The following is a 46872-nucleotide window of genomic DNA, read 5'->3' as shown; positions in this document are numbered from 1 at the left end:
AAGATGTCCTCCTTTTTTATGCAATAAAAAACCTATTAACAGCTTACCACATGGATAAGTCATCAACAGGATAAATTATAGAGCCATAGTTTAAGTAGTAAAAAGGCCTGATTTTGACATCAGGTCTTTTTACATAATTTTTATTATTTAAAAAGTTTACGGTATTCACCATATCCTCTTTGTTCCAATTGATCAAAAGGAATAAAGTCTAAAGCAGAGGAGTTAATGCAATATCTGAGCCCTCCTTTATCACTGGGTCCATCATCAAAGACATGTCCCAAATGTGAATCACCTTCTGGACTCTTAACTTCAGTTCTTTCCATATTGTGTGATTGATCACGGTGATAAACCAATTTCTTGATTGGCCGGGTAAAACTAGGCCACCCGCAACCCGCATCATATTTATCTTCGCTTGAAAACAAAGGCTCTCCTGAGACAATATCAACGTAGATTCCTTTTTGGTAAAAATCATCATATTTTCCTCTAAAAGGATAATCTGTTGCTGCTTCTTGAGTAACTTGAAATTGGTCTGGTGTTAGTTCTTTTAGCCTTTTGGCTTTTTGATCTTGATCCATTTATCTCACGCTCCTTAATTAACTATAACAAAATTTGGGATAACACACTAAACTAAAACTTTATAAAAAACACTTTTTCTTAATTTTATTTAGAAACATACTGGGTTATAATATGGTTTCAATAAAAAAAGGAAGGTTCTTTTTATGCCAACATTAGCAAAAAATTTATCAACAAAAATTAATTCGAAAATTAGTAGTATACCTAATCCAGCGATCAGATCCTTCAATCAAAAAATTTCCACAATACCTGGAATTATAAAATTGACTATTGGTGAACCTGACTTAAATACCCCAGAACACATAAAAAGAGCGGCAATTGATGACATCAATAGTGATGACTCTCATTATGCTCCTGAAGCTGGGAAAGAAAAATACCTGGAAGCTGTTAGCAAATATCTAGCAAAAAGCTTAGGTGTTACATATGATCCCAAAAGTGAAATCTGTGCGACGGTTGGAGTTTCTGAAGGATTGAATATCGCCGCCATGACTTTACTTAATCCTGGTGAAAAAATAATCGTGCCTACCCCTGTTTGGGGAGTCTACTTTGGAATCATAAAAATGGCTGGTGGAATTCCAGTTCAAGTAGATACTTCTAATGATCATTTTCTTTTAACTCCAGAAAAATTAACGGAAACTTTGGAAAATGAAGGAAAAGGCGCAAAGGCTGTTATTATCACTGATCCGTCTAACCCAACAGGACGAGTTTATTCAAAGAAAAACTTGCAAGAATTAGCAGCTGTCATTACTAAATACGACATTTTCGCTGTCAGTGATGAAATCTATGCTGAATTAATTTATGGTCAAAAAAAGCATTATTCATTGACACAATTTATTCCTGAAAGAACTGTTTTATTATCAGGGCTTTCAAAAAGTGTTGCCATGACTGGCTGGCGTATAGGCTATATAGCTGGACCTTCTGAGTTAATGAAATCAATGATAAAGGTGAACTCATTTTTAATTTCTGCAGTGACTGACAATGTTCAAGCAGCTGCCACAGAGGCTTTGAATTATGGAGATCAGGACTATGTTGCCGCGCGAGAAAAATATCAAAAACGCATGCATCTGCTTCAGGATGGACTCGAAAAAAATGGCTACACTATGGCTACTCCTGAAGGGGCATTTTATATTTTTGCTAAAATTCCCAGTAAATTTGGCTGTGATGATGTGGCGTTTGCCAGTGATTTAGCTGAAAAAGCCAAGGTTGGCGTAACACCAGGCAGTTATTTCGGTGCTGGTGGTCAAGGATACGTACGCTTATCCTATGCTTCGTCTGAAGAAAACTTAAAAGAAGCTATTAAACGTATCAGTAGCTATACTGAAAGCAATTAAAAAGCTGATTTATTGAGTTACTATTCTGCGATAGGTTAAACTTGAAATGGTAATTGTTTTTATTTTTGAGAAAGGGTAATGATTATGCAAGTAACAATGAAAAGTGAGCCGCTGTCAACTAATGGAGAACCAATCAAAATTGGTGAACAACTGCCAGATTTTAAGGTAAAAAAGTCTGATGGTTCAGTTGCATCAAGCACTGATTTGGTTAATAAGGTTACACTGATTAGTGTTGTACCTAATATCAATACTAGCGTCTGCAGTATTTCCACTAAACGCTTTAACAGCGAAGTGGATAATTTTGATGGTATTAATTTCTATACTGTTTCCACCAATACTCCAGAAGAACAGAAAAATTGGTGTGCTGCAGAGGGTGTATCAAAAATGGAGCTTTTGTCAGACGAGAGTTTTGACTTCGGCAAAAAAATGGGTTTGTTTATTGATGCTACGAAATTTGATTCTAGAAGTATCTGGATTGTAGATGCAAATAGAAAAGTCTTGTACCAAGAACTTATTCATGAGTTAACCAATGAACCTAATTATGTCAAAGCACTTGCATTTTTACAGAATTTACGGTAAATATGAATAAACAGAAGCGGTTAAGGAAATTTTCCTTAACCGCTTTTTTAGTTTAAAAAACTGGGTGATCTAGTACAATCCAATTAGCAAAAGTTTGGTCTGCTAAGTCAAACTTATCCGGCTTTAATAAAATCTCTTTTGCCTTTAATACCAGAGGTGAAGAATTTGCCAGATTGAGCTGTTCTAGAGGAACTGATACAGCCCCTAAAGAATCTTGCCCCGTAAACTGTTTAACTGTAGTCTGTAAATCACCAGTAAATTTATTGATTCTATAAAAAACACAGATATGTTGATTAAAATGCCATTGTTCATAATCCCAGGGATATCTAAATGAGGTAACACCAATTTGGTCATAGTCTTGCACAATTAATCCAGTTTCTTCCTTAACTTCTCGCTTAACCGTATGGTCTAATGGCTCCCCATCTTCCAAACTACCGCCCGGCAAGTCATACCGATTTATATAAGGCCCACCCTCTTTTTTGATAACAACTAAACTTTGTTGATCACCAATAATACCATAACACCCGAAAGCACGATGAAATTTATCCGTCACAATATTTCCCTCCTTGTATAAAAATAATAACTGAATAATAATTCTCTCATCATTTAATACTCAAAGCAATTTTATTTAGAGCCTAGTTGCAGCTCTGGCCAGAGGAGCAATAGAATTATATATTTTATGATATAAATGATAGTATTTTTGATAAAGGGCAGTGTTATGTGGATCTGGCGCGATAATTTCATTATATTTTACAAATACATTGATGCAGCTATTCCAGTCTTTAAACCAACGGCACCCCATTGCTGCAATCATAGCGGCACCAATTCCAGGTCCCTGTTCATCCTTTAAAGCAACAATATTTTTATCGCATAATTTATCCTGACATTTTTTATTATATAAGTCTGTGAAAGCGCTACATCATAAGAAAATGTCCTCAAGCAAAATTGAATGAGGACAAATAAAAAAGCACAAGAGCTGTGAAAATTTCTTCACAGCTCTTGTGCTCTAATTAAAAATATATTTAAATCTGTGCTAATCCCAAGTAGTATTTTGAGCGGCGTCTTTTTCAGCTTGTGCTCTTAAGTTAGCTTCAATCTTTGCAACATCATCATGATACTTATCTTCGACAACTATGCCCAAATCACTTAATTGCTGATCAGATACAGGTGCGGGAGCATGCATCATTGGTTCAGATGCATTAGCGTTTTTTGGAAATGCTAGTACATCACGAATATTGTCTTTTTCTGCAAGAAGCATTGCAAAACGGTCAAGTCCAATGGCTAGACCAGCATGAGGTGGAAATCCCATGTCCAAGGCTTCTAGCAAATAACCAAATTGTTCATAGGCACGCTTTTTAGTAAAACCGAGAGCCTTAAACATTTTTTCCTGAATTGACCGCTTGTGAATACGAATGGATCCTCCACCAAGCTCGTCACCATTCATAACTATATCGTAGCTACGCGCATGAGCCTTATGCGGTTCAGTATCAAGAAGCTTGATGCCTTCGTCATCCGGCATTGTAAATGGATGATGTGCAGCAATCCATCTACCGAAGCCTTCATCGTATTCAAATAATGGCCAGTCCACTACCCAAATAAAATCAAATACGTGCTTAGGTATAATATCAGTTTCTTTGGCAAATTCACGACGTAAGTGATCAAGTGAATCACAGCAAACTTTCCATTTATCAGCAATAAATACTACTAATTCCCCACCTTTTAAATTAAACTCTTTAATTAATGCGGATTTATTCTCGGCAGTTAAAAAGCGTGAAACTGGTCCAGAAAATTCTCCATCTTCAAATTTAACCCAAGCCAGACCCTTTGCATGATAGCGCTTAATATAGTCTTGCTTTTTCTCAATTTGTTTACGAGAATATTTTTGTGCGCCGCCTCTAACCGCAATTCCTTTGACAAAACCACCATTAGCAATGGCATTAGAAAACACTTTAAAATCACTATCTTTAAACACAGAGCTTAAATCGTGAATCAGCATGCCAAAACGAATATCAGGCTTGTCAGTGCCATACTTATTCATTGAATCAGTCCAAGAAATGCGTGCAATAGGTGTTTTTAAATCAATCCCCATTACATCTTTCATAATTTTCTTTAATAGGCCTTCGGTATAGTCCTGCACCTGTTGCTCATCAGTAAAAGACGTTTCCATATCAATTTGCGTAAACTCAGGTTGTCTATCACCACGCAGATCTTCATCTCTAAAACATCTTGCTAGTTGATAATATTTATCAAAGCCTGCACCCATCAATAATTGCTTGAAAAGTTGAGGAGATTGCGGTAATGCATAAAAACTACCCGGATAAATCCTGGAAGGAACTAAATAGTCTCGCGCTCCCTCGGGAGAAGATTTTCCTAATATTGGTGTTTCAATATCGATAAAGCCGTTTTGATCAAAAAATTCGTGCGTGGCTTGCAATATTTTTGAACGCAAAATAATCGCGTTTTGCAGGCTTGGTCGGCGTAAATCCAAATAGCGATATTTTAATCTTGTTTGTTCAGCAACTTCAACATCATCTTTTATTTCAAAAGGTGGGTTCTTTGCTTTATTCAAAATAATAATTTCTTTAGCGTCAACTTCAACTTCACCGGTTTTCATATCTGGGTTAATACTGGAGCGTTTGACTACTTTTCCTTTAACTTGAATAACGAATTCATTTCCCAGTGCGTCAGCAGTAGTCATCAAGTCTTGACCTGATTCATGATTAACAACTACCTGAACTATACCCTCACGATCGCGCAAATCAATAAATACCAAGTTACCAAGGTTTCGCACGCGCTGAACCCAGCCATATAAGTTTACTTCTTGGCTAAGATATTTGGGGGTAATATTGCCACAATAATCAGTTCTTTTTTCTACTTGCTTCATTTTTATTCCTTTAATTGTTTCATTATTGCATTCATATTTTCAAGATCATCAAAACTGAACTTGAAAGTTTGCCCATCAGAAAGGCGCTTAACATTTAAAACTCCGTCGGATAATTCTTTAGCTCCAAGAGTAATAACAAATTTTGCATTTGCCCTGTCAGCCTTTTTAAATTGCGCCTTTAATTTCTTTTGGTCAACATCATATTGCACCTTTAGTCCGTTTTTACGCAACAAACGAGCAATTTCAACAGTTTTTATTTGTGTTTCTTGACCGATATTAGTAATGAAGAAATCAATGCCTTGATCCGCAAACAATGCTGGGTTTTGCTTTTGTAAAACTAGCATTAACCGTTCTTCTCCGATACCAAAACCAACGGCAGGTGTAACTGGTCCGTCAAATTCCTTAACTAAGTTATCATAACGACCACCACCTAAAATGGTTGAGGCAGATTCCCAAATACTTTTATCTTCGACTATAAATTCAAAAATGACGCCAGTATAATAATCAAGTCCGCGAACTAAATCATTATCTATCACATAACTAATGTCCAGTTGGTCCAGCATTTCCAAAATCTGATCAAAATTAGCCTTTGATTCCTCATCTAAATAGTCAATTATTCGGGGGGCGCCAGGTAAAAATTGCTTATCCTGGTCATCTTTGGAATCTAAAATACGTAAAGGGTTTTTTTCTAACCGCCTTTTTGAGTCATCTGAAAGCTGATCTTTAAAAGGTGTAAAGTAATTGACTAAAGCATCATGGTAATCCTGACGAACCTTGGAGTTTCCTAAGGTATTAATATGCAATTCATAATTTTTGACACCCAGTTTGGCTAATAAATCATGTGCTAAAACAATTGTTTCTACATCAGCTAAAGGATTATCCGAGCCAAAACTTTCTATACCAATTTGATGGAACTCACGCTGGCGGCCTGCCTGAGGCCTTTCATACCGAAACGTGGACTCGATATAGTAGACATTTAAAGGCTTAACCACTTCAGGAGCATAAAGTTTATCTTCTACATAAGCTCTAACTACTCCAGCTGTTCCCTCGGGCCTTAAAGCAATATGCCTGCCGCCTTTATCATTAAAGTCATACATTTCTTTTTCAACGACATCCGATGTCTCACCACTTGAACGAGCAAAAACGCTATAATTTTCAAAACTCGGTGTCCGAATTTCCCGGTAATTTGCTTGTTTAAAAAAATCACGCAATATTTGTTCTACTTTTTCCCATGAACCAGATTCGTCTGGCAAAATATCAACTGTCCCTTTAGGTCTTTGAACTCTCATTTAATCATCCTTTTAATAAAAAAACGTCCTTGAATAAATCAAGGGCGCTCTGAATTAGCACGGTACCACCTTTTACCTGCTGCGAATAACGCTCGCGATGCGCTTATTATCTGGTAAAGGGGTCACAGTTAGTTTGTTTTCCGTCTTTTCAGCAAAACAGACGGTCTCTGAAATTAAAAACTATACTTCAGTCTTTGTCATTGATAATTCTTTTTTAGCTTATAGTTTTCCAGGCAAAAAGTCAACCTGTAGTGCAGTTAAGCCTAATTTTTACAGATCCAACACAATAGTAAAAGGACCATCATTTTGTAAATCAACCTGCATATCTGCACCAAATTCTCCGGTTTCAACAGTTAAGCCCTGCTTTTTGAGCTCTTCATTAAACTGCTCCCATAATTCCGCGGATTTTGGTGGTTTCATAGCTTTGATAAAACTTGGTCGATTACCTTTTTTAGTGTCAGCTAATAAAGTAAATTGACTCACGCTTAAGATTTGTCCGCCAACATCTTTAATTGCCAAATTGGTTTTGCCAGTTTCATCTTCAAAAATTCGCATTTTGGCAATCTTAGTAGCAGCCTTTTTAATCTGCTCTACTCCATCGCCTTCTTTTAAGCCAACCAGCAATAACAAGCCTTTATTAATTTGGCCAACCGTTTTGCCTGCAATTTTGACACTGGCATTATTTACTCTTTGGACGACAACTCGCATTAATTATCAGCCCTCCTTGTTTGGTAAACATCAGGAATATCTCTTAATTTTGATAAAATTCCGTCTAATTGTGCAGAATTATTAACCGCAACTGTCGCATAAATATGAGCAATGTTATCTTCATTTACTTTACCTGAAATATTATTAATATTTGGTGTCAGTGTATTTAATTTGGTAATGACGTCAGTAAGCAGCTTTCCGCGATTGTAACCAAAAACTTCAATATTGGCATTAAATGCTTGGGCACTGTTTTCTTCAACATTTTCCCATTGAACTTCAATCAATCTGCCCTGGCTATCATCATTATTAACAATATTGCGGCAATCTGTTCTATGAATAGTCACCCCGCGGCCCTTAGTAACGTAACCAACAATTTCATCTCCTGGGACGGGATTACAACACTTAGCTAAATGAAGCATCAAGTCACTAATTCCTTGAATCATGACACCATTTTTATGCTTGATTTTCATTGCTTTAGAATCTTTTTTAGTGGTTGTAGTTTCCGAGACAGATTTTTGCCCAGAGTTAAGAATTTCTTCTTCTAACTGCTTTTGTTTCTTTTTCTCGTTTTCATGGCGTATATCAGCTGTCAGCCTATTAACTACACCAATGGCGGAAAGATCACCAAAGCCTATTGAAGCATACATCTCATCAGCAGTATGATAATTAATTTGTTCCAAAAGTGGCTCGATATGATCTTTAGACATGAATTCTTTTGGTGAAAGTCCCTGATCACGCAATTTATCAGCAACCATTTGCTGACCCTGCTCGATGCTGTGGTCTCGGTCAAGGTTTCTAAAATACCGCCTAATTTTATTGCGAGCACGGGAAGTCTTAACCAAATCAACCCAATCACGAGATGGCGTCGCATTTGATTGTGTCATAATTTCAATGACATCGCCGTTTTTCAGCTTATAGTCTAAAGGTACCAATTTACCGTTAACTTTAGCTCCAACAGCATGACTGCCAACCTGAGTATGAATTTCATAAGCAAAGTCCAAGGTTACTGACCCTTTTGGCAGTTCATAAACTTCACCTTTGGGAGTAAAAACATAAACACGATCAGAAAAGATTTCACTCTTAACGCTTTTCATAAATTCATCAGCATCCTGAGTTTCGTCTTTTAATTCTAAAATTTCGCGCACCATATCCAATTTTTCATTTGAACTAGTTTGTTCTACACCCTTAAAATTACCTCTTTTATAAGCCCAGTGAGCGGCAACACCATATTCGGCAATTTCATGCATTTGTTCAGTTCTAATTTGTATCTCAAGTGGGCGGCCGCCAGGACCAATAATAGTCGTATGAAGAGACTGATAACCATTTACTTTGGGAACAGCAATGTAGTCTTTGAAACGGCCAGGCATTGGCTTCCATTTCGTATGAACAGCTCCTAGCACTGCGTAACAGTCCTTAACTGTTTTAACGATAACCCGTACAGCTAACAAATCATAGATTTCATTAAAATCCTTATGTTTGTTAACCATCTTTTTATAAATAGAATAGATGTGCTTGGGTCTGCCATATATTTCATATTTAATTCCTAGACTGTCCAAGCTTTCCTTAAGTGTCTTGATAGCATCTTGAATATATTTTTCTCTTTGACTACGCTTAAGGCTCATTAAATTAACAATGCGATAATAAGCTTTAGGATTCAAATAATGAAAACTCATATCTTCAAGTTCCCATTTAACTGTTCCAATACCCAGACGATCTGCTAAAGGTGCATAAATATCCATTGTTTCTGAAGCAATTCTGCGTTGTTTATCGGGACGCAGATGCTCTAAAGTATGCATATTATGAAGTCTATCAGCCAGTTTAACCATAATTACCCGAATATCTTTAGCCATTGCTATTAGCATTTTCCTGTGGTTTTCAGCTAAAAATTCCTGGTGTGATTTATACTGGTATTTATTTAGTTTAGTAACACCATCAACAATAAAGGCAACATCTTTGCCAAATTTTTCTTTTATATCATCATTTGTAACTGGCGTATCTTCTACAGTGTCATGCAAAAAGCCTGCAGCGACAGTGTCAGGGTCAAGACTCAAATTAGCAAGCGTACCGGCAACCTGAGTAGGATGAACAATATAGGGTTGTCCTGAAGCTCTTTTTTGTTCTTTATGCGCGTTTGCAGCAAATTCATAAGCTTTTTCGACAAATGCAATTTGATCATCATTCATATATTTTTTACAGGTATCTATCACCTGCTCATGTGTCATTTCAATGTACTTTGACATATAAATCGACCCTTCTAATACTATGCATAAATTTGATTATCCATTACGCCAAAAATTTCTAAAATGAGGTAGATTAACCCAAACAGAAAGTTGTAATTGGCATATTTAATTAAAACGATTAAACAAAAACACCCAGGCATTAATAACAGCCAATAATGTTTGAGATTACGTTTTTTAATTAGTTTACCAACATGGTAACTGATAAAGCTGTTAGCTAATATAAATAATAAACTTACACGCCAAATAGTCCCTATTGAAAAAAGACTAAATAATAACGGTAGGATCATGACTAAAACGCTCCAGTAAATGACTGGTGTCACCTCATAACTATTTAACTTCTTAATTACAGGTATATTTTTTATTTTGTCAATCAACTTGCTAATCCCTTACTAATTTAATTATCTATTATAACTCATTTTAGTTATCTTTTCTTTCAATAATTAATCCTACCCAGCGGCCACTTTGCATTGATAGGACAACCTGGAAGCCATTTTCGCTTAAAGCTTTCTTTATTTTAGCAGCCTGAGAACAATCTATTCCTGAAAAAATGACTTGTCCACCCTCATAGAGATGCTTATTTAACTGCGGAATCAAATCAAGGAGTATTTCCGCTAAAATATTAGCAACTATAATATCATATTTACCCTGAACATTATCTAATAAGCTGGTTTTTTTAAGTTTAATATTAGTTAAATCGTTCAAAGAAATATTTTCACGAGCAGCAGTAATTGCTTCGTCTGAAATATCAGTTGCCAGAACAGAACTGGCTCCCAAAAAAGAGGAAGCAATAGCTAAGATTCCTGAACCAGTGCCAACATCACAAACTTTTTTGGGTCTTATAAGTGTTTGCTCAAGTCCAATTAGGGCTAACTGCGTTGTCTCATGCGAGCCAGTGCCAAAAGCCAAACCAGGATCTAATTTTATTAACCTTTGATCTTTAAAAGCCGGCTGATATTCTTCCCATTCAGGTACTATTGCCAAATGGCGGGAAAAATCAATTGGATGATAAAACTTTTGCCAAACAGTATTCCAGTCCTCATCTTTAATGTAGGATGTACTTATTTCTGCTTTACCTATTTTTAAACCATAGCTTTTTAATTCAGATAACTTTTGCTTGTATTCTTCAATCAATTTTTCTTTATCTTGATCACTATCAAAATAAGCTAAAAACTGTAAATCTTCTGGTAAATCATTTATTTCATCAAGCTTAATCATTGTTGAGTCGGATTTCCAGCCAGCATGTTCAAAGTCAGACCGTTTTCGGGTCTCAGTGCCCAAACAATGCAAGACATCATTACTAAATATGTTTAAAGCATCTTCAACTTCGTGACAGGTTTCAATTTTAATAATCAATAATTTCATTATTTTTTAAACTTCCTTTTTATTTTCCCTTTTTGTAATGCTATCATGAAAAGGGTGATCTATATGTCAAAAAAGAAAAATAATATTGAAAAAACACTTGTCGAAAAAATTTTAGACAAGAACAAGATTCCATATCGTCAAGCAGAGTTTGCCACCCACGAGGATTCAGGTGGTGTAGCACAAATGGATACATCCATTTTAAACGAGAAAGAACATTTGGTCTATAAAACTCTCGTTTGTTCTGGAAATAATACTAAAGTTCTGGTAGGGGTTGTACCAGTAACAGAACATTTAAGCATGAAAAAACTAGCGCAAAATTCTGGGAACAAAAAATGTGAAATGTTACCTTTAAAAGATTTGGAAAAGACTACAGGTTATGCTCACGGTGCCAACACGCCTATTGGTATTTATTTCAAACATCATTTTCCTATTTTTCTTGATAAAAGCATGTCTAAAGAAAGCGAGATAGCAGTTTCAAGTGGTAAAATTGGCCGCAGCGTCTTTTTAAAACCACAAGATTTGCAAAAAATTACACATGCGAAGTTTTGCGATTTATTAGAGTAAGAAAAAATAAATATATTTTTCTGATATTCTGAAAAATATTTTATTTTAAAAAGTTGTTTAGGTTATAGTATTAAAGCGCTTTTTCTAATATAATTAAAATAAATGTAGAGTATGAAGAATAGGAATAACCAAATGACATTGTTAACAGATGAGCAAATTGCAAATATTGCACATGACTATTTTTTAAGTAAGTTAAATATTGCTGAAATTTCTAAGAAATACAACCTTTCTCGTTATCTTATTGCAAAAGCAATAGACGAAGCGGAAGACAAGGGTATTGTAAAAATTAGTATTTATCAAAGTCCCAAAAGAGCGCAAAATCTTGAACGGGAGTTTCAAAAACTTTTCGATCTGAAAGAAGTTTATATCTTAGAAGATAAAGAAACTAAAAATCAAGACAATGAAATGATTGTCAACTTTGCCGCCAAACAAATTCAAAACTATATTAATTCTGCTCACGTCGTGGGATTAACTTGGGGGACACTTTTAAGAGACATTATTGATGATTTTTCAGCCGAAACTCGCGCTGACCTGACATTTATTCAACTATTAGGTCAAGTGGTAAATTCTAGTAAACGCAAGCAGCCGCTTATTCAGCATGCTGCTGACAAATTTAATGCAAAAAGTTTAACCTTCCCCGCACCTCTTTATGCAATTGATCCGAGACTCGTCAAAAAAATTCAGCAAGAACCTTATTATCAATATATTGAAAAATATTTTTCACAACTTGATCTGGTATTTGCAAGTATTGGTACCATGCAATCACTGGAATCAGGGCAATTTTTTATGGATTATTATGCTGATAAACTGTTTACTGGAATTGAAAAAAATCAGTTAGCAGGAATTATTTTTGGCAGACCTTATGATATTAAAGGTCGTTTTTATAGTCCAATTGAGCCTCATATATCTGGCATCAGTCTTTCCGACATTTTTGCAGTTCCTGATCGGTTTGTAATTGTTAAAAACCGGTTTAAGGAAGATGCACTTTTGGGGGCTCTTAGATCTGGCATAATAACGCATTTAATTACCACTTCGGGTATAGCTGAAAGAGTTTTACGCAAAAATGAGGCACTTTAATTTGCGGAATTTTTACAGAACTCTTCATTATATAAGCTTGTAATATAATTTTGCAGATCTGCCACTGAATGTGTTCTTGAGCGAGCGCATTCTTTAGCGGGTTTTGAACATAAAAAGCATTTGCGAACAGGCAAGTCCAGATCTTTGCGGGATATTGCCTGTTTTTGCTTTTTAATTAATACATCGGCATCAAATAGCCGATTAATTTTTTGTTTATTTTCAAATTCAACTGCCCTTTTTTTAACTAAACGATAATCAGCATTAACGAGATAGAAGTTTTCTGAACCTGCTGCTCTCTCCCAATGTTCATACAAAGTAAAAGGTAACTTGCTATTTTGCAAAATTTCTTCTAAATTTAGAATACCTGAAGCAAAAATTTCTTTTAAATAGCGATTGTTTTTAATAGGGCCGGGAATGTTTAATTTAACATCTAGCAGCGTACATTCAGGAAACTTGTGAAATATTGTTTGTTGCAACTCTACCCTTTCATCCTTATTAGCTAATACCTCTGTAATACTCTGTGGTTCTCCTTCAGTAAATATTGTTTTTACCATTTTATCATCTTCTTTCTCTTTTTATATTAGAACTAAAAAGTGTGAGAACAAGTCTTACCCTCATTCTCACACTTTAGCAAAATAATTAGTTAATCTTTTACTTGCTTAATTGTATCAATAATAGTACCATCCCGATACTGAATTAAAGCAACAACACGATCAGTATATTCTAATGGCTTTGGTGTTCCAACCTGTTTTTGTGCCATTTTTTGCAGTTCTTTGATTTCAACAATATTGAGTTCAGGAACCTTAGCAAAGGCAGCTATTAAGTCTTTACGGCGAGGATTAATTGCAATTCCTCTTTCAGTCACTAAAACATCAATTGAATCTCCTGGTGTAACGACTGTTTCAACCTCTGGGACTACTGTAGCGTTGCGTCCACGTACTAACGGAGCGGTGATAATAGTCATTTTTGCTGCAGCAGCATCCTGGTGACCACCAATAGCGCCACGAATAACGCCATCGGAACCTGTCATTACGTTAACGTTAAAATTGGTATCGATTTGCAAAGCTGAGAGAATGGCCACATCTAAGTTATTTACTACGGCACCCTTATTATGAGGATCAGCATACCAGGAGGCATCAATTTCCTGTTGGTCTTTATTCTGAGCCATTGAAGCTGCAGCACCCTTGTCAAAGTCCTGAACATCCATAATTTTCTTGACCAGGCCTTCTTCAAGGAGATCAGTCGTAGGCTTAGTTATACCGCCTAGCGCGAATGATGCCTTAATCCCATCCTTTAGCATAGATTCTCTTAGGTATCTGGTCACTGCCAATGCAGCACCACCGGATCCAGTTTGGAAAGAAAATCCTTGTTTATAATATGGTGAATTTGTAATTACCTGATTAACAGTTTGTGCAATTTTCAGTTCTTTAGGATCTTTGGTAAAACGAGTCGCTCCTGAACCGATCTTATCAGCATCACCAATTTGATCAACCTTCACAACATAATCTACTTGAGTTTGTTTAATTGAGGCAGGCGTATTTGGATAATCAACTATATTGTCAGTCAGCAAAACTACTTTATCAGCATATTGTGCATCAATCAAAGCATAGCCCAGAGATCCAAAAACTGCGTCCCCTTCTTGACCATTGGCATTACCAGCTGGGTCAGCATTTGGAACACCTAAAAATGCCACGTCAATTTTGATTTCTCCTTCTTCAATAGAACGAGCTCTATTGCCATGAGAACGGAAAATCACTGGGTTTTTCAAACCACCATGGGAAACAAAATCTCCCAAGCTGCCCCTCATTCCCGATGAAGTAATATTTGTGATAACACCCTTTTTTATTGCTTCAATCACCGTGTCATTCATAACACCGGTTAAGGAAGATGGAGCTAATGTTAAATTTTGATAACCCATTTTAATAATTAGATTCATTACTTTATTAAAAGCAAAATCACCATTTCTAAAATGATGGTGGAAAGAAATAGTCATACCATCTTTTAAAGTTTTCTTAATAACATCTGCTAAAGAATCAACCACTTTTGATTCTCCCGTAGTAACTTGCACCTTAGGGGCCACTCTTTTCACTTCAGGATTACCTATTTCCACAGATGCAAATGGTTTAAGATTCATTTTTGTCATCAAATCATCAGGCAAATTGCGTTTTACTTTATTCTCCAATGTAATTACCCTCCTTATCAATTAAATTCGATGCTTTAGCTGTTGCAATAACACGGTTAGCCTTCTCAACAACTGGTTTGTCGACCATTTTACCGTTCATTGAGATAACGCCTGAGCCTTTTGCCTTTGCTTCTTGGATAGCATTTTGGACAGAAAGAGCATTTTCAATTTCTTCCTTGGTAGGGTTAAATACCTTGTTAACCATAGGTATTTGTCTTGGATTAACTAAAGACTTACCATCATAACCTAGTTCATAGATATATTTGGTTTCGCGGTAAAATCCTTCTGTATCATTCATATTAGAAAACACAGTATCGAAAGCATAAACATCGGCTGCTCTAGCAGCTTGCAATACCATGTTGCGGGCAAATTCTAACTCACGTCCATCCGGATAACGGTGTGTGTGCATATCAGCAGTATAGTCTTCACCAGAAACGGCTAAGCCCATCATTAATGGTGTAGCTGTTGCAATTTCAGGAGCATTAAGAACACCTTTTGCACTCTCAATCGCTGCCATAACACCAATTGAGCCCTTTTGCACTCCATATCGTTCTTCAGCATCTTCCATATCCGCTACTAATTTTTTAATCATAGCGGCCGATTCAGTTTTAGGCAGGCGAATAACATCCACTCCAGCGCGCACCATTGCCTTTACGTCTTCGTCATAAAAAGGAGTGTCTTGACCGTTAATTCTAACGACTATTTCAGCGCCACCAAAATCAACTGTTTTAATAGCATTAAATACTAACATTCTGGCTGCGTCTTTTTCAGTTAATGAAACTGCATCTTCTAAATCCAGCATAATAGAGTCAGCTCCATAAATGCCAGCGTCTTTAACCATTGCAGGATTATTACCTGGTACAAACATCATTGTTCGACGCAAACGATTTTTAACATAAGTCATTTATTGCAATACCTCCAATCTCGGCTTGTCAGTAGTTTCAGTTGCTCTTTGTGCAGCTGCTAATGTTCTTGCAGCAATTACGCAGTCAAGAGCTCCTTTGTCTGTAGCCTTAACTTTTGCGTTAGTAATACCAAATTTATTTAGGGTTTCAGTTATTACCTTTTTGATCTGATCACCGTATGATTTAGCTACTTCTGAATCCAGATCAACTTCAATTCCTTTTTGACCAGCAGAAATCATTATCTGAATATCTGAAGATTCTAATGTTCCTGCTACTCCAACAGTTTTAATTTCCATCAATGTTCATTCCTTTCTTTATTCTTTCTTGTAAAATTTGATAATTTTCATTTATAAAATTCATTGTAGTTGGTGGAACTAGAGTGGAAATATCTTTCAAATCACTATTTTTGACCAATTGGCGCACATTAGTTGCCGTAATTATTTTCTCGTTATCACGAAAGCGTTGGACAATTTTTACCTCAATAGTGGGACTAAGTATTTTTTGTAAACTTTGATTATAGAAATTAGTCGTCCTTGAAAATGGCTCAGTACCCAGATAACGTTTCTTAATTGTCAATTTTGGTGCAATAATATTTCTAAAAATTAAAGCGTCAATCGCCGTTTGTGTTGTAATTAGTTCATCAGGTGACTTTAAAAAATAAGCCGGAAATGTCGAGCGTGAAACTTGGTAATCTCCACCACTGACTACCACCACGTTTTTAAAGTTGGCAGTTCCTTTTTTTACTAAATCCATTCTTTCAGCTGTTTTAAATAAAGAAGCATCTGTAGCCACTACAAAAACATACACCAAATCATTTTCACTACTTGCCAGTTGTACTAACTTTTGGTGGCCCAAAGTAAATGGATTAGCATTCATTACAATTGCCGCAACTTCTTTTTGATTTTGGTTTTTAATTCTAGGCATTTTTGTTAAAAAGTCTTGAATACTTGGTGTTCCACTTTCTAAAAAAGCCGCAGTATCAGTATGAGCCAACTCATTAAAGCCTAAATGGGCGAAACTAGACGAATATTTTGCCTTGGTGAATACGAATGAATGATAAATTTTCTGACCAAAAAGGTATTCTTGCAAAGCCGACACTATTTGATTAAAGCGTGCCCCGTGAACAGCTTCATCATTTGACACTGCTATGTATTTAAGAACTTTGCCCGCAATACTACCAGTTCCAACCAAATGGCCATCTTCATCTATTAAACCAATAGTATGATCAAGAACGTCAACTTCGCGGAAGCTGAAATCTGTAATTCCCTGATTAATTAAGAAATTTTCCCATCTTGTTTTTGTGTCTGGAAAATTTAAATTGAGCTCTATTGTTTTATCCATTTATTTGGTTCTCACTTTAGCTAAAATTCTTGCAAAAATTTCATGATTTCTTGATACATTTTCAGAGGCTGTTCCGCCTGAATTAAGTGACCGCAATTTGCTATTATTCCTGTGTCAATTTTAGGATTCAATTCTCTTGTAGCATAGGCAAAATGATAATCAAAAAAGGGTGAATTTTGTCCTGCTAAAACGAGCATAGGAACTTTTAAGCTAACTAAAACGTCCCGCCAATCCTGCTCAGCATGATCTATTCGACAAAGATAATTTTCTTCAGCATTATACGGATATTTTTGGGCTTCAATTTTGGCCTTTTTAAACATCTCATCATTGATATGAGCATAAATACCACTGCCCTGATCTGCCTTTAAATAATCCGGATAATTTTTCCAAGTTAAATCTTTAAACCCATAGTGCCAAGTGCTGTCTTGAATCATTTTGGGAGGTTGATCTAAGTCAACAATTGCCTGCAATCTTTGCGAGCCAAATAGTGAAACATAAGCCCAAATGTTTGCGGCTCCCATGGAATTGCCAACAGCAATAATATTGTTTAAATCTAATCTGCTAATGAGCTCGGCTAAATCAGCTGCATGGCGACTAATACGTTGCCCCTTAAATGTTCTTTGAGAATGTCCCTGATTTCGAGGATCAATTATGATAAAGCGATAATCTTCTGTGAAAAGCTTTACAGCTTCTTGCCATAATGTTGCATAACTACCTATGCCAGGAACCGCTAAAATAGGCTGACCACTTTTTAATGTATCGTAATAAGTTATTCGAATGCCATCATTTGTTATAAAATTGTTTGCCTTAAGCATTTACCAAATTCCAATAACTTTCATCCATAAAGTGCCTATTACGCCGAAAATCAGTAAATAGAGAATTCCTAAAATAAAATTATATTTCCACCATTCACTCTGCTTAATGTAACCAGTTGTAGCTAATATAGAAGCCGGTCCGTTAGCATAGTGAGTAGTTGAAGCATTAATTGCACCGGTAAATGCCAAGAGCATAGCTGATAATCCTAATGGAGCTCCTGTAGCAACAGCAACAGATAAGAATGGCAGGTATAATGCTGTCATATGTGCAGTACCACTTGCAAAGAAGTAGTGGGTGTAAAACATCAAGATCACTAAAACGGCTAATACTATTTGCCAGCTTATTCCGTGAAGACTAGTCTGAATAGTCTTGGAGAACCAGTCAATGAAACCAAAAGAAATAAGTTTACTTGCCATAAATATTAAAATTGACAGCCAAATTAGAATGTTCCAAGCTCCAGTTTGGTTTAAAGCATCTTTCATAGTTAAGACACCAGTTAATAGCAACAAGCCGACAGCTAAAAAGGCTACAAAAGTAGAATCTAATTGAGGAATTTTGAAGATTCCGGATAAAACCCATAATATAATAGCCAGCAAAAATACTATTGACATAATCATTTCAGGCTTTGTCACTGGTCCCATTTTTGCTAAACGGTCACAGGCCCATTTTTTAGCATTGGGAGTTTCTTTAATTTCTGGAGGAAAAATCTTATAAATCACAACTGGAATAATAATAGTTGCAACTAGAACAGGAACTATCGCAGCTGTAAACCAGCTGATCCAGGTCATATTATAATTTTTCTGTGCCGCCATTTGAGAAGCAACCATATTAGGAGCAGCACCTGTAATAAACAGAGCAGTTGACAGAATGTTGGCTTGGAAGGCTGTAAAACTAAGATAAGCTCCGATTTTCTTTCTTGAAGGATCATTAGGATCAGAATCATAATCTTTAGAGATTGATTCTGTCACCGGCCAAACTACACCACCTGTACGTGCACTATTTGATGGTATTAAAGCTCCTAAAACTAATTCCAAACCGGTAATAGCATAGCCAATACCAATGGACTTCTTACCAAATTTCTCAATCATCCAATACGCTATTCGATTACCTAAACCGGTTTTGCTAATACCATAAGCCATGATAAAAGCCATAGCAATTAGCCAAGAAGCAGAATTACTAAAGGCGCTGAGAATGCCAGATGTCACTTTACCAGTTTTGGGATCTACAACATCTTTGATTGGAGCCAAACCAACTAAAACCGTCACTATCAGTCCGATTAAAGTAGTACCACCTATGGGCAAAGGCTTTGTAATACAGCCAACAATAGTTGCTACAAAAATGGCAAACATCTCCCATGCGGAAGCTGACAAGCCGCCAGGTCTCAACGGTGTGATGCCCCATAGAATCACGCCAATCACTAAAGGTAAAACAAAACCCTTATAATTAACTTTTTCAAGTGTTTTCATAGTAATTACCTATAATTTTCCGGGCGATAAAAATCGTCGATAATTTTATAATTCTTATTCTTTAATTCGTCATCAAGCCAATCTATATTTCCTGAACCATCATGAAAACTAGCTGCTTTTGCCTCATCCTTTTCATGAAAATTCTGAACAATCGGCAACAATTCAGTTGCTTCTTCCAGAGCAATTTTGATAACACCGTCAGCGTCGCCTAAAATGACGTCACCTGGGTTAACACTTACGTTACCACAAGAAACCGGTACATTAATTTCTCCTGGTCCTTCTTTATAAGGGCCATCTGGAGTGGTACTTACAGCATAAATAGGCAAATCCCAGTTGCTTAAACTATCAATGTCTCTTATTGGCCCATCAACTACTACACCAGCTACATGTCTTTGATCCCGTAGCCATGTCATCATAACTTCACCAATAACTGCCCTGGTATTATCATTTTCATTATCGATGACCACCACATCACCCTCTTGGCAATATTTTAAAGCTGCATAAATAGTTAAATTATCACCTGGGCGGTTATGAACTGTAAAAGCTGGACCACACATTTCTTCATGTGGGTGCGACATCAGCCTGATTCTGGGCGACATTGCACCTGTCCTATTCATACAGTCAGCCACATTTGATGAGGGCAGCTTTTTATATGCAGAAACTACTTCTTTTGCGGGAAGCTTTCTTTGTAAAAAAATTCTCTTACCAACCTGCATTATTCATGCCTTCTTTTTAATTAATCTAAAGCAATATTATTTAGTACTTCTTGCATTTTGGCAGCCGAATCCACCATTTTTGCCTTTTCAGACTCTGAAAGTTCAGTCTCAATCACCTGGCTGATTCCAGACCCGTCAACTACTGCAGGTGTGCCTAAATAAAGTTCGCTTTTAATGCCATACTCACCATTAATTGGTGCAGATAAAGGCAAAGCAATTGAACGGTTAGTCAATATTGCGGTAACAATTTGCGTTAACATCATCGCAATGCCATAAAAAGTTGCACCTTTATTTTCAATTATTTTTCCACCTTTTTGACGAATATTCAGTTCAACTTGGTTCAAAATATTATCATCAATATGAGCAAATTCTGTTAGTGGCTTACCGCCCACAGTTGACTCATCAAAGTTTTCAAATGAAGTATCACCGTGTTCACCTAAAACCATGGAATTAACCCCAGCCACCGGAACATTTAATCTTCTGGCTAAATCAACCTTTAAACGAGCAGTATCTAGTGATGTACCTGTCCCAATTACTTTGTTTTTCGGAAAGCCAGATAGTTTTTGGGTTAAAGTTGTCAATATATCAACTGGATTAGCAGAAACTAAGAAAATACCATCAAAGCCCGATTCGACTACTGGTTGAATGATACTTTTCAAGATGCTAACATTTTTATTCACAAGATCAAGCCGACTTTCTCCTGGCTTGCGGGGAACACCTGCTGTAATTACCACCACAGCAGCATCTTTTGCATCAGAGTATTCACCAGAATGAATATTACACTCCTCTGTAAAAGGCAGTATATCTTCCAAATCCATTGAATCTCCCACCGGACGATTCTTGACCACATCACAGATTACCAGCTCGTCAACACTAGTATGTTGCAACAAGTCATTTGCAAAAGTTGAACCTACAGCTCCGTCTCCAACCAATAATACCTTCTTATTCATTAAGTCATTTCCTTTCAAATTTTTTAAAAATGTAATCCTTTACATCCACATTATAAATTTTATTTCTGTTATTTGCAATATTTAAAATAAATAATTTATTTTTTAATTTTTTAAAAATAAAAACAGTCTTACATATTTAAAATTCAGTTTGTTAATAAGGTAAAAATTAGTATTTTGGGCATACCCGTTTACCTAAAAACCTAAAATAAAAAAGCCCTTCGTCGCTACTGGACGACAAAGAGCTTGAAAATTGCTAAACATAATTTAGCTTATGTAAAATAAAAAACAGTAGACAAATTATTGGCAAAACCCCAGCTTACAAAGCGTAGAAACTAACAAAATACCTAACAATATTATCAACGGCTGACACTTTTTTTAAGCGCCAATTTAGTTAAATTATAGTTATTGGTTTTTGACAAACTTGCTCATTTGTATTCCTGCCTGCCTACCAAAAATGACAGTTTCAGCAATCGAGTTGCCACCAATTCGGTTATTTCCGTGTAATCCACCTGAAACTTCTCCCGCAGCATAGAGGCCTTTAATAATGTTACCGTCTGTATCATAAACTTCGGTCTTGGGATTGATATGGATACCGCCCATAGTATAGTGGATAGCCGGGTTAATATGAATTGCAAAGAATGGTCCCTGCGCAATTTGATGCTCCATTCCTGTTGTTCTGCCAAATTCTTTATCTGTTTTATTGGTGACAGACTCATTCCAATTAGTAATAGTTTCATTCAAGTTCGAAGCTGTGACACCAATATTTTGAGCTAGATCAGAAATTGTTTCTCCGTGACTAACCAATCCTACGTGATCATAAAATTCAACAGCAGTAAAGTTATTTCTAATACCTTGATCGAACACCAAAAAAGCACCGTTCTCATTTAAGTTGCTAATGGCGTCAGAAACAATTTTACGTGTACTTAACTCGTTGACGAATCTTTTACCAGATTTGTTAACGAGAATAGCTCCTTCTCCTCTTAAGCCTTCTCCGATCAAGTAGACGTGGTCAGTATCAGTTTGTGCAGTTGGGTGCACTTGAATAAAGTCCATTTGCTCTAGTTGTGCATCAATTTGACTAGCAAGTTTTAAACCATCGCCAGTAGCCCCAGGCTGATTCGTAGTCTGATAATTTACAAGATCAGGACGGTATTTTTTGATTAATTCTTTAGACGAGCCAAAGCCACCTGAAGCCAATAGCACAGCGTTTGCACTTACTTTTACTTCTCCTTTTGGAGTAACAATTTGGACACCCGTAACTTGCTGTTTGTTATCTTGTAAAAGCTTAGTTACTTTTGCATTATTAAAAACTGGTATTTTATCTTCTTGTATTTGCTTTAAAGCACCGGTAACCAAATAATTGCCGACCGGGGCCATTGAAGCTGGACGGTGAGCTCTCTTCTTGCTCATCCCACCAGTAATAGTTAAATTAGTTAGCTCTATCCCGTGATCCATTAGCCAAGCTATTGCAAGAGCAGAATGATCGACAAAGTAGCGTAAAAGTTCACGGTCATTCATCATTCCTCCGCCTTTAAGAGTTTCACGGTAAAAGTCTTCTTTATCGTCTATAATTCCCTGTTTTATTTGAACAAGACTTTCAGAAGCATTCATTCCAGAAGAAGCTCTGTTTGTGTTTCCACCTAAATCAGAATTCTTTTCAAAGACTGCAACCTTCAGCCCTAATTCATGAGCCTGAATAGCTGCAGTTAAGCCGGCACCACCTGCACCGATTATAATTGCGTCGTAACTTTCTTGTATTTCAGAAGCCTTATTAGGCGTAAAAACAAATTTACCCATTGATTTCTCCTCTACAGAAATTTAAAAGATTTATTTTTCAGGATTAGTCTGAGAGATATTGGTCATCTCCATATAATCCATCCATTCATCATATTCCTTTTCAGTTAATTTGCCACTTTTAAGGGCTGCTTCTTTAAGCGTTGTACCTTCTTTATCCGCAGTCTGTGCAATCTTAGCAGCTGCATGATAGCCAATATGAGGTGACAAAGCCGTCACTGTCATTAAAGAACTTGCAAGCAAATCGTCCATTTTTTCAGCGTTTACCGTTAAGCCGGCAATCATTTTATCAGCAAAACCATTAATGGTACCGGTTAAAATGTCGCAAGAATCCAGAAAAGCTGTGATCATGACAGTTTTATAAACATTCATTTCAAAATTGCCTTGGGAACAAGCAAAAGTGATAGTAGTATCATTGCCAAAAACCTTTGCAGCTGCCATAGTCACCGCCTCAGCCTGAGTAGGGTTAACTTTGCCAGGCATAATTGAGGAACCCGGTTCATTAGCCGGAATATTAAGTTCGTGATAGCCTGCTCTGGGACCTGATGCCAAGAATCTTATATCTTGGGCTATCTTAAACATATCGGCAGCCAAGGTTTTTAAAGCACCATGGACAACATCTATGCCAGAATGGTGAGCTAACCCCCAAAACTTATTGGTATTAACTTTGAAATCATGGCCGTAGACTTGAGACAGTTTGTCAGCAATTTTGACAGTCATTCCAGGTGCAGCATTAAGGCCTGTCCCAACAGCAGTACCACCAATCGCCAGTTCATACAATGTAGGCTTAAGCTCTTGAATATAAGATAAATCATGTTTTAAAGCTGAAATATAGCCTGAAACCTCTTGCCCAAAAGTTATCGGAGTAGCATCTTGCAGGTGAGTACGGCCAACTTTGACGGTTTTCCAATACTTGTCCTGCTTAATTTTGAGTTCGTCAATTAAGTGTTGCACAGCCGGTTCAAGTTTATCTAAAGCTTCCACTGCCACAATGTTCATTGCTGTGGGATATGTATCGTTTGAAGATTGTCCTCTGTTAACGTCATCATTAGGCAAAATATTCAAATTGGGATGCATCTTGTTAGCTAAATTTGCTACTACTTCGTTAACATTCATATTGCTCTGAGTACCAGAACCTGTTTGTAATACGTGTAAAGGAAAATCTTGACGCAATTCATGATCATCTAATTTTAATAGTTGATCAATCGCTTCCTCAATAGCTTGTCCTTTTTCTGCTGGTTCAGCGCCAACTTCTACATTTGATTCGGCTGCAGCTTTTTTTAAATGTAAAAAAGCACGAATAATTGCAAGTGGCATTAATTCGCCACTGGGAAAATTGTTACGACTCCTCTCAGTTTGAGGACCCCACAGTGCATTTTTAGGAATTTTAACAGGACCAATTGTATCACTTTCAACACGGTATTCTTCTTTACTCATACTAAATCTCCTTTTTCAAATGTTAGTATTTAAGCTATTAAAGCAGTAATATTCTCTTGCACTTATAATACAGGTTTTTAGTATTATTTTCAATATTTTAAAATAAAAGGGGTATCATTTTAAAATTTTAAAATTTATTTTATTTTAGCAAAAAAGCACTCTTATTGAGTGCCTTAACTAGATATTTATATTTTTAGTGTTTCAGCATTAATAGCTACGATAACTGTTGACAAAGACATTAAAATCGCTCCCACAGCAGGTGATAGCAAAATTCCCCATGGTGCAAGTATACCCGCTGCCAGTGGTAAAGCTATGATATTGTAGCCTGCTCCCCACCATAAGTTTTCGATGGTTTTTCTTTGAGTATGCTGAGCAAGGTTGAGGAAACTAATAATATCAAGTGGTTCACTGTTCACTAAAACAACATCAGCTGAGTCCACGGCAACATCAGTTCCTGCACCAATAGCTACACCAATATCAGCTTTAGCTAAGCTAGGAGCATCATTGATGCCGTCTCCCACCATCATGACTTTGTTTCCTTTTTCCTGAAGGTGCGCGACAATTTTTTGTTTGTCAGCTGGCATTAAGCCTGAGTGAACCTCGGAAATTTTTAGTTTCTGCGCAATACTCTGAGCGACTTTTTCATTATCGCCGGTTAGCATCACCGGGGTAATGTTAAGATCTTTAATTTGCTTAATCAAAGCTGCTGCATTTTTCTTTATTTCATCACCAACTGCTACGTAACCTAAAAGTTCATTTCCTGCAACTAAATAGCTGGAAGTGTAATTTAAAGCATCAATTTCCGGGAAATGACTCACCAAACTTCTAGCAGCTTTTTCATTTACAAGTTGATATTCCTTTCCATTTAAAGTTCCAGAAACACCTTTACCATCCAAAGTCTTACTATTTGACAATGGATAGAGCTCAATATTTTTTTCCTTAGCAAACTGTAAAATGCTTTGCGCAATCGGGTGATTAGAATCTTGCTCAAGTGAAGCGATCAGTTTGATGATTTCAGCAGAATCATATGCTTTATTTAAACTATCATATTTTCTTACCTGAAATTTGCCTTCAGTTAAAGTTCCCGTTTTGTCTAAAAGAAGATAATTTATTTTTGAACTAACACTGATAACGTTGCGGTTTCTAATGAGCAAGCCGTTTTTGGCACCAATCGAGGTACTTTTGGCATTTACTAAAGGAATAGCCAAACCGAGTGCATGAGGACAAGCAATAACTAATACAGTTACCATCCGTTCAAGACCGCCAGAAATTCCCCGTAAACTGGTCCAAACGATTAAAGCAATAATACCAAAAACAAGTGCGGCATAAAATAACCAGCTGGAAACCCGATCGGCTAAGTTTTGCAGCCGTGATTTATTCATTTGAGAAGATTGCACTAACTTATTAACATTGGCCAAGAAACCTGAATTTGCGGAGCTAGTAACTTTGACAGTTAAAGTACCAGAGCCATTTATTGAGCCACCAATTACCTTGTCATTTTCTTTGCGCGTAACTGCACTTGATTCTCCAGTAACGAGCGATTCATTTACTTGACTTGAACCATTTAATACCACGCCATCAAGTGGGATACTTTCACCGGCTTTGACTAATATAACAGCATTTTTTTGGACAGCATTAATTGCTACGTCTTCTGTTCGGCCATTATTTTGAACGTGAACTTTATCTGGCAGAAGTTTTGCCAAATCATGAACTGAGCTATTCGCATTCATCACGGACTTCATTTCAATCCAATGTCCTAAAAGCATAATTAAAATTAAAGTTGCCAATTCCCAAAAGAAATCCATTACATGGACTTTACTGCTTAGTAAATTGTTTTCAACGAAAGCATAAATACTATAAATATAAGCAGTAGTGATGCCTAAAGAAATCAAAGTCATCATTTCAGGCTTTTTTGCTTTTATTTCATAAAATGCACCTGATAAGAAGGGCTCACCGCCATAGAAGTAAAGAATTGTGGCAAAAATGGCTACGACCCATTCAGAACCTGGAAATGAAAATTGAAATGGCAAATGGACCCCCATTGCAGGGGACAAAAAGATAATTGGCAAAGATAATATTAATGAAAGCCAAAACTTTCTTTTCAAATTACCCATATGCATCATATGACCGCCATGCATCATCATGTCATGACTACCCATTTTCATCGAAGAGTTGGCGTCCATTGAATGATTCATATTTTCACTATGATTCATGTTCATATTATTCAAAATACTCAATCCTACCTTTTACATTAACAAAACTGCTTTTTCTTTAATCTACTTTTATAAACAGTTGTTGTCAAAAGATGCGCTTGAGAAATCGAACAATATTTACACAATTAATTACTTTTTTGCTTATGATAAAAGTGAACAATAAAACCGATTGCTAATCCAATAACTGCCGGAATAACCCAGTCCATACCTATGTCAGCAAAAGGAAGAAATTGTAATTGGAATGCTCTTAATTGTAGTGCCCATGCTTGTTTGCTAACTAGCGCAGGAAAAGACGCAATCATATCCAAAATGGCTGGAATAAAAGTAAAGACGATACTCCAGAAGTAAACAACTGGATCATGGTCAAATAACGAACCAGAAATCGACAATATAATCAAGACCATAGCGATTGGATATAAAAACATTAACATTGGCGTTGACCAGGAAATAATTGTGTCCAAACCAAAATTAGCAGTAATGAAGGAAACAATAGTCATAATTGTCAGCCAGCCATGGTAACTAATTTTACTAAAACTGCGGTGAAAGTCTTGCGCGAAAGCGGCAATCAAACCGACAGCTGTAGTTAAACAGGTTAGTGTAACTAACGTAGCAAGTAGAGCATGACCAAAGTCACCCAGATAATAAGTCACTATTTGGTTAAAGACAGTACCGCCTTCAGCAGAAATTTTAAATTGGTTTAATGTCGTTGCTCCAACCCAAATTAAACCAACGTAAATGACACCAATTGCACTTGTGGCAATCACACCGGCTCTGGCAGTCACTTTTGCGTTACTTTTCGCCGAAGTTTTTCCAAGTTGGCGTACGGCTGAAACTATTGTGTAGCCAAAAGCCAATCCAGCCAGTGCATCCATAGTGTTGTACCCTTCCAAAAAACCATTAAAGAAAGGTGCACTTTGATAAGCCGCAGTAACATTTTGATTTTTGGCAGCACCCATTGGAGAAATAGCAGCTAATAAAAAAATTGAAAATAACAGCAATAAAAACAAAGGATTTAAAATTTTGCCGATACTGGTCAAAATCGTAGATTGCTTATAAGAAATAATAAAAGCCAAAATGAAGAATATTGCCGAGAATATTAAAAGTGCCGGCTTAGTGGCTGATTTCGGCAATACCGGCTGCAAGCCAACTGAAAAGGAAATACTCGCAGTCCGCGGTGTGGCAAATAATGGTCCTAAGGTCAAATGGATTAAAACCATAAACGCGAGAGCAAAACTATTTCCTAAAGGTTTGCCAATATCGTAAACCCCCTTAGCATGACTGGCACTAATAGCTAAAACGGCTAATAGTGGCAAAAGCACAGCCGTTACTAAAAAGCCAAAAGTGGCCATTCCCCAATTTGCTCCTGCAAGCTGGCCTAAATGAAGTGGAAAAATTAAATTACCGGCACCAAAAAATAGACCGAATAGCAATGATGCAACTACTAAATATTGTTTCCATGATAAAGGCTTGGTATTAACATCTCTTTCAATTTCTTCCATTACAGTTCCTCCTGAAAAATATAAACACTTAATATAGATAAAGGGCCTTGATGAATTTATTTAGGTAATAAAAAAGCACCCTTGATTTGAAAATCAAGGGTGCTTAAGCACGGTACCACCTATATTACTGCAATAATTATCATTAAAGATGACAAAAACACAGTCACTTCACGTACGGCATACTGCGATACGCTAACACGTTAATGGGTGTACCCAATAATAGCTACTAACTTTCACCATATAGCTCAAAGTTACTTTCAGCTTACCATCACGGTCCCTTTTCAGCAACAGGACTCTCTAAAACGTTACTTGCAAACTTACTTATCTTTTCATCGCTTTATCAATATTAAAGATATTTTAATCAATGACTTATTTCCTGTCAACTATATTTTAGTCAAAATAATAAAAGCACTACCTAAATTTTCTTATCCAGCTGCTGTAGACAAATAAAACTAATGTCTTATTGCTTAAAGTGGCTGTATATTTTGATGTGCAACTATTTCTCAGTAATCAGACTTTGACCTATGTTAAAAATTAATTTCATTCAACAATTTTTGTACCATGTAATTGGTCTACCTGCAATCTTTCAGCAATTAAAGTGCTATTTTTAGCGGTAATGCCACCACCTGGTAATATTTCTATCTTGCCGTTTGCCCAGTTAATAATTTCTTTTAGATGAGAAATGGTATTTAAAACAGGAGTTGATAACTCTCCGCCATGTGTCAAAATTCTCTTAACACCATTATTCGCTAACCAGTTTAGTCCATCTTCTTGCTCAGTTAAAGGCATTGCGTCAAAAGCCATGTGCATGACAACATCAATATTTAAAGATCTGGCTAATGAAATAAGACGCTTCATTTTTACTTTATCCAAATGATTTTGAGAGGTTAAACAGCCAAAGGTGACTCCTTGAGCACCTAATTTAGCTGCTATTTCTAAATCACTGGCCATTATTTCTATTTCACTTTCACTATAACAAAAATTTCCACCCCTCGGCCTAATCATCACAATAACTGGTATGTGAAAATTAGAGGCATAAGTAACTGCTTTTTTGATAACTCCATAAGAAGGCGTGGTGCCACCTAATGTTAAGTTATTATTCAGTTCAATTCTGTCAGCACCTTTATTAATCACATAAGGAATACTAGTAAAATTTTCTACACATGCTTCTTTTAACATCTAACTTCACTTTCTTTTTAACAATGATTACTTTACAGGAGCTTTGATTTGCTTTTGGTAGTCATCTAACCAGGCTTGAGAAATTGGTTCAATTTTGGTGTTATTGTGCAGCCCCGGATTTGCCATTAATATCTGAGGTTCTTGCTTTTTAGCAGCAATACAAAAAGGAAACTCCACGTTAGTAGCTACACCCCACTCGCCTTTTTTATTCAAGGCAATGAGGGAAATTTCGCCTACTTGACCATAACGCTTCTTTAAATCATTACAAAACGGATAAACTGTAGCATCACAGGCTTCTTGGGGAGACTTTCCTTCTGCCATTTTACGGACTATTTCGTATGAAAGGCAGCCCTTCATGATGTCTTCTCCTAGGCCAGTTGCAGTCGCAGCTCCAATGTGACTATCCGCATAAAATCCAGATCCGGACAGAGGTGAATCGCCGATTCTACCATTTTTCTTCATAAATAAGCCGGAGGTTGATGTAGCAGCTGCCAGCGAACCATTTCGATCAAGAGTTATTGCTCCTACGGTATCATGACCATCATAAGGATGCAGGTCTGATTGAAGTTGCTGTTTTACCTTGTTCTGCCAGATAGTTTTGGCCCTTTCAGTCAACATATTAGTCATTTCAAAGCCATTCTGCATTGCATATTTAGTCGCTCCTTCTCCGACTAAAAAGCTGTTGGTCTTATTTAAGCTTAGTCTTCGAGCAACTGAAACAGCATGTTTTACGTTCTCAATTGCAGCTACAGAACCTTGTGCCAAGGTGTCACCGTCCATGAATGCAGCATCCATTTGAACAACTCCGTCTTCGTTAGGAAGTCCGCCATATCCCACGGATTTATAAAGGGGATATGATTCGACTTTTCTTAGCAAATTTTCAACAGCATCCCCAGCACTTTTATCCTTTTTCAACAGCTCTGCCGCTTTCACCAATCCGTCATACGACATACTCCAAGTTGATATTACAGCCCAATTATTCATTTAAACCGCCTTTTTAATTCAATCTAATGCTAATAATACTAAACTAAAGCAGCAAAAAACAAGCACCTAACACAATTTTCAGTAGAATATAGCCTGATCTAGTGAGAATCGTTGCTGATAAACTATTTTTTATAAAAATGAATTTAAATAATGCTAGAAGATTAAGCTTAATAAAGCAATTAAAAAAATATTTAGTACATGAGCATTAAAAGTTCTGCAATATTAATTGCAATTGTTTTAAGCCAGAAATTTATTCTTTAATAAAATCAGACCGGATAAGGAAAATGGATTAGATACAAAAAACACCCCCAAATTTTACAAATTTGAAGGTGTTACTATAAGCTAATGCTTTTCTTTTATACAATAACTTTGAACAATAATGCAGCAATTACTCCGCCTAAAAGTGGGCCAAAGATTGGAACCCAGCTATAAGCCCAATCTGAACCACCTTTATTGGCAATCGGCATAAATTGGTGAGCCAGTCTAGGTCCCAAATCACGGGCTGGATTAATCGCGATTCCAGTCGGTCCTCCTAAAGACAAACAAATCGCTGTAATCAAAAATCCAGCTAACAATGGATTAAATCCTGGAGCTAATTTTGTATTGGTCAATCCCAACAAGCCAAATACCAAAACAAAGGTAGCAATCGTCTCAGTAAAGAAATTCCAACCGTAATTTCTTATAGCTGGTGTCGTAGCAAACGACCCTAAAATGCCATCTTGATCAGTTGTTTCTTGCCAGTGAGGAAAATAGGTTAGCCATACTAAGATACCACCGATAAAGCCTCCAGCTGTTTGTGCCAGCATATAAGGCAAAACGGATGACCATGGCAACTTATTGGCAATTGCCATACCTAGTGACACTGCAGGATTAAAGTGACCCGGGCAAAGCCAGCTAACACAGAATACACCAAACGTCACGGCAAAGCCCCAGCCAAAAGAAATAACGATCCAGCCACTGCCCTTTGACTTCGACTTATTCAAATTGACACCGGCACAAACGCCATCTCCAAGCAACACCAAGATAATAGTTCCGAGGAACTCTCCCACTACTTGCATTGTTAAGCTATTATTCATTTTTAATCTCCTACTTCGATTATTGGACTTCCTTTTGAAACCCAAAATAATGTTTAGTAGTAAATTACTCCCAGATCCAATATATTATAAAATTCTACCTATGTAAACCCTTTCTTTAAATAAAACTATCTTTCCAAAAAATCTCAATTTGTTGTTATTTTATAACATAAGATTTAAAAGAGTTTCTGAATTTTTCGGCTAAAATTAAGTTAAGATACGCTTAATGTTATTTTTACTCAATATAAATCTGGTATTTATTCTATTTCTTTAGGGCTAGGGGCTTAAGCTGTCCTTCTATCTCCGTTAACTCGACCCCCGCCTCAATTAAAGTAGCGGCAGTATAAGCCCCTTCGATAAAGGCTACATCATATAGATGAATCTTTTTAGATGTCATTTCCGTTGCTAGTTCAAGATTCATTTTGGCACTGCCTAAATCATAAAATGCCAATATTTCATCAGCTTTATTTTCAGAAAAAGCCTGCAAAATTTTGTCCATACTGGTGCCAAGATCATCAGCGTTAGTTCCACCCGCAGTGGTAATTGACACATCTTTTGCAACCTGTCCCAACAGCTCAGACAAACCGGTTACAATCTCTGGAACATGGGATACTAAAGTAATGCCTAAACTCATAAGATACCTTCTGTTTCAAGTAACGCCTCAAAAAGGTACCCACTTGATTGCGAGCCAGGATCAACATGGCCTTTTGATCTTTCGCCTAAATATGAAGCACGACCTTTTTTGGCAACTAAGTCTTTGGTTGCCTCTACAGCTGAAGCGATTTTTTCCTGTGTTAGCTTATTGGTTTTAGCTTCTGGAACTAATGCGGTCCACACATCAACCATGGTTTTATCACCAGGTTCAGCACCACCACGTTTTTTAATACCTGTCAATGCAGCAGCCAGTAAGTCTCCTATGTCTGAACTTGTGCTGCTTTTCTTCGCCATTTCCAAGAAAGCAGTTCCATAAAGTGGACCAGAGGCCCCACCAACTGTAGAAATGAGAGTCATAGCGATTTGCTTAAAAGCATCTGTGATGGTTTTGGGCTCAGTACTTAATTTTTGACTAACCGCTGTCATACCTCGGCTCATATTAAAACCGTGGTCACCATCGCCAATCGCAGTATCCAGATCACTTAAAAATTGCTTATTTTGTTCAATTTTAGCAGAAAAATTATTCATCCATTCAATCACATTTTTAACTGTTAAGCCCATATTAACTTCTCCTTTTACCAAGCAATTGTTTCTACTGGCTGATTGAGATAATCAAGCCACTTGTCATCAGCTAATTCAAATATTGTGAGTGAAATACCTGCCATATCAAGCGAAGTCATGTAATTACCCACTTTCATGAAAGCTGGCTTGACATTGAACTCTGCTAGTTTGTTAAGTAAATCATTACTAAAAATGTATTGTTCCATTAATGGTGTAGCGCCCATACCATTTACCAACACAGCATATTTCTTATTTTGGTCTAAATGCATTTCATCATTTAATTTGCCCACTAATTCCGTTACTAAATCTTTAGCAGGTTTAATCTGTTCACGCCGGTATCCAGGCTCTGAGTGAATACCAATACCGTATTCAATTTCATTATCTTTGAGAACAAAACCGGGTTTACCTGTTTCAGGATTGGTAGCAGCAGACAAAGCAACCGCGATTGTTTTAATATTAGGCAATACCTTTTTGGCTGTCGCATCAATCTCGTCTAGACTGGCACCATTTTGAGCCATTGCTCCTAAAATCTTGTGCATGAACAAAGTTCCTGCTACTCCTCGTCTTCCTTGGGTAAATGTACTATTTTCGACGGCAATATCATCATCTACCACAATTGACTTGACCTTAATATTGTCCATATCAGCCATATCTTTAGCCATATCAAAATTCATCACATCGCCTGAATAATTTTTAATTACTAAAAAAACGCCCTGACCTTGATTAACAGCCTTAATAGCCTCATATACTTGATCTGGAGTTGGGGAAGTAAAAACTTGTCCGCAAACAGCTGCACTAAGCATTCCTTTGCCCACAAAACCAGCATGAGTAGGTTCATGACCTGAACCTCCGCCACTTACAATACCGACTTTTCCCGTCATAGAATCTTTATCTGCTCTCATAACAGCTTCAGTATCCTTAACCTTGGCAATATACTGGGGATATGATCTGACCATTCCTTCAACCATTTCCGGTACAACATTTGCTGGATCATTAATAATCTTTTTCATGAAACTTGCTCCTTAAGTAAAAAAATGTAACGCTTACATAATTATTATATCAAGTAAGATAGCCATAAACCATTCTGGCTTTAATAAATTTAATTTTCTTGTCAAAAAAACTGTAGCCACATCAGTTAAAAATAGGACTACAGTTTTAATATTAAGTCTTTTAAAGCAGTTATTTTCTTACAACTTTATATCTATTTGACCTGTCATCATTTGGTTGCTCTGCAGCATGTCCGCAGGCCACAATGACACTAGTTTCAAAATCTTCTGGAACTTCCAACTTTTGTTCTAAACTTTTAGCAGAATTTAACACATTTGCTGCATTCATTAGATAAACTGAACCCAAGTTAAGTGTTGCTGCCTCTACCATCAAATTTTCTGCAGCAACTGAAGCATCTCTCTCACCAAATTCATTACCTTTTTTGACATTAATAATAAACAATAAAGGAGCATTGTAACAAGCATTGCTTGTTACCTGTTCAATTTCAGATAACAAATTCTCATCTTCAACCACTGTCATCTGCATCACATCAGCTTGGTGCATACCACAAGGTGAAGCTTGAAATGCTGCAATCAATACTTTTATGTCGTCTTCAGAGACTTTTTCAGCCGTATATTTCCTGATAGCTACTCTCTTTAAAACTGCATCAGTCATTTTAGTACCTCTTTCTGTAAATTTTTAACTACCATTATTATAAAGCAATTTTAATTAGTCTTATGAACTAAATCAGACCATTTTAAAAATTGGGTATTAGAAATTCCCGCAAATTTTTGCCCATTAATTTTCTTCAGGTAATAGACGGGAATCTTTACTCCTTTTTTAACAAACGGATATTTATTTCCTATTACCACTAGTCTACCCTTTTTGTCGTAAACTTTGGCGTTTTTCTTAACTTTATAAACTTTAATTTTTAGAATTTTAACATTTCCTGGTTTAATATATTGTTTTTTCTTACTTTTAGTACTTATTTGTAAAAAGCGGTTTCCTTTAGCAGTATTAAGACCGGAAACATATATAATTGTTCCTTTTTTTAGTTTTTTATTTTTTATCTTTTTGCCTTTGTTATCATAAATATATGCTGGCTTTTTTAATATGACACTTTTTTGCAAATACTTTAAAACTTTACTTAAATTATTAGTATTTTTGGATGAATTGCCAGTAGTAGATGTTTCGTTTGAGTTAGTTTGTTCCTTATTGCTGTCACTCTGAGTTGCAGTATTTGTTTCTTTAGCTGTAGCAGGATTCTGTCCTTGAATTGACGAATTTGCAGCTACAACTGGTTTGCTAACAGATAGTCCCAATATTAAAGAAGTAATTCCAGTTAAACTTAGCAATAATTTTTTCTTCATGTTAATACCTCTTTGTTAAAACTTTATTTATATACATTCTACTACTTTGAATAAATAATTTCCTTGGTAAAATCTAAGACAACAAATTTAGTTATGATATTTTCACACTATGTTATTTTTACAACTTATATTATGAGGTATCTTAACATGTTTTGCTTTATACTAATAAATAGTGAAAATAAACAAGAAACTGGTAAAGGAAGACTTTATGAATAATCCTCAAAAAGAACCGATCGAAATATTGGTTACTATTGACCAAAACTATATCAAACCACTTGAAGTGATGATGTATTCCCTCAGACTGAACAATATGACTGAGAAGTTCCATGTCTGGTTAATTTACGATAATATTGATCAACATGCTCTAAATAAACTTAAAAAATTTGGTACAAAAATTAGAATTAAAGTATCAACCCTAACTATGAACAAAAAAATTAAATTTCCAAAATCATTGCTAAACTTACATGATTACCCCAAGGAAATGTACTTTAGGCTACTTTCAAGTAAAATTTTGCCTGCAAACTTACATCGAATTATTTACCTTGATCCGGACATATTAGTTATAAACTCAGTCGTGCCATTATGGCAATTAGATCTTGAAGGTAAAATGTTTGCTGCTTCGGTTCATGAGGGTTTAACAGATATTATGAGTTCAATCAATAATATCAGACTTGGGACTTCAACTGGATACTTTAACTCTGGAATAATGTTAATGGATTTGGACCAAATGAGAAAAAAGATCAAAATTGAAGATATCACTCAAGCAATTGAACAACATCATGATACCCTGATTTTGCCTGATCAGGATATTCTAAACTACTTATATGGCGAGGATATACTCAAAATTCCTGAAACACGTTGGAACTATGATGCAAGAGCTTTTTCAGTTTACTTGACTAGAAGCACTGGTGAAATTAACACAGAATGGGTCATGAAAAACACTTCAATTTTGCATTTTTGCGGTAAACCCAAGCCTTGGCAAAAAGAAAAACATTCTCGCTTCAAACCTCTTTATTTGAACTATCTGCAAATGGTCAACCGCTTGTTAGATCAACAAAAATTAAGTTAACATTTAGCTTTTTACTATTGAAGGTAGCATTATCTGTGCTAAAATAATAAAAGTTGCCGGATATCAAGCGACACAATGCTTTAGGTGGATTAGTATAGAAAAATACGAACTATTTAACAGCATTGAATAAGTATAAATTTTTATAGAAAAGAGAAGAATTATGGCTTCAATTAACAAATCTGAACTCACTAAAGAGGTTGCAGCAAGAGCAGAACTTAAGCAAAACGTGGCAGAAAAAGTCATCGATGCTTTAATCGGATCAATCAAGGATAACTTGGCTAAAGGTGAAAAAGTACAAATTATAGGTTTTGGTTCTTTTGAAGTACGTAATCGTGCAGCTAGAAAAGGTAGAAACCCACAAACTGGCGAAACTTTAACTATTCCTGCAACTAAGGTTCCTGCGTTTAAACCTGGTAAAGCTTTGAAAGATGCAGTTAAATAGCTCTATATTTAAATACGAAAAAAACAACGAGTTTACCTCGTTGTTTTTATTTTTTTATATTTTTTAGCGACTTTGATGATTTAACTTCTTAGCGAAAAAGTCACCGATCACTTGAATGATAAATATCAAAATGATAACCAGCACTGTTGCTACAAGTGTGACATCATTGTTAAAGCGATTGTATCCATATGAAATTGCTGTATTACCCAAGCCGCCTGCACCAATGGCTCCAGCCATTGCAGTTAAACCAATTAAACTAATAATTGTAACGGTAGAAACACGAGCAAGTTCTGATCTCGCTTCATTTAAATAAACACTAAAAATAATATCCCAAATCGTTGCACCCAAGCTCTGTGCTGCCTCAATTTTACCGTGATCAACGCTTTCTAAAGCCACTTGAACTTGACGGGCATAAAAAGGAAAAACGCCCAATGTTAATGGAACCAGAGCCGCTTTTATACCTATCTGAGTTCCGACAATTTTTTGAGTAACTGGTGCTATAAACGCTAGCAAGATAATAAACGGAATAGCACGAAAAATTGAAACTATTTTATCGCAAACATTGAACCAGAATTTATTAGGTCTTATTCCATCACTTTTGGTCAGAACCAAAATTACACCGAAAATTAAACCTAAAATTCCCCCAAATATTCCGGACCAAAAAGTCATATATAATGTTTGAAAAATGCTGGTTCCCCAGCCAGTATCACCTAGCCAGCCCAGTTGCACAACATTGGGAAAAACTCTGCTAAACCAACTACTCATAAAGATCCCCCTTTTCGTTCAAACGAGTAACAGCGACTTTTTCTTTTCTCAAATAATCTACTGTTTCTTGCTGTTTTGTCTTATCACCTTTAACTTGAACAAGCAGAGTTCCAATTGGCTCATCATCAAGCAGTTCTACGTTACCATATAGCATACTAGCTTCAACCCCGACTTTACGGTATAAATCAATAATAATAGTTTTAGTAACGTTAGCCATACTATAAACAAGTTGATAAATAGCTTCATTATCGTTATCTAATTTATTAATCTTAAGAGACCTTAGAGTATTAATAACTTCCAAAGATCCACCAACAAAACTCTTAGTTAAATCTTTTTGCGGATGCAAGACTACTTCACGGAGATTGCCATTTTCGATCACCTGACCAGATTGCATTAGCGCTACTTTGTTACAGATTTTTTTGACTGCAGCCATTTCATGTGTGATCAGTACGATGGTTAGGTTAAGATCTTTTTGTAACTTCTTTAATAAAGTTAAAATTTGCAATGTATTTTGAGGATCGAGTGCACTCGTAGCTTCATCAGAAATCAATATATCTGGTTCGTTTGCTAGAGCCCTGGCAATAGCAACTCTTTGCTGCTGACCCCCAGAAAGTTGAGCTGGGTATGAATTTGCTTTATCTTTTAAATCCACCAGGTCCAACAATTTTAATGACTTTTCTTTAATTTCTTTTTCTTTCAATCCAGAATGTTTCAGGGCAAAAGACACGTTATCAACTACGCTAATTTCGTTTAATAGGTTGAAATTTTGAAAAATCATGCCGATCTTTCTGCGAGCTAGTTGTAAATCCTTATTAGCAATTACTTGCTTACCATCTTTGACAAAGTCAGTACCATTTACCTTAATATTGCCTGCAGTTGGTTTTTGTAAAAGGTTGACTGTTCTAACTAGTGTAGACTTACCTGCTCCGGAAAAGCCTACAATGCCATAGATATCACCCTTTTCAACTGTTAAGCTAACATTATGAACAGCCTGAACAATTTTGCCTTTTTTACTAGGGAAATCCACACTAACGTGTTCTAAATCAATAATACCCATTTACAATCTTCTCCGATCATTAAAACTTAACGTCCCAAGCAGGTTTAGTCATATCGCCATAATATTTTTTGTCTAGACGCTTAGTTTCAGCTGTTTGATATGCTTTTACCACTGCCTGGTAATCTTTATTCTTTTCCTGACCTTTCTTTGCACAAATGATGTTTACCCATTGCAGAGAATCTTTGTTAACAGGCTCAACAAAAATTGTCTGCTTCTTACCTAAACCTGCAGGACCGGCAAAGTCATTGTTAACCACAGCGGCATCAACAGAATTAATTACTCGACCACATTGATCAGCACTAACTTCTTTAACTTTGATGTTCTTAGAAGTTTTAATTACGTCTGCAGCAGAAACTAAAATTTTACCTTTACGTAACTTAATCAGACCAGCATTTTTGAGAACAAAGAGTGCACGAGATTCATTACTTGCATCATTTGGCACAGCTATGGTTGCACCCTTTGGAATATCACTGAGTTTGTGGTACTTCTTAGAATATAGTCTAATAGGGTTAATTTCAGTTCGACCAATTGCAACTACACCACCGTGATTTGCTTTGTTCCACGCTTTCAAAAATGCATAGTGTTGAAATGAATTAAGGTCGATATCCCCACTTTTAACTGCCTTGTTAGGTTGATTGTAATCGGTAAAGTTCTTGATCTTAATCGTTACTCCATATTTTTCTTTAGCCAATTTTGCAGCTTTGTTCCAAATAACTTGTTTTGGCTTTGTTTCACTAACAATACCCACAGTAACAACGTGATTGCTCTTTTGGTCACCACTTTTTTTACCAAAACTAAACCAACCGACAGCAATAATTATAATTGCTGCAATCACTCCGATAATTATATTGCGACTCTTTTTTGTCATCAGAAAAACCTCCCAATTTTTCAATAAAAAAAGCACTCTTCCTCAAATAAGGACGAGTGCTTCGTGTTACCACCTTTAATTTGTCTATTACTCACGTAATAAACCTCAACAGCTATCTAACAATAGCTTGCAATTATAACGGATGCAATTCCGCCACTAGCTAAATATCACCAGCAGTCATCATTTCAAGCCCATGTTCACTAGGTCTTGTTAACTGACTCTCACCAAACGTCAGCTCTCTTTATTAACAAAAACTTAGCTACTCTGCTTTTCAAGATGTATTAATTATTTAATTGTTTATTAATTTAACATTGAAAAAATATTCTGTCAACCAAAAAAATAAATTATTTTTTGGTCGATTGGTATGATTTTATTATTGCGAAAAAATATTGTCCAACAGCAAAAGTGACAATGGCCATGCCAATTACTTGCCACCAATAGTTATGATTTAAGTTTTCTGCCAGAAAAAAGCTGCTAATTAAGATCATAATACAGATTATAAAAGTGATCGTTGAAGTAATAACTTGTTTCATGTTATTTCTCCTTTCTCATATATGTTAGAAATTTATAAGGATAAAGATTAACGTTGTCAGGCTGATGAAATTCTTTTTTGACTAAAATGAAGTCATCATAATTAATTTTCGTCATTGTGACATCAGCTTTAAAAGTTGCTATTATTTCAGTTTTTTCTAAACAATCTACCTGATTTTTTAAAGCGTTAAAAACCGAATTACCACCTATCACACAGAGGTTTTGCTGTTTATGCTCCTTGATCCAGTCCTGTAATTCTTTGACAGATTTAATAATTGAAACCTGGTTATTATCACGATATTTATTTTTTAATGTTAAGCTGGTCGTCAAAACAACGTGTTTGCGCCCAGGTAAAAGATGAGGCAAGCTCACGAAAGTTTTGCGACCCATGATAATTGGATGTCCATAAGTAATTTTTTTAAAGTGGTGTAGATCTGCAGGCAATTTCCAAGGTAAATGTCCATCTATACCAATTTGGTGTTTTTGATCTTCTGCCCAAACAAAAGTAATCATTAATTCGCCTCTCTCTTTATTATAGCGCTTTATTTAGCGGATTTCTTAGCATCTGCTTAGCTTTACCAATTATCTGGAATTAAATCTACGTATTTTTATGTGATTTTTACCTATTTTGTTGCTATAGTAATTTAAGTATCTGAATAATTCGTTGGAGGGAAACATGGCTAAAACAAATCAACTAACTGAAGAAAAATATCATAAAATGAAAGAAACAGAAGCCGATCTTGTACGAGATTTACAAGCAGTTGTTAATGATCCCAAGCAAGAAAAAGTTTTAAGTGCTGCTATTTTTAAAAATCACCAAAAATGGCTGCAGATCATCATGCCAAATTATTCTACTAAAATTCACTTGGGTATTGTTAATGCCTATGATAATGATACGCGCTATCAATATTATTACGATGATAAGGCCGGTAAGGGTGCAACTAAAATCTTAAGTAAAATTGTGAAAGAACATTTGGAAAAATAAAAGAAGTCTTGTGCACAAAAGACTTCTTTTTTGTTAATGAAACCAGTGGACATGCTTATCAGTAAAAGCAAGTAAATCATTGGTTAAATACAAAATATACGTTAAAAATAATGTAAGATTAGCGTCACCTTGAAAGGCAGTAACTCCCCATAAAATAATTGAAAAAATTCCTTGCACAGTCCAAAAGTAATACTGCTCGCGAAAATGCAACATACAAAGAAGCGAGCCGGTAATCCCTATTGCACCCGCAGTTGCATCAATTACAGGACGTGGACTAATAAAAATTTTAGTGTCCAACAGATAAAGTAAAGCTAAAACTATAGTAAAAAAGCTAACTGTCATAAGCCATTTTTTCAGCGTCAACCCATGAATATGTTTTTCCGTATCTTTAGACCATGACGATAACATTAAGACTGGCAGATCTAATAACAAAATATAAATAGTTTGCAAAATCACATTAGCGTAATTTTTCGCATAGACAGAAATTATAATATAAATTGCAGCGGAAACTAAACCCAAGATGCCGTTAATTTGCCTAGCGTTAGTGATAGCAAGGGTGCACGTAAAGCCCAGAATAGCAGCAATCATCGTTAACAAAGAAATTTGACTGATGGGCGATGCCACAGTAGCACCAATGATAATGCCTATTCCCAACATTAATAATAAATAGGTTTTAAAGCTCCAACCCCGCATTTGCTGAATATACCATCTTAATTTAAATATTTCAGCTCCTGGCTGAATTTTCATTCGACCTTCCTACCTTCTGCTTAAATTTAACATTAAAAAATATGTTTTCCATATTATCATAACTTTTAAGCAATTTTAAGAGATTTGACTAGATGGCCAGGCAAATGATTATGGCCTTAGTAATTGGTATTTTGGAGTTTCATTACTTCTGAGCCATTTTTGATATTGACCATTTTAGGAGAAAAGGCGAGACTACAGTGGTCATAATGATTGCTCCGATTACAGTTGAATAAGCCGCAGGTGCAAGTAAATGGTTGGTTAAGCCCATTTGCGCAACCACAAGAGCCATTTCACCGCGCGAAACCATTCCGGTTCCAACTATTAAAGAACTAGAATTACTAAAACCAGCAATTTTGGCTCCTAAACCAGCTCCCACCAATTTGGAAAAAACACTGCCAATTACTAAGACAAAAAACAAAATAAAGTCATTTAAAATACCTTTAATACTCATGTTTAAGCCAATACTAACAAAAAAGATGGGAATAAAGCTGCTGTAGCCAATTACCGTAAAATTCTTTTTGAGAGTTTTTTGCGCTGAAGTACGATTCAATGCCAGTCCGGCAAAAAAGGCTCCAATCACGTTACTAAGACCTACCTTCTCAGCCCCCCAAGAAGCCAATACTACAATAATCATTGCCACTAATGTCTCCGGGACCGGCAGTGTCAGACGCTGACTTAAATTTATCAAACGGGGTATAACGTAAACACTAACAAAAACTAAAAGTATCAGGAATGCTGCTTGGGTCAGTAGGCTTAGAATTAAATCTTTACCCTTATTTGAGCCAGGTTCAGATACACCCGTTAGTCCGCTAACAATGCTCAAAAGTATTATTGAGAGCAAATCATCTGCTACCGCTGCGCCTAAAATTGTCATGCCCTCTTTTCCTTGTAAGCGCCCCATTTCTTGCAAAACAGCAACAGAAATCGAAACAGAAGTGGCTGAAAACGTTAAACCTAAAAATAAACTCTCCACTTGAGAAAATGCAAAAAGAATACCAGTGAAATAAGCAATAATAATTGGTACAATCATACCAAATCCAGCCACCAATACACTGGGACGCAGTAACCTTTTCAAAGTTTTCAGATCACTGTCAAGGCCAGCCAAAAACATTAAAAAAATCACACCAATATCGGAGAATACTTTTATAATTTCTGTAGGTTGCACAAGATTAAGAACTGCAGGACCAACTATTATTCCAGCCAGCAATTCACCAACAACTGCCGGTAATTTTAATCTGGCACTAAATTGTCCTCCAATTAGCGTGGCTAATAAAATAACGCTCAGCATACCTAAAAATCTCATTTGCACTACCGCTTTCTCCAGCAAAAAAAGGCCTTCACAAATTGCTTTGGCAACCCAAACCAAAGAACAATTCTTGAAAGCCTTAAACTCCAACCAAAATATTTATAATATTAATATTCTACCATTTTTAACTTAAATTTTCTAAATTAAGCGTAGAACCGTTAAAGATATTATGCCTACAATTACAATCACTAGCAAAGATTTACTAATAATTGCTGCTACCACAGTTGGTACCGAAGCAATTAAAAAATCTACTCTTACCTTGGGTAATTGTCCTGGTTGAGCTATGAATAAATTGCAAAACCACATAGTTGACATTATGACAATTGGCACAAATGATAAAAACTCAATTACCACTTTTGGTAAAGAAAATTTTTTTAATAGAAAAAAAGGCAGTACCCGGGATAACCAAGTTGCAATTCCACAACCGATAATTGTTAAATATATATAGTTAGAAGAAGACACGTTTTATTACCATCCCTAATGTACATCCGATAAGCGTAACAACAATAATAACTAAATTGGCGGGCAAAAATATCGTTAAACCGTATGTTAACGCCAATGTCAATAAAACTACTATTGCTTGCAGCAGCTTATTTAGATTTTTATCACCCTTTATTTGCAAATATAATAACCCAATAAACATTGCCACATTTGCAAAATCTAGTCCTAATTTTTGGGGATTTTTAATAAAATTGCCCAGCACCGCACCGATCATTGTTGCACTAACCCAGGCTGCATAAGAAATGATATTTTCGGTATTAAACCAGGTAAAATTCATTTTACCGTTTGTATAATTAATTTTATTCATAGCTAAAGCAAAGCTTTCATCAGTTAAAAGCGTACCAATTAAAACGCCCTTACCCAAACTATCTTTTTTAAAATAGGGCACAACAGTCGTACTCATTAAAATCATTCTTGAGTTGACCATAAATGCGGCAAAAATAATTGAACCTATTGGACTACCCACCGCCAGCATACTAACAGTAGTAAATTCTGCCGAGCCAGCGTACATAATAAGCGACATTAAAATTACAGTAATAGTCGAAAAACCAGTGGCTCGACCGATCACGCCAAAAGCAGTTGCAATTCCCAGATAACCACAAACAGTTGGAATAGTATCAGACACAGCAGCACGTTTTGATAATGAACTTCCCATATAACACTTTCTTTAATCATTAATACAAAATATTAATTAACCTAAATTCAAATATTCTGGCCTTTAATGCTAAAAAAGCACATTCGCTAACATTTTAAAAGCATGAAATTAAAAAACTAGCATACTTGTTAACAGCAACTAGTTTTTATCATAACTTTATTCACTCTTATGAGACTTAGTGAAATCAATTCCGCGGTCTTTAAATACTTGTTTTGCAACAGTAATCGCATTCAGGACTTTAGGAAATCCAACATAGGGAATCGTTTGAATAAAGGTTTCAATTACCTCTTCAGGAGTTAAGCCAACATTTAAGGCACCATTAATATGAACATTCAATTGTGGTTCAGTGTCACCTTGCGTCAACAAAGTTGTGATAGTAATCATTTCTCTTTGCTTCAAATCTAAAACTTTCCGGTCATAGATGTCACCGAAAGCAAATTCAATAATATAGCGGCCCACATCTTCTGATAAGCCAGAAAGTGAATCAATAACTGACTGCCCTCCTTCCCTGTCCACTTTCTCTAAATTTTCCAGACCCTTTTGATAGCGTTCATCGTTTGTCATAGTTTTCTCCTTTTCATTTTGTTTTCTAATATTTAACAAGTTTCAGAATAATTGCTGGAGTATAGTCCATGTCAACTACTTTTCAAAAAATTTTGAAGTAATAAAATATGACGATATACTATTTATTGAAGTCAAAATTATTTTTGAAAGGAAATTAGATGAAGTATTCAATTGGTCAATTTTCAGAACTTAGTGGTTTTTCAATTGACACATTACGCTATTATGAAAAGCAAAAATTACTTTTCCCGAAGCGAGATGAGAACAATCGCCGGGTTTATAGCGAAAAAGATGTAGCTTGGATCAGTTTTATCTCACGCTTAAAAAAGACAGGCATGAGCATTAGAGAAATGCAAAAATATGCCAAATTACGTTATGCGGGCGATCAAACTATCCCCGAAAGATTAGTTTTATTATTTAATCAATTAGATAATCTACATGAAGAAGAAAAGAAAATTGAAGATAATATTGAGTTTGTAGAACAAAAAATCAAAACCTACCTCAAGACAATTGGAGACTTAAAGGAATAAGAGTGGGATTTTCATGAATTTCAATCTTATCTTATTAGCTAATTTAGAATTAAAAATATGGCCTCCGAAATTGTCTTAATTTCGGGGATCATATAGTCTTATAATCTGTTTTTAAATTAAACGCAGAACCGCTAGGGAAATCATTCCCACTATCACAATGACTAATAGAGACTTACTAATGACTGCAGCCACAAAGGTTGGCAGGGATGCCAGAACATACTGCCAATTAAATTCAGGCAAGTGACCTGGCCTAGCGATAATTAAATTACTGAACCAGAGTGCAGCCATAATTACTATGGGAACAAAAGATAGAAATTCAACCAACCTTGGTGGCAATGAGAATTTTTTCAATAAAACAAATGGTATCACTCTTGAAAGCAAAGTGGTCACTCCGCAAAAAGCTATCGTTATTAAAATATATTTAGAAGAAGACATGTTTGAGCACCATTCCTAAACTGCAGCCGATCAAAGTAACAACTATTACTACTAAATTAGCGGGCAAAACAATTGTCAATAAGTAGGTCAGCGCAAAAGATATTAATATTACAATTATCTGTAATATCTTATTAAGATTTTTGTCACCCAGCACCTGCAAATAAAGTAGTCCGATAAACATCGCTACAATGGCAAAATCCAGTCCTAACTTTTTAGGATCTGTAATAAAGCCGCCTAATATAGCACCGAGAAGTGTTCCAGCTTGCCAAGTCAAATAGGAAATAATATTGACAGTATTAAACCAGGTAAAGTTTAATTTACCATTGGTGTAATTTATTTTATTCATACTAAGAGCAAAACTCTCATCGGTGAGGAAAGTTCCAATCAAAATATTTCTTTTTAAATTTTCTTGTTTTAAATAGCCTGCGACAGTTGTGCTCATCAGGATTACTCGTGAATTAACTAAAAAAGCCGCTAATACAATTGAGGCTATAGGGCTGCCGGCAACCAGCATATTGAGAGTTGTCAGCTGAACCGATCCAGCGTAAATAATAAGTGACATTAAAGATACTTCGATGGTAGAAAAGCCACTTGCTTTACCGATAATTCCAAAAGCTACACTGATACCAATGTAGCCAAATATAGTAGGAAGTGTTTCTTTAATTGCTGCTTTTTTAGTTAGGTAACCGTCCATTGCTACACCCTTTTCTGCAAGCTGTCTAAATAAAATATTAATTAAGTTAATTTTAAATTAATTTGTAGCTTAACATTTATTATTATTTTTTACAACATTATCTTTTTCATTACACGATAATTAAAAATGCAGAATACTGACTATTACCCAGTTTTATGGATAAACAACAAGTTGAAAAAAATTTTAGATAAGGTATAATGTTATTCGTTACGGAGAGTTGGCAGAGTGGTAATGCACCGGACTCGAAATCCGGCGAACCAAGTTTTTCCTTGGCGCGCAGGTTCAAATCCTGTACTCTCCTTAAGTTAAGTTAAAAAGCTTGTAATATCAGATATTACAAGCTTTTATTATTGTTCCGCACGGCATTCACACGGCATAAAAATAATAAAGAGCAATTTCCTAAATTGCCCTTTATTATTTTAAAATTTCAATTGGTTTTACTCCCTGCTCAACACGCTTTGTATTAGCAATGTTTCTCAGACGAATAGAAACCTCATTTGCATTTCTTATATATGGGAGTGTTTTCACCGTTCTGTCGGTAAATGTAACATAGATATAGCCTCCACTAAATATGTTTTCTCTTGAAGAAATGTTTTTAATACGATAAAGGTCAATGTTTTCTTGTCTTTTATTAATCAAACCATGTTTATAAACAACTACTCCAGCTTGATTGTCTAAATAATAATCTGTAGTGTAAATATCAATTAATTTTGGAATAGCTAAAATAAAAGCAGTAATCCAACTCCAACACAGTGTAGGTACTATGGCACGCCAATCTTTCTCATAACTAATATTCATAATTATTTTCCTTCTTAAATTTAAAATACTTAATTCAATTATCTGCTTTATACATACACTTTTCAACTTAATTATAATTAAGTTTACATCAAAAAAAACCACCCAGAAATGAAGTTAACCCCCAGAATTGGACAAAGATTCCAATTCGGGGGTTTTCTTATGTCTAAATATTTACAAAAAACAAAATTAGAAGC

Annotated in this window: 49 protein-coding genes, 1 tRNA gene and 2 other annotated features; of the genes, 9 read left to right on the top strand and 41 right to left on the bottom strand. The window is 35.9% G+C overall.

From position 1 onward, the window contains the following. Nucleotides 1-143 precede the first annotated feature (143 nt). Entirely contained in the window at nucleotides 144-575 is a 432-nt protein-coding gene (gene msrB / locus H3R29_RS08960) for a peptide-methionine (R)-S-oxide reductase MsrB (protein WP_046324884.1), read from the bottom strand. A 144-nt stretch (nucleotides 576-719) separates the two neighbouring features. Here msrB and H3R29_RS08955 point away from each other — a divergent pair, with 144 nt between their 5' ends. Next, nucleotides 720-1904: an aminotransferase class I/II-fold pyridoxal phosphate-dependent enzyme gene (locus H3R29_RS08955; protein ID WP_198203072.1), complete on the top strand. Its 1185-nt coding sequence runs from the start codon at nucleotides 720-722 to the stop codon at nucleotides 1902-1904. An 84-nt stretch (nucleotides 1905-1988) separates the two neighbouring features. After that, nucleotides 1989-2483: a thiol peroxidase gene (tpx, locus tag H3R29_RS08950; RefSeq protein ID WP_198203101.1), complete on the top strand. Its 495-nt coding sequence runs from the start codon at nucleotides 1989-1991 to the stop codon at nucleotides 2481-2483. Between the two features lie 52 nt (nucleotides 2484-2535). On the opposite strand, the gene H3R29_RS08945 is transcribed toward tpx, so the two are convergent. The 6 genes from H3R29_RS08945 to prmA all read right to left on the bottom strand — a co-directional run bounded on the left by H3R29_RS08945 (nucleotide 2536) and on the right by prmA (nucleotide 10966). Continuing rightward, the gene (locus tag H3R29_RS08945; RefSeq protein ID WP_198203073.1) at nucleotides 2536-3036 is read right to left on the bottom strand and encodes an NUDIX hydrolase; all 501 of its coding nucleotides are present in this window, start codon (nucleotides 3034-3036) and stop codon (nucleotides 2536-2538) included. A gap of 480 nt (nucleotides 3037-3516) precedes the next feature. Continuing rightward, the gene (aspS, locus tag H3R29_RS08940) at nucleotides 3517-5367 is read right to left on the bottom strand and encodes an aspartate--tRNA ligase (protein ID WP_198203074.1); all 1851 of its coding nucleotides are present in this window, start codon (nucleotides 5365-5367) and stop codon (nucleotides 3517-3519) included. Between the two features lie 2 nt (nucleotides 5368-5369). Further along, nucleotides 5370-6656 (bottom strand): histidine--tRNA ligase, encoded by a 1287-nt coding sequence (gene hisS / locus H3R29_RS08935; RefSeq protein ID WP_198203075.1) that lies wholly within the window; start codon nucleotides 6654-6656, stop codon nucleotides 5370-5372. Between the two features lie 270 nt (nucleotides 6657-6926). After that, nucleotides 6927-7364 carry a D-aminoacyl-tRNA deacylase gene (gene dtd, locus H3R29_RS08930; RefSeq protein ID WP_198203076.1) on the bottom strand — a complete coding sequence of 146 codons (438 nt, stop codon included), beginning with the start codon at nucleotides 7362-7364 and terminating at the stop codon, nucleotides 6927-6929. Further along, the gene (locus tag H3R29_RS08925) at nucleotides 7364-9604 is read right to left on the bottom strand and encodes a bifunctional (p)ppGpp synthetase/guanosine-3',5'-bis(diphosphate) 3'-pyrophosphohydrolase (RefSeq protein ID WP_110446137.1); all 2241 of its coding nucleotides are present in this window, start codon (nucleotides 9602-9604) and stop codon (nucleotides 7364-7366) included. Before H3R29_RS08925 ends, dtd begins: the two co-directional genes overlap by 1 nt. Before the next feature lie 417 nt (nucleotides 9605-10021). After that, a complete protein-coding gene (gene prmA / locus H3R29_RS08915; RefSeq protein WP_198203077.1) occupies nucleotides 10022-10966 on the bottom strand; it encodes a 50S ribosomal protein L11 methyltransferase in 945 nt (314 codons plus the stop codon). A 63-nt stretch (nucleotides 10967-11029) separates the two neighbouring features. On the opposite strand from prmA, the gene ybaK reads away from it, so the two are divergent. Then, entirely contained in the window at nucleotides 11030-11530 is a 501-nt protein-coding gene (ybaK, locus tag H3R29_RS08910) for a Cys-tRNA(Pro) deacylase (RefSeq protein ID WP_046324899.1), read from the top strand. A 132-nt stretch (nucleotides 11531-11662) separates the two neighbouring features. Next, nucleotides 11663-12607 carry a sugar-binding transcriptional regulator gene (locus H3R29_RS08905; protein ID WP_046324900.1) on the top strand — a complete coding sequence of 315 codons (945 nt, stop codon included), beginning with the start codon at nucleotides 11663-11665 and terminating at the stop codon, nucleotides 12605-12607. Here H3R29_RS08905 and citX read toward each other — a convergent pair. From citX to H3R29_RS08800, 21 genes are all read right to left on the bottom strand, one after another. After that, nucleotides 12604-13161 carry a citrate lyase holo-[acyl-carrier protein] synthase gene (gene citX / locus H3R29_RS08900; RefSeq protein ID WP_198203078.1) on the bottom strand — a complete coding sequence of 186 codons (558 nt, stop codon included), beginning with the start codon at nucleotides 13159-13161 and terminating at the stop codon, nucleotides 12604-12606. The genes H3R29_RS08905 and citX overlap by 4 nt on opposite strands. 89 nt (nucleotides 13162-13250) lie before the next feature. Next, nucleotides 13251-14789, bottom strand: a complete 1539-nt coding sequence (citF, locus tag H3R29_RS08895) for a citrate lyase subunit alpha (RefSeq protein ID WP_198203079.1) — start codon at nucleotides 14787-14789, stop codon at nucleotides 13251-13253. Beyond that, nucleotides 14779-15693: an aldolase/citrate lyase family protein gene (locus H3R29_RS08890; RefSeq protein ID WP_122026116.1), complete on the bottom strand. Its 915-nt coding sequence runs from the start codon at nucleotides 15691-15693 to the stop codon at nucleotides 14779-14781. Before H3R29_RS08890 ends, citF begins: the two co-directional genes overlap by 11 nt. Continuing rightward, entirely contained in the window at nucleotides 15694-15990 is a 297-nt protein-coding gene (gene citD / locus H3R29_RS08885; RefSeq protein WP_198203080.1) for a citrate lyase acyl carrier protein, read from the bottom strand. Further along, nucleotides 15980-17035 carry a [citrate (pro-3S)-lyase] ligase gene (gene citC / locus H3R29_RS08880; RefSeq protein ID WP_198203081.1) on the bottom strand — a complete coding sequence of 352 codons (1056 nt, stop codon included), beginning with the start codon at nucleotides 17033-17035 and terminating at the stop codon, nucleotides 15980-15982. The genes citD and citC overlap by 11 nt, the downstream gene beginning before the upstream one ends. Nucleotides 17036-17055: 20 nt before the next feature. Then, nucleotides 17056-17850 (bottom strand): alpha/beta fold hydrolase, encoded by a 795-nt coding sequence (locus H3R29_RS08875; protein WP_198203082.1) that lies wholly within the window; start codon nucleotides 17848-17850, stop codon nucleotides 17056-17058. Then, the gene (locus H3R29_RS08870; protein WP_198203083.1) at nucleotides 17851-19317 is read right to left on the bottom strand and encodes a DASS family sodium-coupled anion symporter; all 1467 of its coding nucleotides are present in this window, start codon (nucleotides 19315-19317) and stop codon (nucleotides 17851-17853) included. Nucleotides 19318-19322: 5 nt separating this feature from the next. Then, complete coding sequence (locus H3R29_RS08865) at nucleotides 19323-20033, bottom strand: dimethylmenaquinone methyltransferase (RefSeq protein WP_046324908.1); 711 nt, start codon at nucleotides 20031-20033, stop codon at nucleotides 19323-19325. A gap of 20 nt (nucleotides 20034-20053) precedes the next feature. Beyond that, nucleotides 20054-20983, bottom strand: a complete 930-nt coding sequence (locus tag H3R29_RS08860) for an L-lactate dehydrogenase (protein ID WP_198203084.1) — start codon at nucleotides 20981-20983, stop codon at nucleotides 20054-20056. A 402-nt stretch (nucleotides 20984-21385) separates the two neighbouring features. Next, nucleotides 21386-22780 (bottom strand): flavocytochrome c, encoded by a 1395-nt coding sequence (locus H3R29_RS08855; RefSeq protein ID WP_198203085.1) that lies wholly within the window; start codon nucleotides 22778-22780, stop codon nucleotides 21386-21388. 30 nt (nucleotides 22781-22810) lie between these two features. After that, nucleotides 22811-24214 (bottom strand): class II fumarate hydratase, encoded by a 1404-nt coding sequence (locus tag H3R29_RS08850; RefSeq protein WP_198203086.1) that lies wholly within the window; start codon nucleotides 24212-24214, stop codon nucleotides 22811-22813. A 185-nt stretch (nucleotides 24215-24399) separates the two neighbouring features. Next, nucleotides 24400-26451, bottom strand: coding sequence for a copper-translocating P-type ATPase (locus H3R29_RS08845; protein WP_370567400.1), 2052 nt, complete (start codon nucleotides 26449-26451; stop codon nucleotides 24400-24402). 101 nt (nucleotides 26452-26552) lie between these two features. Further along, nucleotides 26553-27926, bottom strand: coding sequence for a branched-chain amino acid transport system II carrier protein (brnQ, locus tag H3R29_RS08840; protein WP_198203087.1), 1374 nt, complete (start codon nucleotides 27924-27926; stop codon nucleotides 26553-26555). A gap of 92 nt (nucleotides 27927-28018) precedes the next feature. Further along, nucleotides 28019-28268: a binding site (T-box leader), on the bottom strand. A gap of 198 nt (nucleotides 28269-28466) precedes the next feature. Beyond that, nucleotides 28467-29105: a copper homeostasis protein CutC gene (locus tag H3R29_RS08835; RefSeq protein WP_198203088.1), complete on the bottom strand. Its 639-nt coding sequence runs from the start codon at nucleotides 29103-29105 to the stop codon at nucleotides 28467-28469. A 27-nt stretch (nucleotides 29106-29132) separates the two neighbouring features. Beyond that, nucleotides 29133-30089 carry a N(4)-(beta-N-acetylglucosaminyl)-L-asparaginase gene (locus tag H3R29_RS08830; RefSeq protein WP_198203089.1) on the bottom strand — a complete coding sequence of 319 codons (957 nt, stop codon included), beginning with the start codon at nucleotides 30087-30089 and terminating at the stop codon, nucleotides 29133-29135. Nucleotides 30090-30445: 356 nt separating this feature from the next. Beyond that, complete coding sequence (locus H3R29_RS08825) at nucleotides 30446-31165, bottom strand: MIP/aquaporin family protein (protein ID WP_046324915.1); 720 nt, start codon at nucleotides 31163-31165, stop codon at nucleotides 30446-30448. Nucleotides 31166-31424: 259 nt separating this feature from the next. After that, nucleotides 31425-31796, bottom strand: a complete 372-nt coding sequence (dhaM, locus tag H3R29_RS08820) for a dihydroxyacetone kinase phosphoryl donor subunit DhaM (protein WP_046324916.1) — start codon at nucleotides 31794-31796, stop codon at nucleotides 31425-31427. Continuing rightward, nucleotides 31793-32377 carry a dihydroxyacetone kinase subunit DhaL gene (gene dhaL, locus H3R29_RS08815; protein ID WP_198203090.1) on the bottom strand — a complete coding sequence of 195 codons (585 nt, stop codon included), beginning with the start codon at nucleotides 32375-32377 and terminating at the stop codon, nucleotides 31793-31795. Before dhaL ends, dhaM begins: the two co-directional genes overlap by 4 nt. 14 nt (nucleotides 32378-32391) lie before the next feature. After that, a complete protein-coding gene (gene dhaK, locus H3R29_RS08810; RefSeq protein WP_198203091.1) occupies nucleotides 32392-33387 on the bottom strand; it encodes a dihydroxyacetone kinase subunit DhaK in 996 nt (331 codons plus the stop codon). Nucleotides 33388-33556: 169 nt separating this feature from the next. Next, entirely contained in the window at nucleotides 33557-34039 is a 483-nt protein-coding gene (locus H3R29_RS08805; protein ID WP_198203092.1) for a nitroreductase family protein, read from the bottom strand. Between the two features lie 50 nt (nucleotides 34040-34089). Further along, nucleotides 34090-34734 carry an SLAP domain-containing protein gene (locus H3R29_RS08800; RefSeq protein WP_198203093.1) on the bottom strand — a complete coding sequence of 215 codons (645 nt, stop codon included), beginning with the start codon at nucleotides 34732-34734 and terminating at the stop codon, nucleotides 34090-34092. Between the two features lie 208 nt (nucleotides 34735-34942). On the opposite strand from H3R29_RS08800, the gene H3R29_RS08795 reads away from it, so the two are divergent. Then, nucleotides 34943-35803: a glycosyltransferase family 8 protein gene (locus H3R29_RS08795; protein WP_110446158.1), complete on the top strand. Its 861-nt coding sequence runs from the start codon at nucleotides 34943-34945 to the stop codon at nucleotides 35801-35803. Nucleotides 35804-35963: 160 nt separating this feature from the next. Then, nucleotides 35964-36245 (top strand): HU family DNA-binding protein, encoded by a 282-nt coding sequence (locus H3R29_RS08790; protein ID WP_046324922.1) that lies wholly within the window; start codon nucleotides 35964-35966, stop codon nucleotides 36243-36245. A 63-nt stretch (nucleotides 36246-36308) separates the two neighbouring features. On the opposite strand, the gene H3R29_RS08785 is transcribed toward H3R29_RS08790, so the two are convergent. The 5 genes from H3R29_RS08785 to H3R29_RS08765 form a co-directional block, all read right to left on the bottom strand. After that, entirely contained in the window at nucleotides 36309-37010 is a 702-nt protein-coding gene (locus tag H3R29_RS08785) for a methionine ABC transporter permease (protein ID WP_046324923.1), read from the bottom strand. Continuing rightward, nucleotides 37003-38067 carry a methionine ABC transporter ATP-binding protein gene (locus H3R29_RS08780; RefSeq protein WP_046324924.1) on the bottom strand — a complete coding sequence of 355 codons (1065 nt, stop codon included), beginning with the start codon at nucleotides 38065-38067 and terminating at the stop codon, nucleotides 37003-37005. Before H3R29_RS08780 ends, H3R29_RS08785 begins: the two co-directional genes overlap by 8 nt. A 19-nt stretch (nucleotides 38068-38086) precedes the next feature. Then, nucleotides 38087-38938 carry a MetQ/NlpA family ABC transporter substrate-binding protein gene (locus H3R29_RS08775; protein WP_122026192.1) on the bottom strand — a complete coding sequence of 284 codons (852 nt, stop codon included), beginning with the start codon at nucleotides 38936-38938 and terminating at the stop codon, nucleotides 38087-38089. 42 nt (nucleotides 38939-38980) lie between these two features. Further along, nucleotides 38981-39219 (bottom strand) — a binding site (T-box leader). 60 nt (nucleotides 39220-39279) lie between these two features. Next, on the bottom strand, nucleotides 39280-39468 hold the full coding sequence (locus H3R29_RS08770) for a hypothetical protein (RefSeq protein WP_046324926.1): 189 nt from the start codon (nucleotides 39466-39468) through the stop codon (nucleotides 39280-39282). A gap of 1 nt (nucleotide 39469) precedes the next feature. Then, nucleotides 39470-39979: a dihydrofolate reductase gene (locus tag H3R29_RS08765; protein WP_174795480.1), complete on the bottom strand. Its 510-nt coding sequence runs from the start codon at nucleotides 39977-39979 to the stop codon at nucleotides 39470-39472. Between the two features lie 151 nt (nucleotides 39980-40130). Between H3R29_RS08765 and H3R29_RS08760 the strand changes: the two genes are divergently transcribed. After that, the gene (locus H3R29_RS08760; RefSeq protein ID WP_255525005.1) at nucleotides 40131-40451 is read left to right on the top strand and encodes a TipAS antibiotic-recognition domain-containing protein; all 321 of its coding nucleotides are present in this window, start codon (nucleotides 40131-40133) and stop codon (nucleotides 40449-40451) included. 33 nt (nucleotides 40452-40484) lie between these two features. Here H3R29_RS08760 and pnuC read toward each other — a convergent pair whose 3' ends face one another. The 5 genes from pnuC to H3R29_RS08735 form a co-directional block, all read right to left on the bottom strand. Further along, a complete protein-coding gene (gene pnuC, locus H3R29_RS08755; RefSeq protein ID WP_198203094.1) occupies nucleotides 40485-41198 on the bottom strand; it encodes a nicotinamide riboside transporter PnuC in 714 nt (237 codons plus the stop codon). A 142-nt stretch (nucleotides 41199-41340) separates the two neighbouring features. Beyond that, on the bottom strand, nucleotides 41341-42501 hold the full coding sequence (locus tag H3R29_RS08750; RefSeq protein WP_198203095.1) for a cation:proton antiporter: 1161 nt from the start codon (nucleotides 42499-42501) through the stop codon (nucleotides 41341-41343). 141 nt (nucleotides 42502-42642) lie between these two features. Beyond that, nucleotides 42643-42966 carry an AzlD domain-containing protein gene (locus tag H3R29_RS08745; protein WP_084619550.1) on the bottom strand — a complete coding sequence of 108 codons (324 nt, stop codon included), beginning with the start codon at nucleotides 42964-42966 and terminating at the stop codon, nucleotides 42643-42645. Next, nucleotides 42953-43660, bottom strand: coding sequence for an AzlC family ABC transporter permease (locus tag H3R29_RS08740; RefSeq protein WP_198203096.1), 708 nt, complete (start codon nucleotides 43658-43660; stop codon nucleotides 42953-42955). Before H3R29_RS08740 ends, H3R29_RS08745 begins: the two co-directional genes overlap by 14 nt. Before the next feature lie 156 nt (nucleotides 43661-43816). After that, the gene (locus H3R29_RS08735; RefSeq protein ID WP_198203097.1) at nucleotides 43817-44224 is read right to left on the bottom strand and encodes a carboxymuconolactone decarboxylase family protein; all 408 of its coding nucleotides are present in this window, start codon (nucleotides 44222-44224) and stop codon (nucleotides 43817-43819) included. A gap of 158 nt (nucleotides 44225-44382) precedes the next feature. Between H3R29_RS08735 and H3R29_RS08730 the strand changes: the two genes are divergently transcribed. Then, a complete protein-coding gene (locus H3R29_RS08730) occupies nucleotides 44383-44751 on the top strand; it encodes a MerR family transcriptional regulator (protein ID WP_046324932.1) in 369 nt (122 codons plus the stop codon). Between the two features lie 111 nt (nucleotides 44752-44862). Here the strand turns inward: H3R29_RS08730 and H3R29_RS08725 are convergent, their stop codons facing one another. Together H3R29_RS08725 and H3R29_RS08720 are read right to left on the bottom strand one after the other, a co-directional pair. Next, the gene (locus tag H3R29_RS08725) at nucleotides 44863-45186 is read right to left on the bottom strand and encodes an AzlD domain-containing protein (RefSeq protein ID WP_198203098.1); all 324 of its coding nucleotides are present in this window, start codon (nucleotides 45184-45186) and stop codon (nucleotides 44863-44865) included. Then, complete coding sequence (locus H3R29_RS08720) at nucleotides 45173-45880, bottom strand: AzlC family ABC transporter permease (protein ID WP_198203099.1); 708 nt, start codon at nucleotides 45878-45880, stop codon at nucleotides 45173-45175. Before H3R29_RS08720 ends, H3R29_RS08725 begins: the two co-directional genes overlap by 14 nt. A gap of 211 nt (nucleotides 45881-46091) precedes the next feature. On the opposite strand from H3R29_RS08720, the gene H3R29_RS08715 reads away from it, so the two are divergent. Continuing rightward, nucleotides 46092-46181, top strand: a tRNA-Ser gene (locus tag H3R29_RS08715). A 113-nt stretch (nucleotides 46182-46294) separates the two neighbouring features. Here the strand turns inward: H3R29_RS08715 and H3R29_RS08710 are convergent. Continuing rightward, nucleotides 46295-46678: a PH domain-containing protein gene (locus tag H3R29_RS08710; RefSeq protein ID WP_198203100.1), complete on the bottom strand. Its 384-nt coding sequence runs from the start codon at nucleotides 46676-46678 to the stop codon at nucleotides 46295-46297. Nucleotides 46679-46872: the final 194 nt, after the last annotated feature.

Origin of the sequence: Lactobacillus sp. M0393 (genome assembly GCF_016102025.1) — a bacterium.
Lineage (GTDB): Bacteria > Bacillota > Bacilli > Lactobacillales > Lactobacillaceae > Lactobacillus > Lactobacillus melliventris.
Note: the sequence above shows the minus strand (reverse complement) of the source record. Positions and strands in the feature narration are given on the sequence as shown.

What these genes read in the sequence shown, in the direction of transcription:
- H3R29_RS08925 (WP_110446137.1), bottom strand. Translation starts at nt 9,604, where the DNA reads ATGTCAAAGTACATTGAAATGACACATGAGCAGGTGATAGATACCTGT.
- aspS (WP_198203074.1), bottom strand. Translation starts at nt 5,367, where the DNA reads ATGAAGCAAGTAGAAAAAAGAACTGATTATTGTGGCAATATTACCCCC.
- H3R29_RS08740 (WP_198203096.1), bottom strand. Translation starts at nt 43,660, where the DNA reads ATGGGAAGTTCATTATCAAAACGTGCTGCTGTGTCTGATACTATTCCA.
- citC (WP_198203081.1), bottom strand. Translation starts at nt 17,035, where the DNA reads ATGGATAAAACAATAGAGCTCAATTTAAATTTTCCAGACACAAAAACA.
- H3R29_RS08765 (WP_174795480.1), bottom strand. Translation starts at nt 39,979, where the DNA reads ATGATTACTTTTGTTTGGGCAGAAGATCAAAAACACCAAATTGGTATA.
- H3R29_RS08790 (WP_046324922.1), top strand. Translation starts at nt 35,964, where the DNA reads ATGGCTTCAATTAACAAATCTGAACTCACTAAAGAGGTTGCAGCAAGA.
- pnuC (WP_198203094.1), bottom strand. Translation starts at nt 41,198, where the DNA reads ATGAAAATTCAGCCAGGAGCTGAAATATTTAAATTAAGATGGTATATT.
- H3R29_RS08710 (WP_198203100.1), bottom strand. Translation starts at nt 46,678, where the DNA reads ATGAATATTAGTTATGAGAAAGATTGGCGTGCCATAGTACCTACACTG.
- H3R29_RS08785 (WP_046324923.1), bottom strand. Translation starts at nt 37,010, where the DNA reads ATGAGTAGTTGGTTTAGCAGAGTTTTTCCCAATGTTGTGCAACTGGGC.
- H3R29_RS08955 (WP_198203072.1), top strand. Translation starts at nt 720, where the DNA reads ATGCCAACATTAGCAAAAAATTTATCAACAAAAATTAATTCGAAAATT.
- H3R29_RS08780 (WP_046324924.1), bottom strand. Translation starts at nt 38,067, where the DNA reads ATGGGTATTATTGATTTAGAACACGTTAGTGTGGATTTCCCTAGTAAA.
- dhaK (WP_198203091.1), bottom strand. Translation starts at nt 33,387, where the DNA reads ATGAAAAAGATTATTAATGATCCAGCAAATGTTGTACCGGAAATGGTT.
- H3R29_RS08750 (WP_198203095.1), bottom strand. Translation starts at nt 42,501, where the DNA reads ATGAGATTTTTAGGTATGCTGAGCGTTATTTTATTAGCCACGCTAATT.
- H3R29_RS08890 (WP_122026116.1), bottom strand. Translation starts at nt 15,693, where the DNA reads ATGACTTATGTTAAAAATCGTTTGCGTCGAACAATGATGTTTGTACCA.
- H3R29_RS08800 (WP_198203093.1), bottom strand. Translation starts at nt 34,734, where the DNA reads ATGAAGAAAAAATTATTGCTAAGTTTAACTGGAATTACTTCTTTAATA.
- H3R29_RS08855 (WP_198203085.1), bottom strand. Translation starts at nt 22,780, where the DNA reads ATGGGTAAATTTGTTTTTACGCCTAATAAGGCTTCTGAAATACAAGAA.
- citD (WP_198203080.1), bottom strand. Translation starts at nt 15,990, where the DNA reads ATGGAAATTAAAACTGTTGGAGTAGCAGGAACATTAGAATCTTCAGAT.
- H3R29_RS08805 (WP_198203092.1), bottom strand. Translation starts at nt 34,039, where the DNA reads ATGACTGATGCAGTTTTAAAGAGAGTAGCTATCAGGAAATATACGGCT.
- H3R29_RS08860 (WP_198203084.1), bottom strand. Translation starts at nt 20,983, where the DNA reads ATGAATAAGAAGGTATTATTGGTTGGAGACGGAGCTGTAGGTTCAACT.
- H3R29_RS08825 (WP_046324915.1), bottom strand. Translation starts at nt 31,165, where the DNA reads ATGAATAATAGCTTAACAATGCAAGTAGTGGGAGAGTTCCTCGGAACT.
- H3R29_RS08865 (WP_046324908.1), bottom strand. Translation starts at nt 20,033, where the DNA reads ATGCAGGTTGGTAAGAGAATTTTTTTACAAAGAAAGCTTCCCGCAAAA.
- H3R29_RS08850 (WP_198203086.1), bottom strand. Translation starts at nt 24,214, where the DNA reads ATGAGTAAAGAAGAATACCGTGTTGAAAGTGATACAATTGGTCCTGTT.
- H3R29_RS08720 (WP_198203099.1), bottom strand. Translation starts at nt 45,880, where the DNA reads ATGGACGGTTACCTAACTAAAAAAGCAGCAATTAAAGAAACACTTCCT.
- tpx (WP_198203101.1), top strand. Translation starts at nt 1,989, where the DNA reads ATGCAAGTAACAATGAAAAGTGAGCCGCTGTCAACTAATGGAGAACCA.
- citX (WP_198203078.1), bottom strand. Translation starts at nt 13,161, where the DNA reads ATGGTAAAAACAATATTTACTGAAGGAGAACCACAGAGTATTACAGAG.
- msrB (WP_046324884.1), bottom strand. Translation starts at nt 575, where the DNA reads ATGGATCAAGATCAAAAAGCCAAAAGGCTAAAAGAACTAACACCAGAC.
- prmA (WP_198203077.1), bottom strand. Translation starts at nt 10,966, where the DNA reads ATGAAATTATTGATTATTAAAATTGAAACCTGTCACGAAGTTGAAGAT.
- hisS (WP_198203075.1), bottom strand. Translation starts at nt 6,656, where the DNA reads ATGAGAGTTCAAAGACCTAAAGGGACAGTTGATATTTTGCCAGACGAA.
- H3R29_RS08770 (WP_046324926.1), bottom strand. Translation starts at nt 39,468, where the DNA reads ATGAAACAAGTTATTACTTCAACGATCACTTTTATAATCTGTATTATG.
- H3R29_RS08730 (WP_046324932.1), top strand. Translation starts at nt 44,383, where the DNA reads ATGAAGTATTCAATTGGTCAATTTTCAGAACTTAGTGGTTTTTCAATT.
- dhaM (WP_046324916.1), bottom strand. Translation starts at nt 31,796, where the DNA reads ATGAGTTTAGGCATTACTTTAGTATCCCATGTTCCAGAGATTGTAACC.
- ybaK (WP_046324899.1), top strand. Translation starts at nt 11,030, where the DNA reads ATGTCAAAAAAGAAAAATAATATTGAAAAAACACTTGTCGAAAAAATT.
- H3R29_RS08875 (WP_198203082.1), bottom strand. Translation starts at nt 17,850, where the DNA reads ATGCTTAAGGCAAACAATTTTATAACAAATGATGGCATTCGAATAACT.
- brnQ (WP_198203087.1), bottom strand. Translation starts at nt 27,926, where the DNA reads ATGGAAGAAATTGAAAGAGATGTTAATACCAAGCCTTTATCATGGAAA.
- H3R29_RS08830 (WP_198203089.1), bottom strand. Translation starts at nt 30,089, where the DNA reads ATGAATAATTGGGCTGTAATATCAACTTGGAGTATGTCGTATGACGGA.
- H3R29_RS08905 (WP_046324900.1), top strand. Translation starts at nt 11,663, where the DNA reads ATGACATTGTTAACAGATGAGCAAATTGCAAATATTGCACATGACTAT.
- H3R29_RS08795 (WP_110446158.1), top strand. Translation starts at nt 34,943, where the DNA reads ATGAATAATCCTCAAAAAGAACCGATCGAAATATTGGTTACTATTGAC.
- H3R29_RS08870 (WP_198203083.1), bottom strand. Translation starts at nt 19,317, where the DNA reads ATGAAAACACTTGAAAAAGTTAATTATAAGGGTTTTGTTTTACCTTTA.
- dtd (WP_198203076.1), bottom strand. Translation starts at nt 7,364, where the DNA reads ATGCGAGTTGTCGTCCAAAGAGTAAATAATGCCAGTGTCAAAATTGCA.
- H3R29_RS08735 (WP_198203097.1), bottom strand. Translation starts at nt 44,224, where the DNA reads ATGACAAACGATGAACGCTATCAAAAGGGTCTGGAAAATTTAGAGAAA.
- H3R29_RS08835 (WP_198203088.1), bottom strand. Translation starts at nt 29,105, where the DNA reads ATGTTAAAAGAAGCATGTGTAGAAAATTTTACTAGTATTCCTTATGTG.
- H3R29_RS08725 (WP_198203098.1), bottom strand. Translation starts at nt 45,186, where the DNA reads ATGTCTTCTTCTAAATATATTTTAATAACGATAGCTTTTTGCGGAGTG.
- dhaL (WP_198203090.1), bottom strand. Translation starts at nt 32,377, where the DNA reads ATGGGCTTAACAGTTAAAAATGTGATTGAATGGATGAATAATTTTTCT.